Here is a 57,671-nt window from a genome sequence, read left to right as displayed (position 1 = left end):
GGCGGTGACCCGGCTCAGGTCGAGCGGGCCAAGGGCGCGTTGAAGAACGCCCTGGTCGGCTACGGCCTGGCCATCCTCGCACCTGTGCTGTTGCAGGTCGTCCAGGGCATCGTCGGGGGCTGAGGATGGGGTGGCTGCTCGACCAGATTCTGGACTGGCTGGCGGCGGCGATCGTGGCGACCCTGGACGCGCTGTTCGGGGTGATCAGCAGCGCGCTGCTGATCACCCCGAACGTCACCGCCCTGCCGCAGGTGCAGGCGCTGACCGGCCGTTCGGTGCTCGTCGTGGACACCGCCTTCGTCCTGGCCTTCGTCGTCGCCGGCGTGCTCGCCATGACCGCCGGCGGCGACGAACGCTCCCGCTACACGGTCAAAGACCTTCTGCCCCGGCTGATCGTGGGGTTCGTCGCCGCGCACTTCTCCCAGCTGTGGTGTGACATGCTCATCGACCTCGCCAACGCGCTGACCGCCGCGCTGACCACGCCGGAGGGTGACAGCGACGGGGCGCTGCGGGCGATCAGGACCCACATCACCGCCGGGCGGGACATGACGGCGGTGCTGCTGTTCGTGGTCTGCGTCGCGATCATCGCCGTCCTGCTCGCGGCGACCGCGTTCAGCGTGATCGTCAGATTCGCCGTCCTGCTCGTCCTGACCGCCGTGGCGCCGATCGCGTTGGCGTGTCACGCGTTGCCGCAGACCGATCCGGTCGCCCGCCTGTGGTGGCGCTCCTACACCGGGGTGTTGGCGGTACCGGTGGTGCAGGGCTTCACCCTGTATGCCGGGCAGTGGATGCTCACCGACCCCGACAGTCTGTTGCCCGTGCTCGGCCTGCCGGTCGACCCGGGCGGGGTGATCAACCTGTTCGTGGTGATGGTCATGCTGTGGACCACCCTGCGGGTGCCCGCCTTGATGGCCCGCTTCGTCTCCGCTTCAGGCGGCGGTGGCACGAATGTGGTCGGCGCCGCGGTGCGGGTGATCCTGGTGCAGCAGGTCACCCGCGCGGTTCCCGGCCTCGGCCGGGGCCTTCGGGCGGTGGGCCGATGAACGAGCACACCGCTCGGGTGCGGATGCCCGCCGACGTCGACGCCCCCGACAAGGTCGCATACGGGCTGACGTTCCGGCAGCTGGCGATCCTCGCCGTCGCCGCTCTCGCCGTCTACGGCGCCTGGCGGGGCCTGCACACCGTCGTGCCGGTGCCGGTACTGCTCGGCGCGGCGGTTGTTGTCGCCGGGCTGGTCTTCGGTGTCGCGGTCGGCCGCCGTGACGGCCTGTCCCTGGATGTGTGGCTCCTTGCCGCCGTCGGTCACTGGCGGGCACCTCGGGCGCTGTCGACCACCGACCCGACGTCGATGACTCCCGACTGGGTCCAGGCACCGAAGACGCCGGTGGTGCTGCCGGCACCGCTGAAGCTGCCCGCCGCCGCGATCGACGACGGCGGGGAGATCCGCCTCGGCGGGTCCCGGGCGGCGATGGTCGCCGCCACCAACGTCAACCTGGCCCTGCGCACTGCCGACGAGCAGTCCGCCCTGGTCGACACCTTCGGCCGTTGGCTGAACAGTCTGTCCACGCCGACGCAGATCGTCGTGTCGGCGCAGCCGGTGGACCTGCGCTCTCACGCCCGCACCCTCGCCACCGCAGCCGACGCCCTGGCGCACCCGGCCTTGGCCGGCGCGGCAGCGGAGCACGCCCGATTCCTCGACGACCTCGCCACCCGCAGGGATCCGCTGCGCCGGCAGGTCCTCATCGTCACCCGCACCGGCGCCGGCGAGCGGGGCGCGCACACCGCGCGCCGCCGCGCCGAGGACACCGTGCGCGCCCTGTCCGGCCTCGGCGTGAGCACCCGGGCCCTCGACGGGGCGGCCGTCACGGCGGCGATCGCCGCCGCCGCGGACCCCTACCGCCCGCCCCGCCCCGGCGGCCTCGCCGCCCCCGACACCGTGATCCGCGGGCCGGACATCCACACCGACAGAAAGAAGCGCCCTCGATGAGAACCCCCATCCGGTCCCGCACGCCCCTCAGCGGCGGCCGCCAGCCCTGCCCGCTGGCGGCCACCGTCGCTCCCGCCTCGGTGGAGGTGACCCCGCGGATGCTGCGCGTCGGCGACGGCTACGCCGCGACCCTCGTGGTCACCGGCTACCCGGCCGAGGTCGGCCCGGCGTGGCTGGAGCCGCTGCTGTCCTGGCCGGGCCGCCTCGACCTGGCGTTGCACATCGACCCGCTGCCCGCCCCGGTCGCCGCGTCCCGGTTGCGCAACCAGCGGGCCCGCTTCGAGTCCTCGCGGCGCGCCGACGCCGAGGCCGGCAAGCTGTCCGACCCCGCCGTGGACGCCGCCGCGGACGATGCCGCCGAGCTGGCCCAGCGGCTGGCCCGCGGCGTGGCCAAGCTGTTCCGCGTCGGGCTGTACCTGACCGTGCACGCCCGCACCGAGGAGGAACTACTCGAGGCGTGCGCGCAGGTGAAAGCCGCCGCCGCGTCGACGCTGATCGAGGTGCAGCCGGCCACCTGGCGGCAGCTGGCCGGCTGGACCACCACCCTGCCCCTGGCCACCGACTCGCTGCAGATGCGCCGCACCATGGACACCGCCGCGCTGGCCGCCGCGTTCCCCCTGGCCAGCGCGGACCTGCCCGCGCCGCTGCCCGGCGATCCGCCTGCCGAGGGCGGCATTCTCTACGGCGTCAACCCGGACTCCGCCGGCATCGTCTGGTGGGACCGGTGGGCGCAGGAAAACCACAACTCTGTGGTCCTGGCCCGCTCCGGGGCCGGGAAGAGCTACTTCGTGAAGCTGGAGATCCTGCGCAACCTCTACCAGCAGGTGCAGGTCGCCGTCATCGACCCCGAAGACGAGTACCGGCGCCTCGCCGAGGCTGTCGGCGGCGCCGTGGTGCGCCTCGGGGTGGCCGGGGTGAAGGTCAACCCCTTCGACCTGCCCACCGGGGACACCCGCCCTGACGTGCTCACCCGGCGCGGGCTGTTCCTGCACACCTTCATCGCGGTGCTGCTGGGCCAGCAGCCCCCGCCGGCGGAGCGGGCGGCACTGGATCGGGCGATCCTGGCCGTCTACCGGGCCGCGGGCATCACCGCCGACCCCGCCACCCACCACCGGCCCGCCCCGCTGCTGCGCGACCTCACCGGCCGCCTGCACGCCGACGACGACAGCGCCGCCCGTCAGCTCGCCGCCCGCCTCGCGCCGTGGGTGGACGGATCATTCGCGGACCTGTTCGACGGCCCGAGCACCACCCGCCCCGACGGGCACCTCGTGGTGTGGTCGCTGCGCCACCTGCCCGACGAGCTGCGCACCGCGGGCACGCTGCTCGCCCTGGACGCGATCTGGCGGCAGGTCGACGCCCCCGGCCGGCTGGCCGGCCGCCGGCTGGTGGTGGTCGACGAGGCGTGGCTGCTCATGCGCGACGGCGAAGGCGCCCGGTTCCTGTTCCGCATGTCCAAGGCCGCCCGCAAACGCCACGCCGGGCTGACCGTCATCACCCAGGACGTCGCCGACGTCCTGGGCACCGAGCTTGGCCACGCCGTCGTGGCCAACGCCGCGACGCAGGTGCTGCTCAAGCAGGCCCCGCAGGCCATCGACGCCATCGGCGACGCGTTCGGCCTCACCGCCGGCGAGCGCCGCCTGCTGCTGGCCGCCCGCGTCGGCACCGGCCTGCTGATCTCCGGCACCAACCGGACCAGCTTCGAGGCCATCGCCTCCGAGGCCGAGCACCGGCTGTGCACGACCAGGCCGGTGGAGCTGGCCGACCTCGACCGCGAGGAGGACGACGGCCTGTGAGAGCTTCGTTGCTTGCGAGCGCATCGACGCCGGCGCCCGGCATTGCGCCCCCGGACCGGCCAGGCCGCTGGGTGCTCGACGCCGTCGGGTGGGCCACCCAGCGGCCCTGGTTACTCGCGGTGGCCGCCGCCGCCCTGGTCACCTACGTCGCCGGCAGGAACCTCGTCCAGGTGTGGCGGCACCGTCGCCACGCCGACGGCGCCCGCCTGGTGACCATTGCGCCACCACCGCAGGTCGACCCGCACAGCGCCGCCGCCTTGTGGGCCAACCTCGCCGGCACCCTGACGGCACCACGGGGAGTGCGGCGCCTGTACGGCAGACCGCACGTGGCCTGGCAGTACACCTGGTCGGGCCGGCAGCTCCTGATCTCCGTCTGGGTGCCCGGCAGCGTGGCGCGGGGGGCGGTCGAGGCGGCCATTCGTGCCGCCTGGCCGGGCGCGGCCTGCACCACTGGCGAGGCCTGCGCGCCGGTGCCTGGTGAGGTTCGCCTCGCCGTCGGTGGGCACCTGCTGCCCGCCGCCGCGGAATGGCTGCCGTTGCGCACCGACCACGACGCCGACCCGCTGCGGGCGTTGGTGTCCGCCGCAAGCCAACTCAAGGCCGACGAGTACGCCTGCGTGCAGGTGCTGGCCCGGCCCGCCACCGCCGGCCGCGCGGCTCGCGCCCGCCGCGCGGCCGCACGGCTGCGCCAGGGCCGGGCGGCCGTGCCGTCGATCGATCCCGCCGCGCCGCTGCGGTGGCTGGTCGAGCTGTTCCTGCCGGTCCCTGCCACCGGCTCGAGCCGGTCTGAGGTGGGGCGACGGGACCCGTCGGTGGATCGAGACGTGCGCGCGATCCTGGACAAGACCGCCCACCCGCTGTGGGAGACGGGCATCCGGTATGCCGTGGCCAAGGACGGCCGCCGCGATGGTGTCGACCCGCGGCCACGGCTGCGGGGCATCGCCGGCGCGATCGCTTCCTCCTTCGCGGTGTACACCGGCCGCAACCGGCTCGCGCCGCGGGCCCGGATGTCCTCGCCGGTGGCGGTGCTGGCGCAGCGGCGTCTCGGCGCGGGGTTTCTCACCTCGACTGCGGAGCTGGCCGCTCTGGCCGCACTCCCCCAGGATGTGGCGGTGCCGGGACTGGATCGCGCCCGCGCACGGTCGATGCCCGCACCGGTGGCTGTCGGCGCGGCAGGGCGCGGGGCGAAGATCCTCGGCGACGCCGAGATCGGCGGACACGCGGTGGGGCTGTCGGTGCCCGACGCGCGGTACCACATGCACGTGGTCGGGTCGACGGGCTCGGGGAAGACGACGCTGCTGGTGAACATGGCCGTCGCGGACATCACCGCCGGTCGGGGCACCGTCGTGATCGATCCGCACGGCGACATGGTCCTGGACATCCTCGACCGGCTCCCCGCCTCCGCCGCCGGCCGGGTGGTGCTGTTCGACCCCGACCAGCCCAACCCGCCGACGCTGAATCCGCTCTCCGGCGAGGATCCCGACCTGGTCGTGGACAACCTGGTGTCGATCTTCGGCAACATCTTCGCCAAGGCGTGGGGGCCGCGAATGGACGACGTGATGCGGGTGGCCTGCCTGACGCTGCTGCGGCACGCCAACGTCACCCTGCAGCACATCCCGCCGCTGCTCAACAGCGCGCAGTTCCGCTCGGCGATGACCGTCGGTCTGGACGACCCGGCCGGGCTGTCCGGGTTCTGGCAGTGGTACGACGAGCTCAGCCCGGCGCTGCGCTCCCAGGTCATCGGACCCGTCCTGGCCCGGCTACGCGCGTTCCTGCTGCGCGACTTCGTCAAACGCACCATGCGCTATCCGAGGTCCAGCTTCGACATGGGTGCCGTCCTCGACGGTGGTGCGCTGCTGGTGCGCATCCCCAAGGGCCAGCTCGGGGAGGACACCAGCAAACTTCTCGGCTCTCTGGTGCTGGCGCAGGTGTGGCAGGCCGCCACCGCCCGCGCGAGGCTCGCCCCCGACAAGCGCCGCGACGCCACACTGATCATCGACGAGTGCCAGAACTTCCTGACCCTGGCCAACAGCCTGGACACGATGCTCGCCGAGGCCCGCAAGTACCGGCTGTCGCTCGTGCTGTCCCACCAGGACCTCGCCCAGTTTCCCAAGGATCTGCTCGCGGCCGCCTCGGCCAACGCCCGCAACAAGGTCTACTTCTCCTGCGCCCCGGAGGACGCCCGGGTCCTGGCCCGGCACACCCTGCCCGAGCTGGACGAGCACGATCTGACCCACCTCGACGCGTACACCGCCGCGACGCGGTTGGTGGCGGGCGGGCGGCAGACGCCCGCGTTCACCATAAAGACTCGCCCGCCGAGGCCGGTCGTGGGTGAGGCGAGCGCGATCCGACAGGAGGCGGCCAAGGCGGTGCCGCCGCAGGACAGCAGCGCCATCGACGACCTCGTCGACCGGTTCTCCCAGCCCTCCACCCGCACGCGGGCGACCAGGAGCCAGGGCTGACGCCCTGAGCCCCGAGGTTGGCGGTCTGTCAGCGGCGACGCAGGCCACTTCCGTGTGGGCTTCCGCAGGCCCTTCCGTAGCCCTTCACCACCGCGGCGTTCCGGCACCGGCTGCCGCGACGAGACGGGCCTGTTCGTGCCGCACAGCGCCGGTGACAGCCGCGCTCGCGTCGATGAGCTTCCCAGACACCCCTCCGTGAGAGGGGTGTCTTCTTCTTCCCCTGAAGGGATTGCGCCCGTGTCCAGCGATCGACCCGTCTTTCACCCGCTGTCCTTGAATCCTCGAACCATCGCCTCCCGCAGCGCCAGCAGCCGCCGCGCTCGGCTGGAGAACCTGCGCCGGTTGACGCTGCGCGACCGTCAGCTCCTCGCGTGGCTCGCCGAGCACTATGTGCTGTCGACCGAGCAGATCACCGAGGCGCTGTTCCCGTCCCCACGCTCTGCCCGCCTGCGGTTGAGCACCCTGCACGCCATCGACGCCGTCACCCGGTTCGTCGACATCACCACCGGCGACGGGCAGTACCTGTACGCCCTCGGGCCTCTCGGCATGCTCGTGCATCCCACCGCCTACAACGACCCGGACCGGCCGGAGTCCAGGCCGCCACGCAGCAGCATCGAGCGCACCGAGCGGATCGTCGGCAGCCGCCGGCTGGCGCACCTGCTGGGCACCAACCAGCTGTTCACCGACCTGCTCGGCTACGCCCGCACCCATGCCGGGGTGCGGCTGGCCAGATGGTGGTCCGAGCAGCACAGCACCGCCGCCTACGCCATCGCCGGTATCCGCCCCGACGCCCACGGGGTGTGGTGTGCCGCCGGCCGGCAGGTCGGGTTCTTCCTCGAACACGACAACGGCACCGAGCCGTTGACCACCGTGCTGCGCAAGCTTCGCGGCTACGAGCGCCTCGCGGAGTTCGGCCCCCGCTATCCGGTCCTGCTGCGCGTGCCGAGCCGCCGTCGGGAGGCCAACCTGCTGCGCGCGTTGGGCGGGGCGCGCACGGTCATGCCGGTCGCCACCGGCGTGCAGGGCGACCATCCCGCGGGTCCGGCGTGGACCCTCGCCGCTGACCCGACCGGCCGCAGCTGGTTGCACGAGCTGCCCTCGGACCACGGCCCGGACAACGCTGCCACGAACCCCCACAGGTTCACCGGCGAGTCCGAGCACCGCGGCGCTGAGGGGGACCTCTGACAGACGAGCCGCGGCGATGATGACCAGCAGCGCCCCCGCCGCGGGTCTGTTCGCCGGACAGCCCCCAGAGGAATCGGTCTGTCGCGCTCTGACACACGAAGGCGCCGGGTAAGGGGCATGGCCTGACAGGGCAGGTCAGCGCGGGTGCGGGCCGATTCGAACGTCGCGTGCGCTGACAGAACCCACCGCTACCGTCGTCGGCAACACCTCTCCCCATTTCGCTTCACCTGGTTTGGTCCCACCTCCAGGGATCCTCGCCGCACCTGTCCGGTGCGCTGCGCCCACCCGCTACGGCCGGTCGGCACGCGCCCGGCGCGGCGACCCCGAGGTCGCACCCGCCCGCACCACCTCTGCCCTGTCCACCCGCGAACCGACCCACGCACCCGGTGGGCCGGTCACCCCTGCGCGTTCTCACACGCCCCGACCAGAGAGGAACCCTCGCATGACCAGAACCGTCGATGGCACCCCGCTGACCCGCCACGGCAGCCGCGTGCCCGCCAACCCGGCCCCCCGCGCGGCCGCTGCGGTCCCGGCCAGGCCGGAACCTGCCGGGCATCCCGTCCCGCGGCCGATCGCCACGCCGGCTGCGACCATCCAGACAGTGCTCGTGTGCCTGCCCGACGATGTTCCCCAGCAGGCCCTCACCAGCGGGCAGCTCGCCACACACCTCGGTGTCTCCGGCACCCTCACCGCCCACTTCTGGGCCGTCCCCGGGCTGCGCCCGTGGCAGCGCCACCTGATGATCGGACTGCGCAAGGGCCAGCCCGCGGCCTGCGCCGGCGGGCCCGTCCGCCTGCTCGACCTCGCCGGTATGCGCTACGCCGCCGCGGTGGGCGCCGGCATCCGCCACCAGATCTGGCACCACGCCGTTCACGGCACCCGACCCGCCACCGCGTGGCCGGCGTTGCAGGCCCGCCACCTCGCCAACCCCGACCGCTATCCCCTCCGCAGCGCCATCGCGGACTTTCACGCCCAACCCCGCGTGCAGGCCATGCGCCTGCACGCCGCCGCCCATCCCGGATCCGGCCAGCCCGACATCGGGGAGCTGGAGATGTACCAGGCCGGCCCGGTCGCCTACCAGCACTACCGTGCGGCCATCGCCGTCGTCGGCGACGCGATGCTGACCGCCGATGGCCGCAAGATCGCCCCCGCCAGCGACGCCTTGGCCGACCGCACCACCTACATCGAGCAGGCCCGACGCTACCTCGACACTCTGGCACCGCACCAGCGGCTCATCGCCGTCGCCCTGTAACGCCACGCAGAACTGCTGGGCACTACTCCCTGCTCGGACGGGAACGCCACCAGGCGCCGTCGTGAAGCCGCCGTAGACATGCCGCGTCATCAACAAAGCCGCCCCCGGTGCGCCGCGCGGACACCGTCGGCGCCGCCACGCCAGGCAGTTCATCGCCTGCGCGTCGGCGGCACCACCGCACCGGCCGCCCCGAGGCGTGGGGCGTCCCGGCAGTCGCGCCTGCGGCGGCCTGCTCTATTTCTCTTTCCTCCTTGTTCTCGGCGGGAGGGCGCCGCCTCTGTCGTACCGCTAAGGGAGCACGGCAGCGGCGACGACATCGGCGTGAAAGTGGTCGACCTGGTGCCCGACTGAGGCGGCTACTACCGGTCGGCGCTCGCCTGCGGCCATGGCGTGTCAGCACCACCTGTCGCCGTTGGCTGCCGGCGTGGATTCCGCCGGTCTGACCAGCCTGGTGGGCCGGTCCCCGTCAGGACCAACACCGCTCCCCCGCCCGCCCCGCAGGTAACGCCTCGAACCGGCGGCGCCGCATCGAGCCGGCGCGCACCCCCAGGCCTCGAGGGTCAGCAGCAACGTGGAGAACCACGTTCCCAGGATCCGGTCCGTGCACTTGAAGACTGCCGCGCGGGAAGCGTGGATCAGTGCGCGGGCCTCCAACCGCATGACGAAAGGACGCGCATGACAGACACCCGCGCAGGCAATGTTCCGGCGCGCACCGCATTCACGGTGCTGGTGGCGCTCGCCGAACTCGGCGAGGCCACCGCCGCCCAGGTAGCCGAGCACGCCGGGCTCGCCTACTCCACCACCACTCCGAAGCTACGGGCGTGGGAAGGCTCGGGACAGGTGCAGCGGTCCCGTGCCGGGGACGGCCGCACGCTGTGGCGGCTCACCGACGCCGGTCGCGCCGCCACGACCGGCGGCAGCGCCCCGCAGGCTAGGACGGCATCCGCCACGGCTGACTCGATGCTCGCGTCATGGGCCGCTGAGAAGCACGGCGGCAACGTCGATGTCTCCCCGGCCGCCGCGCAGCAGCAGCCGAGAACGGGCGGCGACGCGCCCGACCCGTCGGCGGCTCTCGCCCGCTGCGCCGCCGGGGCCACCTCGGACGCCCCGGCTGACGGTGAGGGGCAGGCCTCGCCGGAGCCGGAGACGTCGTCGCAGGGCCGGGAGACCGTCGAGCCCGGCCCTGACGGGTCTCGCACGGGCACGTCCCGCCGGTCCGGCGGTGCGCTGCGCGGGGCGGTCCTCGGCATCCTCGAGGCTCACCCGGACCGGCAGTACAAGACCGGTGAGCTGGCCAAGCTCATCGACGCCGCCAACGGCGGCAGCGGCGCGGCCAAGGCCAGCGCCGGCGCGGTCGCCAACGCGGCCATCAAGCTCGTCGCCGACGGCCAAGCGGTGCAGACCGTCGAGCGGCCCGCCACCTTTCAGCTCGCCACCGGTGGCCGGTAGCCCTCTGTCCGGTAGCCCGAGGGCGGGCGCCGAAGTTTGCACCCTCACGCCCGCCCCCGGTGCTCCTTCGTACAAAGGAGCAAGCCAGTGTCTCTCATCCTGCAAGGGATCGTCACCACCGTCGGCGGGATTCTCGCCGGCTTCGCTCTCGCCGGCGCCCTGCTCTGGCGCCAGCAGCAAGCCTTGGAATCGGCGCGGTACGACGCCACCCACGACGACGTCACGGGCCTGCCCAACCGGCGGCTCTTCCTCACCCGGCTACGCGCCGCCCTCGCCGAGGGCGAGCCGTGCGGTGTGGTGCTGCTCGACCTGGACCGGTTCAAGACCGTCAATGACAGCCTCGGCCACGACACCGGCAACGTCCTGCTCACCTGCGTCGGGCGGCTCCTCGCCGACCTCGACGCCCCCGCCGAGGTCGCCGCCCGCCTGTCCGGCGACGAGTTCGCCCTGCTGGTGCGCGGCGACCACGACGAGGTAGCCGACGCCGCACGCACCGCCTGGCGCGCCATCAGCGCCGCCCCCATCGCCTTGAGCGGCGGCGAGGTCAGCATCGGCGCGTCCGTCGGCTACACCCACACCCACCTTCACACCTCGCCACGGCAACTACTGGCCGAGGCCGACGAGGCGATGTACCACGCCAAACGCTCCGGCACCGGCGTATGCGGCCACCACCCGTTGTCCACACCGTCGGGCCGGCGCAGCCGCGACCGTCACCACGACTGACCTCCACCCCGATGCCCGAAGGACCCCGCAGCCGCCGGCTGCGGGGTCCTTTCCCATTCCGACAAGGGAGAACCCGATGCTGTCCTTTGCCGCCGTTCACACCTTGGCCGGCTGCCTGCTGGCCACCGACGCCGAGGCCGACGTCCTCGGCTGGGGCCGGCCGTTGACGCTGCTGCTCATCCATGACCGTCCCGTCCTCAGCGCCGGGCCGACGCCGATGCGGGAGATGCGCAGCGTCGAGTTGCCGCTGCACCCCGACGACGCGTTGACCGACCCGGCCGGCCTGCCCGCGCTGCTGCACCGCCTCGCCGCCGGTCTCGACCACCCCGCGGCCCCTACCCCCTACCAGGTGACTCTCGGCAGCATTCTCGGCCAGGTGCGCGCCACCGCACCCGACACCCGGCTGTTGGCCTGGGCCGCCTGCTACGACGGCACCCTGACCGGCGCCGGCCAGCCGGCCCGCCGCATTGACGCCGTCGACACCGACGGCCGCTTCTACCAGCTCACCCACTGCCCCGGCGAGGACCATCCGCTGCTGGTGGTCACCGACACCTACGACCCGGCGGATGTCCCCGCCACCTACCGCGGGCTGGTCGCTCTGCTCGACGCCACCACCGCCGGCGGGAGCGCGTCATGACCGGACCTGACGCTCGGCGAACGGGCGACGCCGACGAGCCCATCTTCGCCACCTGCGGAGAAGACGGGGCGTCGCTGCGCTGCCGGGTGTGCGGCGCCGTGGACGAGATCGTCCACGACGAGGCGCCGTCGATGGCCGGCTACGGCGTCGACTCCTACGCCCGCTGCACCCGCTGCGGATCCGTCGAGTGCAGCGATCCCGTCTTCGGCTGGCGCGCCAGCCCCGCCCAGTGGCCCTCGACCTCCCCGCAGGAGCAGCCCGAGCCGACCACGGCCAGCTCCGACGGATCAGCGGACAGGGAGGCGTCATGAGCGGCGAGCACACCGACGTCCGCGGCCCAGGCACGTCGCCCTGCGGCACCTGCCCCTACCGCCGCGACGTGCCCTCCGGGGTCTGGGACGCCTCCGAGTACGCCAAGCTGGCCGACTACGACGCGCCGACGGCCCTGCAGCCGGCCGGGTTGTTCCTGTGCCATCAGGCCGACAGGCGGGTGTGCGCCGGTTGGGCCGGCTGCCACGACGGCAATGAACTCCTCGCGCTGCGGTTGGCCGCGCTGCAGGGGATGAGCCCGCACGAGATCGCCGCCATCCGCGACTACACCTCGCCGGTGCCGCTGTTCGGGTCCGGGCGGGAGGCCGCCGCGCACGGCATGGCCGGCATCGACGCGCCAGGTCCGAAGGCCAGGCGGGCGATCGAACGCCTGGCCCCGAAGGTCGCCGCCCGAGGACTCGACGTCGCGGTGCAGACGCTGCCCGCGCCGTGGACGCCCGTCGACGGTGACTGCCTCACCTGGGCGCCGTCGACGGCCACCCGGCTGCGGGACCTCGGCTACCCCGCCCGGGACATCGACGTGGCCGGCTGGGCCGATTACGGCGCCGCAATCATCGCCTTCGTGCACCGCACGGTCCTCGTCTGCGACGGCGATCCCGCCGACGGGCAGGTCGTCGACGTGACCGCCCGGCAGTTCGACCCGCGGCTGCCCGCACGCTGGCTCATCGCCTGGCCCGCCTACCTCGACGCGCTCGCCGGGGCGACGGGCGTCGAGCGCGTCACCCTGTGGCCCGAGCCGCGCACCTGATCACATCCGGCCGCGCCGGTACTGGCACGGGCCACGCGACTCGGTCGCGTGGCCCGCTGCGGTGCCTACACGCCGCGCCTCCACCAGCCGGTGATCCACGCCGGCGCATTCCCGCGTCGCCACCGATCCCGCAGAAGGAGTCACCACTGTGCACGCCCACAGCTACGTCGGCGCCGCCGACCCCGACAATCCGCACCTGGTGCGGGCCCGAGTCGTGCTGGTCAACGGCCATCCCGGCGCCGTCGTGCCCACCCTCGCCCGGATCTGGGCCGGGCACGCCCACCGCGACACCGGCGCCCTCGTGACCGCCACGCTGGCGCACGACTGGGAGTACCTCGACGACACCATCACCGCCGACACCACCTGCCCGCTGCCCGGGCGGCATCCCGTCGTCGGGGTCGGCGTGGCCTTGGCCAGCACCGCCGCGAGCAACCTCGACGCGCCGGAGCCGGTGACCGTGTTCCCGTTGTGCCAGGCCGCGCACCTCGACGCGGTCTGGGTCTATCTCATCGACTGCGAGACCGCGACCGTTGCGGTGCACCGCGACGACGGCGACGCGCTCGGCCGATACGACCTCCACGCCTGCGCTGCCCCGCATCCCCACGGTCAGCCTGGCCGGGTAGCCGGGACCATGCGTGAGTCCGGCGGCCCGCGCGGTGTGCGGTACTCACTCACCGGGGCGCGCGGGTGAGCGCCCGCGCCCTCGCCGCCGTCGCCGCCGCGGTGATCGCCGTGCTGGTGCTGTGCGCCGGTGGGATCGGGATGCTGTTCACCAGCGGCGGCACCGCCTCCGCCTCCTGCTACCGCACCACGGGCCCCGACGGGGCTCCCCTGGCGCCCACCGTCACCGTGTCCCCGCCCGGCGACGCCGGCGCGTGGAGCAGGCAGCAGATGGGCCACGCCGCCGCGATCGTCGCCGTCGGCGTCGACCGCGGCGTCGCGCCGCGGGGCTGGGTGATCGCCCTGGCCACCGCCATGCAGGAATCCACCCTGCGGAACCTGCCCGGCGGTGACCGCGACTCGGTCGGGTTGTTCCAACAACGACCCTCCCAGGGCTGGGGCACCGCCGCGCAACTGCGCCACCCCCGCTACACCGCCGGCGCCTTCTACACCGCGCTGCTGGCCGTCGACGGCTGGCAGGCCATGGCGGTGACCGACGCCGCCCAGAGCGTGCAGCGATCCGCCTACCCGGGCGCCTACGCCAAATGGGAAGACGACGCGATCGCCGTGGTCCGTGTCCTGACCGGCGGCAGCGCCGCCGGGCCGGTCGCCGACGATCTGGAGCAGGCGATGAGCAACCCGCTGTGCCTGTTCGACGCCGGCGACGGCCAACGCGGCGGCGAGCAGGTCCCCCTGCCGGCCGGGTTCGACCTGCCGGCAGGCACCCCCGCGCCGGTGGTCACCGCGGTCGGCTGGGCCCTGGCCCAGCGGGGCTCCCCGTACACCTTCGGCGGGGACTGCACCGCAGCGCACTCCGGCATTCCCGCCCGCCAGTGCGACTGTTCCTCGCTGATGCAACAGGCCTACCGGGCCGCCGGCATCTCCCTGCCCCGCACCACCGCCGAGCAGGTGCACGCCGGAATCGCCGTCAACGACGTCGGCGATCTGCGGCCGGGGGACCTGCTGTTCATCCCCGGCAGCCGCGGCAGCACCGCCCGGCCGGGCCACGTCGGCATGTACATCGGCCAAGGGCTGCTGGTGCAGGCGCCCCACAGCGGCGACGTCGTCAAAGTCAGCCGCCTGTCGGCCTGGGCCGAGCGGCTCGCCGCTGTCCGCCGCGTCGTGGCCTGACTGTGAGCATGGCGGGGTCGGTTCAGCAGTGGTGAGCTGATAGCTGGCAGTGACAGGGGCGTTGGAGGGCTCCAGCGGTTACGGAGCCGGTCTGACCCGGCACCTGACCGACGCCGGTGAGCTGGTCGTTGAGCTGGACCGCCCGGTGCGACCGGCCCGGCGGGCGGGGGCGAAGTCCGACCCGATCGACGCCGAACGCGCCGCTCGCGACGCCCTGGCCCGCACCCGCCTGGCTCAGCCGAAGACCGGCGCGCAACGCGCGGCGCTGCAGGTGCGGCTGACCGCCCGCCGTGCGGCCGTGGACGCCAGTGCGGACGCCCAGCGGCAGCTGCACGCCATGGTGATCACCGCTCCCGAGGTGGTGCGGGCCCGCTTCCGCGGCCAGAGCACCCGCCTCATGCCAGGGCAGAATGGCACCCATGACGCATTCGGTGCGCATCCACGTTCAGGATCACGGCTTCTTCGTCACTGACCGCGACGTGGACACGCCGTTTGAGGTGATGGACTACTCCACGGGCCTGGCTGGGGTCATGGACTGCGCTGCGCTGATTCACGCCGGCGTCGACCGGGGCTACGTCGAGGTCACAGCAGAGGCGTCGCGCGAGCGGCCGGGCTTGGACACCGACAAGCAGTGGGACGATCTCGCTTCCTGGGAGGACGTCGCAGAGGTCAGTCTCTACGTACCCAACGGCCACCTGACCGTCGAGCAACTTGAGCAGCCGCCGCTGGACGAGCGAGCGCGCCTTCCGGTGCTCAGTGCGCACGGCCCGGGCTACTACCGCTTGCGGATGCACGCCAGCGGCCGGGACCGCCACTACGACCAGGTCGTCGATCAGTCAGGTGAGCGGTTCCACTTCCTCGCCTGGCCCGCACCACCGCAATCGCCGCTGATCATCAAGGCCGGTAGTCGGTGCGGCTACGGTCTGCGGCTGGCCCCACTCGACTCGCACGCTCCTATCGCGTCATCGCCGGTGATCGAGGACGAGGCCGACCGTCAGGCGATGCAGCAGCGCAACCTGCTCGGCGGTTGAGATCTCGCCGCTTCGACGCCATCGACTCTGGCGCGATGCGGCGTGGGATAGCACGATCACGAAATGCCCAGCGTGGAGGAGACGCGGCACGGGTCGACGATGGCGCGGTGGCGCCGTGCGGACGGGTCGGTGTCGGAGTCGGCCCTGTCTCGGATCGCGGTCGAGGATGTGCTGGCGGGCGTGACTGCGTCGCCGGGCTCACGCTTCCTGGCCGCGAACCCGACGACATCGACCTCGCCAGAGTCGACCATCTGATCAACCGCTAACGGCTCACCTCCAGCGCCGCAGCCGCCACGCTCGCCGTGACCACTGAGCACGTCCGCTACGCGATCAGGCAACTGCACCGATCCGGCAAAATGAACGGCCGCAACACCCCCCGTGGGAGGACCTGAGCCCGGCGCAGTGTGACCAGACGCGGTGGGCGTGGTGCGACGGCTTCGACGACGCCGCCGCAGCCGAGGTGGCCCGACAGTGCCGCATCGTGCTGCACCCGGCCGGCAACGACCGGGACCTGCGGCATCTGCGCCCTGACCGGGTTCGCCTCGGCGTGCCGGGCGTGTTCGCCGGGGACTGGGCGTGGGCGCCGAACGCCGCCGGTGAGCTGCGCATCCCGGTCGGGTTCGTCGGCACCCTGGTCGAGGTGTGGAACGGGTGGGCGGTGCTCACCTGCACCCGCGACGTGGCGGAGGCGATCGTCGCCGAGCAGCAGGCCGCCCGCGACCGCTATCGGCGGCAGCTCGTCGCCCAGGGCGTCACGGGCGCCGACGCCGACCGCATGGTGGATGAGTCGCTGGCCCGGTTGCGGTTTGACGGCAAGGTCATCGTCGCCGACGAGTCTGCGGTGCGCGACGACCCGGACGCCGTCGCGCGCATCGCCCCCGACGCCGATGGCCGGTACGCGGTGATGGGCCGCGCCTGGATGTGAACGGCCGTGCACCCCTACGACTGCGACCGCATCGCCGGCGACCTGCCCGACCCGGCCGGCCAGCCGCCACCCGAGGCCCGCACCCGCCACGTTCGGCAATGACCCGCCGCATTCCCGACACAAGGACCAGCCATGCGCGATAACCGCGACGACGACTTCGGCGAGTACACCCACGAGGAGATCCTGCAGGCCCTGGTGCGGCACCTGCTCACCAGCGACGAGCTGGACCAGCTCTGCGACGACGCCGACCTGCCCCAGCTCACCCACGACGACGGCACCCCGGTGGCCATCACCTCGGCCCGCGTCTACCGCGACGCCGGGGTGCTGACCCTCGACCGCGGTGTGTGGATCGAGTTCTCCGACGGCGCCGTGTTCGGCCTGACCGTGCAGATCTCCCGCCGCCCCCGCAGCGAGGTCACCCTCCGCCGCTAACCCCCGCTCCGCGCCACGCCTCGGATCGACTTGATCAATCTGTGGCCTGGTGCGTTCCTTGTCGTCGCCCACCCGCCCGGTGGCGGCGACATGCCCCGCAGCCCTTCGGCTGTGGCGAGTAGTTCGAGGTTGCTGGCCGTCCCGAGGGCGGCCCGCCAACCGCCCGTCTCCGCCGCGCGGACAGCGCACCACCGGCCCGCGCATCCCGGAGACGGGTGCGCGGGCCCCAACATGACAGGAGGCCCACGTGGACCCCGCACCCCCCACCGATCCCGGCCAGGGCAACCCGGGCGGCGATCGCCGACCCGGCTACCTCTACCGGCAGGTCGCCGCCTACCTCGCCAGCCAGCCCGGCCAGTGGCTCAAGGTCGGCCAGGTCACCACCGCCATCGCCGCCCGCTCCACCGGCGCGGTGTTCGAAGCGCTGAAGAAGATGGCCGCCGCCGGGTACGCCACCCACTACACCGGCCCGCACCGCTTCCAGATCACCCAGGCGGGCATCGACGCCGCCGGGACCATGCCCGCACCGGCCCCACGCGCTCCCCGCACCCGGACATCTCGGCGGCAGCCGGTGCCCCGACCGAACGGCGACCTGTACTTCCCGCGCAAGCTCGCCGGCGCCACGGACGTCGACGTGCTGCGCCGGCTGCGCGACAAGCGCATCCCGGTGCTGCTCTACGGCCCACCCGGCACCGGCAAGACCGCCCTCGTCGAGGCCGCCTTTCCTGACCTGCTCACCGTCGCCGGCACCGGCGACACCATCGTGGAGGACTTCCTCGGCAACTTCATCCCGCTGCCCGACGGCGGTTTCGAGTTCGTCTACGGGCCCCTCGTGCAGGCGATGCGCGAGGGCAGGGCGCTGCTGGTCGACGACGCCACCCTGATCCCGCCGAAGGTCCTCGCCGTGCTGTATCCGGCGATGGACGGCCGCCGGATGATCAGCATCCCCGGCTACCGCAACGAACGCGTCGAGGCCGTCGACGGGTTCTACGTCATCGCCGGGCACAACCCGGGCGTGCACGGCGCGGTCCTCACCGAGGCCCTGGCGTCGCGGTTCGACGTGCACATCGAGGTCACCACCGACTGGGACCTCGCCCGCCACCTCGGCGTCCCCGCTGCCGCCGTCGGCGCAGCCATCACGCTCAACGCCGATCTCGCCGCCGGGCGGGTGTCGTGGGCGCCGCAGCTACGGGAGCTGCTCGGCTTCGCCCGCGTCCGCAAAACCCTCGGCCTGCCCGCAGCGGTGGCGAACCTCGCCGGCCGCGCCCCGGAGCAGGACCGCGAGCAGGTCGTCGCCGCCCTGCGGCAGCAGTTCGGCACGGACATCGCCGCCCTGACCCTCGGCAAGCAGCGCTAACCCCGGAAAGGAGAACCCGTCATGCCACACCCACACGGTCACCTGCAGCCCGGCACGGCCGCGCCCGCAGCCGGGGGCCCGGACTGGCAGGAGTGGAGCACGGCCTGGACCCGGCACATCCCGGTCTTGACCGGCCGCGACGACCTGACCGTCACCGTCGCGCCCGGCGCCGGCGGCGGCGCCCCCGCCTGCTTCTACCCCGACACCGGCCGCATCGAGGTCGACGCCACCCACATCGGTGCACCCACCATCGCCGATCCCCGCCGCGCCGGCCACAAGCGCGTGGTGCCCACCGCCTACGGGCTGCTCGTGCACGAAGCCGCCCACGCCGCCCACAGCCGCTGGCGCACCCCGCCCGGCACCCCACCGATCGTGGCCCACGTCGCCGAGCTGCTGGAGGAGTCCCGCATCGAGTACCGGCAGCGCACGAGGCGGCGAGGCGACCGGCGGTGGCTGCGCCACACCGTCACCACCCTGGTCAGCGCCGAGGACGCTCCCGTCGACGACGCCTGGCACGCCGGGCAGCTCGCCGCCCTGCTCCTCGCGCGGGTCGACGCCCGGATCCTCACCGCCAGGGACACCCGAGGTGTCCGCGCCGCCGTCACCGGCGTCCTCGGCCGCAAGCGGCTCCTTCAACTGCGCGAGGTGTGGCGACACGCCCACGCAGCCGACGACGCGGACGTCGACACCATCATCGACCTCGCCCGACGGTGGTGCCGCATCCTCGGCATCGACCCCGACCGGCAGCCGCAGCCCCCCACCGCTGATCCGGGCATGTTCGCCGGCCGCCTCGCCGACGCCCTGGCCGACTACCTCGCCCACGCCACCGGCCTCACCCCCACCGCCTACCGGGACCAGCGCCTCAGGGCCCGCCACGCCGCGCCGGCGACCTGGACGGTGCGCGAGGCCACCGGCGCCGAACACGCCGCCGCCCGCACCCTCGCGGCTCGGCTGCGCCGCGCCCGCACCCACCAGCCCGAACCTGATCTACGACCCAGCCCCATCCCACCGGGAAGGCTGCGCACCCGGCACGCGATCACCGCGCAGGCGCAGATCGCCGCCGGCGCCGTCCCCACCGCCACACCCTGGCAGCGCCGCGCGTCCGCGCCGCCGCCGAAGCCGACCCTGCACCTGGGCGTCATCGTGGACGCCTCCTATTCGATGCACCCCTACGCGGCACCCATGTCATCGGCCGGGTGGATCCTCGCCCACGCCGCCCGCACCACCGACGCGGTCACCGCCACCATCGCCTTCGGCAGCGACGTCACCCTGCTCGTGCCACCCCGGCAACAGCCCACCCAGGTGCTGGAGCTGTCCGCCGACGGCGGCAGCAGCGCCTTCACCGACGCGGTGAAACTCGCCGACCAGCTCCTGGCGCTGCGCCAGCCCGGCCGGCTGCGGATGCTCGCCGTCATCTCCGACGGCGACCTGCCCGACATCGACCCCGCGCAGCGACTGCTCACCACCCTGCACCGGGCGGGCTGCGCCGTGCTGTGGCTACGCCCCGCCGACCTGCCCGGGCACACCTTCACCCACACCACCACCGTCGAGGTGGCCGACCCGGTGCAGGCCATCGGTCACCTCGCCGACGCCGCCGTCGCGGCCCTCGAGCGCGCCTGACAAACCGGCCCACCGGCCGCGGACCGCCTACCGGACTGCGCCGGACCGTCGCTCGTCCACCACCGCGCACACCGGGTTGCCCAGCACCCGATGTGAGCGCCCCTTCCCGCACCGCCACCGGCCGCTTGCCCGGCCATCCGCGCACTCCAGCGCATCCCCGGGCACGGCCGATCGGCCGTTCCCGGGGCTCACCATCCGCAACGGGAGACACCGTGAGCCATCCGAACCGCCTACCGATCGCCTCGCCGACAGACCTGCTCGCCGCCGTGCCGCACCTGCTCGGCTTCCACCCCACCGACAGCCTCGTGATCGTCGGCGTCGCCGACACCCGAGTCGTCGTCGCCAGCCGCGCCGATCTGCCCCCGCCCGCAGACGTCGCCGACTGGGTCCTCGACATCGCCCCATCGCAGATCCGCATGCTCCGCCAGGCAGCGGCGAGCGTGGCCATCGTGGTCGGTTACGGCCCGGCCACCGCCGTTACCCCGGTCATGGACACGCTCCTCCCGCGGCTGAGCGCCGCCGGCATCGACGTGTTCGATGCGCTGCGCGTCACCGACGGCCGCTACTTCTCCTACCTGTGCCAGGAACCCTCCTGCTGCCCTCCCGACGGGACGGCCTTCGACCCCCATCGCAGCGACGTGACGCTGCACGCCATCGTCGCCGGCTCCCACGCCCTGCCCGACCGGGCCGCGCTCGTGGCCAGCGTCGCCCCCACCGTCGGGACGGCCCGCGACGCGGTCACCCGCGCCACCGCCCACGCCTGGGCACGCCGCCGCGCCCTCACCGCCGCAGCAGGCCGCGACGGGCTGCTCCGCGCCGGTGACAAGGCGGTCCGGGCCACGTTCGCCCGCTACGCCGACGACGGCGTCCTCACCGACGACGAGCTGGCCTGGCTCACCGTCCTGCTGCCCATCATCGCCATCCGAGACGCCGCGTGGCGGGCCACCGACGCGCTGCCCTGGCACACCGCCCTGTGGGCCGACATCACCCGCCGCGCCCATCCACCGCTGGCCGCCCCACCGGCCAGCCTGCTCGCCTTCGCCGCCTGGCGCCGCGGCGAGGGTGCCCTCGCCGCCGTTGCCGTCGACCGCGCCCTCGCCGCCGACCCCACCTACACCCTCGCCCGGCTGATCGACCACGCCCTGCGCGCCGGGCTTGCCCCGTCGGTGCTCGACGGCTGGCCGCATCCCGGCCCGCACACGCCCTGACCCGCCCCGACTCTCACCTGGAGCACACCGATGTCCGCACCTCACCTCGACGTTCTGCACCGTCTTCTGCACAGCCACGGCTACGCCTTCGCCGAGGACGCGCTCGTGGAGGCCTGCGCCCACCACCCCGAGCACGTCTGTGCCCTGCTGTCGGCGGTAGGCACCATCACCGTCACCCGGGCGCAAATCCTCGCCCTCACCGACGCCGCGAGCCTGCTCTGCGACGTCCACGCCGACGGCGGGACCGACAGCGTCCTGTCCCTACGCGAGCGCCTGGACCGGGTCGCTGACGCCCTCACCGCCGCACTCGCCCAGCGGGACGCGGCCACCGCCGCGCTCCGCCACGCCTGCCAGGCCCTCCACCGCACGGACATCCCCCTCCTCACCGTCCGCGCAGACAGCAGCGCTAACAACGGCGCCAGCGGGCCGACTCCCTGACCACCACACCGCCGCACCCCGCCGCCTCTTGCAGGGCGGCGGGGTGCGGCACCTGCCCCTCTCCCCCGCGACCGAGGAGACCTCATGAACCCCATGGGTATGGCTGCCCCACCCGTGACCATCGAATCCGTGCTGCGCAACGCCTGGAAGGCCTTCCACCCCACCCAGCCCGCCCCGCTGGGATGGCTCACCCACACCGCTGCCCAGATCCAGGCCTACCTGAGCGACCAGCAACCCCTGCCCCAGCCGCCGGCGGTCGCACCCACCGACCCGTCGGCCCAGCTACGACGCCACATCTGGCATGTGCTGCGCGACGCCGTCAGCGAGCACGACATCGACGTTGACGCCGCCAACCGCGTCCTGCACGCCGTGGACCTGCCGCTGCTGCCGCGGCGCTGGCAGGTTCGCCTCGCCCTACCCATTCTCCTCGAGGTCACCGCCACCAGCCGCGAGGACGCCTTCGACACCGCCGAAGCCGTCGTCGACACCGCTCTCACCGGCGCGGGACTCGACGTGCACATCGAATGGGACGGACGCGCACGCGACGACGCCATCCCCGGCGAGCTCGATCCGACCGCAGCCCACCACCCCCACCGACTAGTGACGGGCGACTTGATTCCTACCGAGAGTCGAGCGTCACTGCTTGCGGTCGCCACCCCGGCGAACCCGACAGCGGCATCCCCACACCGCTGGCCGGGGTGGCGACCACCCAAGCCGACACCGCCTTCTGGAGGGCAACGCCGATGAACCGAGACCCCGTACCCCGCACAGTCACCGACGTCCCGCTACGGCTGCTCGCGACCGACGTGGCCGCCGCTTACCACCCTCACCCCTACCAGCCCGGAGAACGCCCGGTCGAGGGGTAGTTGCTGACCGGCCCCGGTTAGGTGGGTATCACCTCCGGGGCCCTGACGGACGCTGGAGGTCCACCGCCCCCATGAGTGTCGAAGCCGTGTCATGGGCGCTCAACGATGCGCCCGACGTGCCCCCGTCCTGCCTGGCAGTACTGATCGCTCTCGCCAACCACGCAGATGCCAAGGGCGCAGCCGCATACCCATCTCAGGAGCGCCTCGCCCACTACGCCCGCAAGTCCACCCGCTCGGTCCGCAGCGACCTTGCGACGCTGGAGCGTCTCGGGCTCATCCGCCGGGGCGACCAGCGCCATGTCTCCCAGCTGCCGACCGACCGTCGCCCCGTTGTCTGGAATCTCGCGATGGAGCGGCGGCGCACCGCGCCTTCCTTGCTCGAACCGCTTTCCGAGCCTCAGTCCGGCCGACCGACTGAGCTCCCCGAGCCTGTGGATAACCGACCGGAAGCAGACGTCCCCCCGGTACCGACCGGCCGGAAGCAGGCCTTCAAGCGACCGGAAGCACGCTTCCAGACCGGCCGGAAGCAGACTTCCGCCGAACCGCCCTTGAACCATCAAGAACCATCCCGGCGCGCCCGCACCCTTTCCGGCGGCGCCACGCCACCAACCGGCCCCCGCGCCGGTCACTGCTCCCGGCACCGCGGTTCCCCTGCCCACAACTGCGGCCCGTGCCGGGCTGAGCGTCTCGGAGGTGTCGCATGAAGGCCGAGGGGATCGAGCGGTTGGTCCTGGTGGCTGTCAGTCTCGCAGCTGGGGCTGCCAGCTTCACCCACGTCCACACCTCGAGAACCGGGAGCAGCCTCGTCGTCCACGCCTACCCGCGCGTGCGGGGACGACGCCATGGTTCAAGCGGCGCCACTTCCGGCCGAGGCTCTCGCGCCGGCAGAAGGCGGTCAACCGGGCACACGCGAAGCTCCGAGCCCGCGGCGAACGAGCCATCGCCACGCTCAAAACCTGGAAGATCCTGGCCAAGCTGCGCTGCTGCCCACGCCGCGCCACCGCGATCGCGCAGGCCATCCTCGTCCTGCACCACGCCGAAGCCAACCGCTACGCAGGATGAAAATGGCTCACTGGTGTCAGGGCGCTATGCGGCGGCTGGTGACTTTCCCACGCCCGGCCGCAGTGCTGGTCGTAATACGGCCGTCCTCGGCACCCGTCCAGGAGCCCGCGTAGATCAGCCGTCCTGGACGGCCATTTCCTCGATGGGAACGGCGATAGCCTCAACCACGACGTTCCCCATCGTCATCTGCCTGCTGAGCGCCTCTGCTCCCGGGTAGACAAGCGCAGCGCGGTCAACGTACAGCCGGCTGGCGTAGGTGAAGAGCTGGTACAGCTCGGCAGTATTCGGCCACTCTTTCCAGGGCCGATACTTGGCGTCGTACACGGCGACAGGCCGGCCGCCACGCTCTACGACGAAGTCCGCCCGGCCTTGCCTTGCCGGGCCAGTGTCTACCAGCGGGATGAGGTACTGGCTGTGCACCACGGCTTCCGGCTGGTGGGTCCTGAGCCAGCGACCGACATAGTTCTCCCAGATCTTGGTCATGTTGAACAGCACGCCGACGCCCGCGAGCCCGGTACCCGCAGGCAGAGCGGTCCGGTGATCGAGGACAAGCCTCGCCAAGTCATGGATCTCCCTATATCGCGCCGGCAGCATCGGTAGCTGCCAGGCTCCTTCCTCTCTTCCGTTTACGTTCCGAAACACGGGCGTGAGCTGACGTAGCCGCACTTCGAGTTGTTTGTCCTGGTAGCTGAGTTGGCAAAGTTTCCCGTGCGCCGAAGCGATGAGCCGGTTGAGCGCGATGTCTGCGGTGAGGCGTTTGGCCGTCGTGACGAGACGATCGGCACGGCCGGCGTGGGCGTTCAAATGTGCGGTGACAGCGGGGACTCCGGCATACGGGGGCCTAGCCACCGTCGTTTGCTTGTAGCCCTTGGCCAGGCCCTGTCCCGCTATACGCTCAGCCTCGCGAACGAACGCCAACGCAATGAGGTCCATCAGACCAGAGCCACCCTGGGCGGAAGTCGCGTCGTGGCGTAGCAAGGTCGCCTTGCCACCCAAGCCGAGCAGAGCGGCCAAGTCGCGGAACGAGAATCTGCTCGAGATGTCGACGACGCGGCCGGTACGTAGGCGGAACCTACCCACATACGGCCCTGGCTGGATGTCATACACCCCTGCCTGTCCGGTGGGGGCAAGCCGCTCGACAACGCGGGGCTGCTGGGTCTTGTCTGCACTCCCCCGGGTCAGGCTCGCCAGTTCGTAGGCCTCGTCCTGGCTGAGCTGGACAGTGCGCGTCTCGTACTCGGTAAGCTCGATCAATTTCAGGCGCGCTCCGCGATGAGCGCCCGGACATCGGTGTCGAGTTGCTCAAGCTCGCGAGGCCGGTCGAACCAGTGCTCCGCCAAGTACGGTCGGAGCTGGTACGACCAGATCCGTTCCGCACTTGCCGCGTCAAAGCCCTCTGCCATCCAATACGAGTGACCAGGGCTGACGGGCACGTCCAGCCCAACGCGATCGCGGACCAACCGGAACAACCCGAGCGCAAGTTCTCTGTCGGCGGTCCCACGCGCATCGGCCCAACGGCTCAGCACATCCTCGCTCGGCAGCACCGGGAAGGCGTGGAACCTACGGCGAAGTGCGAAGTCCAGCAAGGCCAGGCTTCGATCAGCGGTGTTCATCGTTCCGAGCAAGAACAGGTTCTGCGGGACGGACATCCGCCGCTGCGAGTACGGCAGGGTCACCGGTGAGTCACCCCGATACTCCAAGAGGAACATCAGCTCACCGAAGACCGCTGCCAGGTCCGCACGGTTCATCTCGTCGATGACCAGCACGAACGTCTCGTCTGGCGCCTGCTGCGCGCGCTCGCACAACTGAGAGAAGACACCCGGACGCACCCGATAGCTCAGCGCGCCCTCGGCACCGACCTCCGGGCGCAGCCCTTCCACGAAATCCTCGTACGAGTAGGCCGGATGGAACTGGGCAAGTTCGATGTGTTGTGACGAGGTGGCCAGATGGCGGGCCAAGAGCCGAGCAATGTAGGTCTTCCCGGTGCCAGGGGGACCGTGGAAGACCGCTTGGCGCATTCCGGTGGTGAGCGCAGCGACCCATTCGTCGATCTGCTCTACGGGGAGATAGCAGGAGGTTGCGACCTGCTCCACCGTCATCTTTGCCTCGGTTGAGCGGCCCATGAACAGCCCGTTATTACCGACCTCGCCGCCTGCGTCCAGCAGCGACAGCAGGGTGTCCGGGCGGGCCCTGCGCATCATCTCCGAAAGGACCGCGTCCGCCTCCTGCGGCGTCACACCATGCCTTTCCCGCCAAGCTCGCAGATCGGTGCAGAATTCCTCATAGTTGTCCAGGCTATCGGCTCGGTACGAAGCGCCGGTTTCGCTTGCCAGGCCATCCATAGTCGCGTTGATGCAGATGCCAAACCGCTCCGTATCACGGAGATAGAGCAGAAAGCTGGGCAGCGACGATCCGGCACCGGGCAAGATCGAACGGTCCCGGAACATCTGGCCCAGCACCTTCAGCGCGTCTTCGATCGATCCGCGCCAGAGCGGTATGAGCGTCTGGTTGAACCGCCTCGGGTTGCGGCCGAGCTTGGCCATGATCGCACCGGTGAAGCCTGGCGTGAAGCGGTCGAACCGAGTCCGCCCTGCCTTTTCATGCTGGTTGAACAGACGACCGAGCTCGATGATGTGCTCGGTGGACATGAAGCCGAGATGCTCGTTGATGAACCGCCGCGCCGCTTCCTCCGCATCACGCCGCGACTGCACGAACCGAGGACCAAAGGCTCGCCGTTCGTCGTTGATGATCTGCTCGGTCGTTGCGTCGATCACAGCTGCTCTTTCTTGTAGATCCGACAGGACACCGACATTCGGTATCGGCGCCTGTGTTGGCGCCGGCCATGCTGTGCGGCACCCGACGGCGGGTTCGGTCGGTGGAAGCATTTGCCTCGACGAGTTCGGTGAATATCTCGGAGGGCTTCTTCCAACCGTGGATCTTACGGGGTCGGTCGTTGATCTCGGAAGCCACCATCGCCAGGTATTTGGGGTTGGAGGTGATGGGGACGCCCTTGGGGTTATTCGCGCAGGATCCGGTTGGCCTTCTCGTTGCTGCCGCGTTGCCAGGGTGAGTGTGGGCGGGCGAAGACACCGGCAGTCCGGCGGCGGTGATCCTCGCGTGGCCGGCCATCTCTGACCCGCAGTCCCAGATCAACGACCGGGCCAGCTGCGGCGGTAGGGTCCCGGCGGCGGCGATGATCGCGTCGCCGCCGGTCAGCGCGTCCCGGCCGGTTAGCGGGACCAGGACCACGAAGCGGGAGGTCCGCTCGACCAGGCCGCCAGCGCACTTTTGCCGGCCTTGCCGATGACCAGGTCGCCTTCCCAGTGCCCGGGGCCTGCCGCCCCACGACCTCGGCGGGGCGTTCGTCCAGGTAGCGGGGCTCACGGATCCTCGGCGCGGGCTGGGGGCGAGGCCCGCGCGTCGGGCAGTACGGCCGGTGCGCAGCCGGATCAACTCCCGGGCCAGGGTGGACACCGGCTGGGCGTACACCCAATGATAGATCGCCTCGTGAGACACCCGGTACATCCCCGGTACGACCAGCAACCCGTCGAGGTCGCCAACCAGGCCGCTGCGAAGTGGCTCAACGAGCAGCCGGGCTGAGATTAGTGCTCACCGAACTCGGCCTTGAAGGTGGACACCCACCGGGACGGCCGCACGCGGCTGCTGCTGACGACCGAAGGCGTCGACCACGTGGTGCCTCCGTCGCTGGCCGCCGCAGGGTGGTGGAGGCGGCCAACACCCGTGCGCCCGCATTCGTTTGGGCCGGTCAACCCGGTCGAACGGCTCAAGCGACCAGGAATCGGGTCGGCTCGCCCAGCACCGTGGCCGCCCGATCCAGGTCCGACAACCGGGCCGCCAAGGTCGCCACGGCGAGCCGGGTCGGCAGGGCGGCGTTGAACTTAAGTCCGACCAGCGCCTTCTCCTCCACCTCCGGCAGACATAGCCGATCAGCGGCGTCCGCCGTCAGCGACCGCCAGGCTCGTGGGGTCACATCTTCCCGGAGCCGGATGCTGCAGTCGTCGAACCTCTCCACGGGGTCGACGACCTCGCCGAGGGTCGCGGTCAGGGTGGCGTTCGCCCGGAAGCCGGCCCAGGTCCACCAGCGCAGATCGCCGTCCTTCTCCCGCACGATGACCGTTCCGCCCGGATGCACGAGGTGCGCTTTGTCGGCACGTACCTCGGCGAGTCGGGCCGCCGCCCGGCGGGTGATGGCGACGGGCGGGTCCGCACCGAGCAGGACATCCCGCATGGCACGGTTCAGCTCGAAGCCCAGGTAGGCCCAGCCGCTGCCCCGCCAGCGGGCTCGTCCGCCCCCGTCGGCCGGCTCCACGAAGCATCGCCGCCGGCGCCAGTCGATGTAGGTGACGCGCCAGCTCCGCCCGCCCAGGAGCAGCCGGCGGTCACCTCGGACCTCCTCGGTGAGCAAGCTCGGGTTGATCCGACCGAGCTCGTTCCGCCCGGTCAGCACGGTGAATTCCGGCGGCCCGGCGAAGACCGCGGTCAGGTCCATGAAATGCCGGCGACCGAAGCGTTGCTCTGCGGCGGGGCCGATGAACAGCATCCCGCCGTCCTGCTCGAGGTAGCCGCGCTCTACCAAGTGACGCACGATCGGGCGGGCGCTCTCGCCGAAGGGCGGCAGCCTGTTCCATGCCTGCGTCCAGAGCTGGTCGCCGACCCGATGTTCCTGGAGGCAGAGCGCGAGCAGCTGCTGGGCGACGATGTGGCGCGGCTCGGGTGGCGCGCTCACCGGCTCCACCCAGCCCCGGCTCCAGAGCAGCAGAAGCGCCACCGCCTCCGTCAGCGCTTCGCCGTCGAGGGTCAGGAAGAGACAGTTACGACTGCTTCCCGCCCGCCGCCCGGTGCGGCCGAGGCGTTGCAGGAACGACGCCACCGTGGCTGGGCTGTCGATCTGGATTACCCGGTCCAGGTCGCCGACGTCGATGCCCAGTTCGAGGGTGCTGGTGGAGACGATGACGCAGTCCCGGGCCTCACTGAACGCCTGCTCGGCGCGGCGACGCTCGTCGGCGGAGAGCGACGCGTGGGAGAGGAAGGTGGTCACGCCCTTCTCCCGCAGCAGCTGACCGAGTTCTTCGACGGTCTGCCGGGACTCGCAGAAGACGAGGCGTTTCTCGCCGCCGTGCAGCCCGGCGATCACCGTCGCGGCGTTGGCCAACGAGCCAACGTAGTCCAGCTCGATGTCGCCGGGCGGCGGGCGATCGACCACCGCGACCGCATCGGGGGCCACTACCTGTGCCGGCCGGCTGCCCGCGCCCGATCCCTGTAGCCAGGTGAGTAGTTCCCCGGGGTTGCCCACGGTGGCGGACAGGCCGATCCGCTGCAAGGGTCGGCCCGCCACCCGGGTCAGCCGTTCCAGCACGGCCAGCAGATGCCAGCCCCGGTCATCACCGGCGAAGGCGTGCACCTCGTCGACGACGACGGCGTGCAGGTCCGCGAAGAACAACCGGTGGTCGACCTTCGTGCTGACCAGCATGGATTCCAACGACTCGGGCGTGGTGAGCAGAATGTCGGGGCGTTCGAAGAGCACCGCCCGGCGGCGGGAGGTGCTGACGTCGCCGTGCCAGACGGCGGCACGTCGTCCGAGCCAGCCGGCGTACCTCTCGATGCGGGGATGGAGGTTGTTGAGCAGCGCCTTCAGCGGAGCCAGGTAGAGGACCGAGGTGCCCGTCCACCGCTGCTCGGCCATCCGGGTCAGCAGGGGAAAGAGCGCCGCCTCGGTCTTGCCGCCGGCGGTCGGGGCGAGGAGCAGGGCGTCCAGTCCGTCGCGTACCGGCGGGATAGCGGCCTGCTGCAGCGGCCGCAGGTCACGCCAGCCCAGGGTGTTGACCAGGTGGTGCACCACGACCGGGTCGAGGTCCGACGGCATGTCAGATGGGCAGTTCGATGTCGTCGGCCGAGGCGGCGGCGTTGCGTTCGATCTCGGTCAGCTCGTCGGCCCGCAGGGTCAGCGCGTAGTGCCGCCGTGGTTCCCAGTCGGCGAACTGGTCCACCCGGTCGAAGACGTCCGCGACGAGCTTCTTGAGATAGACCCGGGGCGCCACCCCGACCTGACCGCCCAGCGCACCGGTGACGGCCCGGGCAAGCGTGGCCAGGTATTCGTCGTCCACCCGGGCGTCGACCTGGGCGCTGGCGTAGATGTCCCGGACCCTGCTGCCGAGTTCCACCAGGGCGTCGACGGTGAACCCGGGCAGGCGCAGCTGGGTGGCCCGGGGGTTGTCCCAGCGCGGGTCGGGGCCGAGGTCGGTGGCGAGCCGTTGCGCCAGCGGCGCGAGGCGCTGGACGCCCTGCGGGCCGTCGAAGAAGGCGGGTGTCCCGGTGATCACTAGCAGCAGGCCGGGGAAGCGGTCCGCGTGCACCTCGTCGATGAGCTGCCGGAGGGCGTTCAGTGCCTTGTCCCGCGCGTCGGAGCGCACCCGTTGCAGAGTCTCGACCTCGTCGAGCACCACCAGCAGCCCCTGGTGGCCGCTGTCCCGCAGGACGGTGAGCAGTCCCCGCAGGAAGCTCAACGCGCCGTAGTGGTCAAGGTCGCCCTTCACCCCGGCGGCCCGCCGGGCGGACGCGGCGACGTGCGGCTGGCCACCCAGCCAGGCGGCCAGGCCGTCGGCGGTGAGGTGGTCACCGCCGGCGGTGGCGGCCCGGTAGCCGCGCAGCGCCGCGGCGAAGCCCGGCGTGCTCCGCGAGATGTCGCCCAGCCGCCGCTCCAGCAGCTCGCCGACGGCCCGGTCCAGCGCCTCGACGTCGTCCTCGGCGACCGCACCGCCGGCGAGGACGTCCTCCTCGAGCGCGAAGATCCAACCATCGAGTACGGGCCGGAAGGCGCTCGGCGCGAACTGCTCGGTGCTGAGGTGTTCGACCAGCCGTCGGTAGACGGTCTCCATCCGGTGCAGGGGTGTCTCCAGTTCGGAGATCTGCACCTCGGCGGCGGCGAAGCCGCGCCGCTTGGCGCGCTCGGCCAGCCAGCGGGTGAAGAAAGTCTTGCCGGCGCCGTACTCGCCGCGCACGGCCTTGAAGACGCTGCCGCCGCTGGCGACGCGATCAAGGTCGTCGTCGAGGGCGGCGGTGAACCGGTCGAGTCCGACCGCGAGCGCGTCGAGTCCGTTGCTCGGGACGACACCGCGCCGCAGCGCGTCGACGATGTCCCGACGGCGGCGGGCCGACAGTTCCAGGGTCACCGCGGCTCCAGCTCGAACTGTTCGATCAGCAACGCCCGGTTGAGGTGGACGGTGCGACCGTCCGGGTCGAGGGTGATGACGGGATAGCCCTCGACCTGGAGCAGCCGACGCAACGCGGTGACGGTGCCGTTGATCCGGTGTGCCGGGACCCCGGCCCGGGCAGCGAGGGTGTCGAGGGTGGCCCGGTCGCCGCCGCCGAGCAGGGTGCCCAGCAGCGCGGCTACCCGTTCGTCGGCCAGCGGCATGCGGGGATCGCGCCGCTGGGCGTACCGGTCGCTTGCGAGCAGGGCGGTCACCAGGTCAGGCGCCGTCGGGACGGGCTGCGGGGCCGCGGCGGGCGCGGCGGCGACCGGCGCCAGGTCGAAGAGGCCCTCGGACTGTTGCTCGACGAGACGACGCGAGCGACGTCGAGTGGTTGCGCCAGACTCGGAAGGCGCCGGCGAATCAGCCAGGGGTTCCCGCCACCAGTCGGGGCTGGCCACCGGGGCGCCGGCCCAGCCCGGTACGGCCTGGTCGTCACCGGCGGCCAGCACCAGTAGTGGGATCACCGCTTCCGCCGGGGCGGCCCCACCGTGGTAGCCCGCCTTGCGCGGCCCGTACCGCACCTCTTCGCGCCAGGGCAGGACGACGGTGCCACCGCCGAGCGCCACCCGACTGCCGGTCACGGTGACCTCGGCGTCGCCGGGCGGGTCGGTCGGCGGGCGCCACCGGTTCTCGCTGCCGGCGCTGGGCAGGGTGACCGACTCGGGGCCCCGGTCGACGACGTGGCCGTGATCGGAGACCAGGACGACCACCCGGTCGGCGGCCGACGCCAGCAGGTCGCCGACGGCGGTGATGGTCTCCTCGCCCCAGACGGTGGTGCCCGGGTCGCTGCGGTCGAGGGCGTCGTCGATCGTGTTGACCACGGCGGCCACCAGCGGGATCGACCGGTCGTCGAGGGCAGCCAGCACGTCCGGGTCGAGCGCCGCCCCGGCTCCGGCCCGCAACGCCGCCTTGTGCAGCAGCCGTCCGGCGGGGAAGCGTTCCCGGAACGCCTTCTGCTCAGCCTGCCGGTTCCCGGCGACGATGCGCCCGCTCAGCAGGCTGCACCGGCTGACCTCGGTCACCGTGGGCAGGGCCGCCAGCACGCCGGTCCGGGGGCCGCCCTCGGGGGTGAGCTCCACCCACGCACCGGTGCGGGGGATCGATTCGGCCAGCTCCGTGGCTGCCGCGACGCCCATCCCGTCCATCACGAGCAGCAGCACGCGGCGACCCTGGTCGAGGATCGGCTGCACCACCCGGTCGAGCACGTCCTCGACGCGCAGCAGCGCGCCCGGTTCTGTCTCGGCACCGGTGGCGGCGGCGAGCAGCGTGGCGAACTGCTGGTCGTGGCGCGACCGGCGGGCGTCCACGGCCCGGTGCAGCAGCCGGTACGCCTCGGCGACCTGCTGGTCGGGGTCGCCGGCGAAGACGTCGAGCCGAGCCCGGTCGACCCATCCGTCGTGGCGGACCTGCCGGTGCAGCGCGTCGAGCAGGGTGGCGGGTGCCGGGCCGTCGGTGGTGGTGAGCCAGCGCAGCAGCCGGACGGCCATCCGCGCGGTCTCCACCCGGCGCGGTTCGGCGGCGCGGTGCGCCTCGACGGTCGCGAGCGCCGACTGCGCCCGGGTCACCGCGGCCGGGTGCGGCGCCCCACCGGCCGGCACAGCGAGTCGTACGGCGTCGGCGAAGGCACGGAGCCGCTGGACGAAGCCGCTGGGCAGGACGGTTGACGCGCCGAGCAGCCCGGTGATGCCGATTTCGGCGGCGATCGCCTCGGCCCGCCGCAGCGTCCGCATCGCCTCCCTCCGGCCCTCGTCACCGGAGTCGACCGTCCGGTAGACCCACGCCTCGGCGGCCTGATGGAGCGCCTCAGCCTGGTGCGGGGTGAGCCGGGAGCCGCCGAATCGGGGTTCCAACCGGGTCCGGCCGACGGCGGCCTCCACCTCGGCGGTTCGCTCACTGCCGGCGGGCCAGAGCAGCCCGGCGAGCAGCCCCAGCGGGATGACGTCCACCCCGTGCCCGGCCCGTACGGCGGACATGATCGGAACGGCGGCGCGGCCGGCGGTCCCGGTCAGGTACGCCGTGACACCCTCGGCGACGACGTCCGGCAGCCTCGTGAATCGCAGCTGTCGGCTGGCGTCGGTGCTCCACTGCACCAGGCCGCTGTCGTCGAGTTCGGCGGGGGGCAGGTCTAGCAGTTCGGATGTGAGGCTGCGCAGCGCGTGGTCGCGGGTGAGGATGGCGCCGGGCGGGGCGGGCCAGCCGTCGGCCGGGGCGTGGTCGGTGAGCGCGTTGGCGACCCAACGGCCGACCCGGACGAGGGTGGGGTCGAGGCTCTTGACCCCGCCGAACATCTGCCGGACCAGGTCCCACGGGTCGATCCTGCGGACGGTCTGCTTGCTGAGGTGGGCGAGGAGACCGTCGCCCAGTTCGCTGTCGGTCAGCTCGGTCAGCAGCACCAGCCGTTCGCCGTCGGCCCGGTCGTGCAGGGCGGCGCGGGCGGCCAGCGGGGTGGGGCACGGGACCACCCGGACGCGGGTGCCGTCGAGGCTAAGCACCGGCTCGGCGGGCCAGTCGGGGCGGGCGGTCAGCGCGATGGCGTCCGCCGGGTCGTCCTCGGCCAGCCACGCCTCGATCTTGCGGCGGACCGCGTCCGGCTGAGCCGCGCTGACTGGCGCGCTCACGACCCCGCCCGGCGTGGCGCGATCCTGGCCTGCGGCACGACGGCGCGAGCAATCATCGGATCTCCCAGGTGACGGTGACCCGCCGCCCGGCGGCGACCTCGGCCGCGATCTCGGCGGCGACCTTCTCCCAGGAGGCTTCGTCGGTGACCTCGCGGCGCTGCGGAACTACCGACAGCTCCCCGGCCCCCGACCCGTTGCCGTTCCCACCCGAGCCGCCGAGCTCGACACCTCTAACGTCACCGGCCGGCACGAGTGCGGGATCGGCGTCGACCGGCGGCCTGGCCGGCGGGATGACCGGCGGATTCGCCGGGGGCGTCTGCCCCCCGGGCGGCGTGACGACCGGAGGCGTCACGAGCGGGTCGACGGGGGCGGGCTTCGTCGGCTGATCGGCGGCGAGCAGTGCCGCCGAGGCCGCCGACGCCGCCTGGAGGGCGTCGACCAGGTCCTGTCCGTGCTGTTCGCGCCGGGCGACGTCCCGGAGCTGCCCGATGATCGCCTTTGCCCGGGCGTCATGGGCAGCCCGGGCGGCGATCGCCTGGAGCAGCGGCCACTGGTGGCCCTGCGCCAGCTCGGCGCTGATCCTGCTCGCCTGACTGAGCACCTCGCCGACGGCCTGGTCGTCGACGTCGCCGAGGTCGACGCGGGCGGCCGTCTCCACCAGCACCACGTCGTCGCGTTCGGCGGCCAGCTCGGCCACGAACCGGGCCGCTCGCCGCGCGGTGGCGAGCCGGCCGGTCGGGGCCGCGATGTCCAGGCCCAGCACGTCGGCGTGCGCGGTCAGTGCGTCGACGAGGTCGGCGGCCGACTTCTTCCGCCCGCTCGCCGCTGCGCGCAGCGTGCCGGCGAGCTCGCCGAGGTTGGCCGGCGTGCGCCAGACGGGCAGCGCGCCGCCGAAGATCGCCGAGCCGCGGCGCACCGCGTCCCCCCATGCCTGCTCGTCGGGCATCGGCGGGTGCCGCAGCTCCATCTCGTCGCGCACGAGGGCGAGGTTGGTCACGTCGACCTTGCCGCCGTGCTGGTACCAGGCGAGCTGCTGCTCGAGCCCGAACACGACGATGATCAGGTTTTGCAGCTCCCGGTCGAAGCCGAAGGCGGCGGGCTCGTCGATGAGCCGGCGCAGCACGTGCACCGGAAAGTGGTCGGTGTAGCCCTCGTTGGCGGCGGCCTGGAGCAGGTGCTGACTCCACCGGCAGGTGGAGGTGCTGAGCACGTACCGGCCGTCGATCAGCTCGCCGAGGCGCAGGTTGTTGCAGACCCGCCGGAGGATGCGCTGGTCGGCCGGGTTGGGCACGCTGACGCCCCGGGCGGGGTCGGCGGCGGCCAGCTTGGCGTACTCCAGGATCTTGTTCATCTCGCCGCGGGTGACGGGCTTCTCGTCGTCGGGCAGGTGCGGGCGGCCCGGGTAGGACCAGGCGAGGAGTTCCCCGGTGAGGTTCTTGAAAGCGTCCTCGAGGGTGCCGCCGCGGGGGTCGCCGACGTGCAGGCCGTCGGCGAGGGTGTGGAACACCCCGACGCTGTCGTCCTGCACGTCGGACCCCTGCGAGGTGGCCGACCCGTACGCCTGCATGAGGGCGCTGATCAGCGTGCCGCGCAGCTGGGTCTGGCGCTGCTGGAGGTAGACCTTGCCCTGTTGCCGGTCGGCGAGGGTCCAGTCGGCGGCGAGCGAGTTGAGCCGGTCACCGGTGCCGTTGCCGAGCAGATAATTGATCTTGGCGAGCTGGCCGACCTTCCCCATCAGCTCGTCGGTGAGGTAGAACGGCAGCCAGAACACCGTCCGGGAACCGCGTTCCAGGCTCTGGATCCGGGCGCGGTCGTCGCTGCGCTCGTAGCCCTGCGGGTCGAACGGGTAGTCGATGACCACCCGCCAGGCCTCGCCGGTGGCGATCAGCGCGGAGACCGGCATGGTGTCGGGGTCCCGCACGTTGCCGAACTTGACCTGGACGGTGTGCGACCTGCCCCGCCAGGCTCGGGAGTGCAGCAGCTCACCGAGCTGGCCGCCGGCCCCGGTGATGCCCATCTCCGCGGTGACCAGGTCCCGGATGAGCTGTTGCCGGACGCCGGTGGTGGTGGCCTCGTCGTTGGGGACCAGGTCGAGCAGCTTGTCGTAGTCGACGGTGTGCAGCTTGAGGCTTACCACCGGGTCCGGGGTCTTGGTCAGGTGCAGCTCACCGGCGCTGTCGGCGACCCGGTTGAGCCGGTTGAGCACGATCTGCCGCTCGTAGCCGGGAATGGGCGAGGTGATCGAGCCGAAGTTGAGCGCGTGCAGCTTGGCGGCGGTGAGGTTGTGCAGGGCCGGCACCTCGGGCACCAGCGCGCCGAGCAGCACCGTCTTGATCAGCTTGTCGTCGAGCTGGAACTGCTGGTGCCCGGCGGCCTGTTCCTCGCCGATGCCGTTGAGGTTGAGCAGGATCGGCCGCAGCTTCTGCGTGTACAAGCTGCGGGCGGACTGGAAGAGCTGCTTGAGCTTGGGCCGGTCGGGCAGCTCGCCGTGCAGCACCAGCGGGTCGAAGAGCGCGGCCACGCCGATCAGGTCGTTGACCTTGAGGGTGTCCCTGCGGTCGACGAGCAGCTCGGTCATCACCTTCAGCGCGGTGCGCTCACGCTGCAACGCCTGGGAGAGCGCGACCAGGGTGGCGACCAGGGCGGGCGAGAACGGGTAGAGCTTGCGGAAGGCGGCGGCGTCGGAGCCGATGCCGGCGTCGCCGTACTGGGCGCCGAGCAGCAGGGCGTCCCACACCTCCCGGTTGCCCTTCACGGCGGCGAAAGCGTTGTCGATGACCGCCCGGCCCTCGTCGGTGAGCGGCTTGAGCAACCGCTTCTCGGTGATCTCGGGCAGGTTGGTGTCTTCGAGGACAATCTCGCCGAACCGGCCCTGGACGCTGCGCATGACGTGCGCCAGCGCCTCCCGTTCGGTGCCGCCGACCTGCGGGCCGAGGAAGTCCTCCAGGTTGCGCTGCCGGGCCACGAACGAGACCAGCGGCAGCGGCCGGGTGGCGTCGGCCGACTCGACGAGCTTGTTGAGCTTCGCGCCCTCGGTGTTAACGAAGGTGTGGTCGCTGATCTTCGTGGAGAGCCAGAGGATCAGCTCGTCGAGGAAGAGCACCAGCGCGTCGTACCCGAGGGCCTTGGCGTGCCGGGTGATCACGGCGAGGCCGGTGTCCAGGTCGAGGTACTCCCCGCTGCGGACCGCGCCGGTGAAGAATGTGCTGGTCAATGCGCTGACCAGCCGGTCCCGCTCGGCCGTGCCGGGCGGCGAGGCCGCGGCGGCGGCGTAGCTCTGCGGGGTCCAGCCGGCGGCTTTGGCGCGCAGCGCGGCGAGCCCGAGGCCACCACCGGCCGCGGGGACACCGCCGCCGTCGCGAAGCGCGGCGAAGAAGGCGTCGTCGCCCATGCGCTCGCGCAGCCGCGCGGCGTCGTCGAGCAGCGCGTCCGACCGGTGTACGGCGGGCACGGGCGCCTCGGGGTGCAGCCGGGTGATCTGGTTGAGGTAGCCCTCCAGGACCGCCTGCTCGACCGAGCGCGCGTCGAGCATGTGGAAGGTGAGGGTGAGCAGCTTCCGGTCGCGCAGCCAGGGGTCGGCGGCGAGCACCGGCTCGGACAGCCCGCGCACCTCGCGGGCGGCGGGGTTGTGCTGGAGGACCTCCCGCAGCACGGCCATGAAGTGCGACTTGCCGGAGCCGAACGAGCCGTGCAGGAACATCGCCTGGGAACGGCCGGTGGTGACAGCGTGACCGATCCGGCGCAGCGCCTCGGCGAAGTTGTCCCGGAGCTGGTCCGTGACGACGTACCGGCGCAGGTCGGCGCCCTCGGCGGCGCGGACGACGAAGTCACCGTCACCGACCGAGGTCGGAATCTCGATCACGTCCCGCAACAGGGTCATCGCCGCTCCTCGCCCCCACCAGCTCCCCGTGACGCCGGCGTCACCGACGACCCGCCGATCCTAAGGTGTCATCGCCGCAGGTCCCAGCCCGCCAGCGCCGGTGGCCACGGACATCGGACCGCGCCCTCGGCCATCGCTGTCCGGCACCCGTGGCGTGCGGCGTGAGCCCTGCTTACAGCACGTAGGAGGCAACCATGTGCCCGAGCCGCCGAATGTCGGAGCCTCCCTTGAACTCCAGCCGAACCTTTCCGAGCCCGCTGAACCACAAGTCGAGTTCGGCGTCGAGATCGAAGGTGCCGGCAGTCTCGATCGAAAACGCCTGGATCTTGCTATAAGGCAGGGATGTGAAGTCTCGCTTCTTTCCGGTAATTCCTTGAACATTGACCGCGATTAGGCGCTTGTCGGTGAACACCACGAAGTCCCGAACAGCTTTGAAGCAGGAAATCATCTGCTCCCCCGGGATCAGCAGCGGCGCGACCGAAGGGAAGATGTCGGCTGGATTGCACGGATTGAGTTTGAACACAGAGCCGTTGGCAAAGTCGATCATGGCGTCACCGTAGCCCAGGCTGCCGACACAGAAGATCAACCAGTCGGCCCCCGTCCGAGGGAGGTTGGCCAACATGTCATGGCTGATCAGGTCACGTCGCGGCTGTCGGGTGGGCTTCCTACTTGGCGCCGAGCCCCGACCGGCCGCTCTCAGATCAGGCGGTTGGACCACCCGAAGACTGGCTCGCCGTCACTCAACGGACGGCGAAGAGCCTGGCCTGGACGCGGTCGCCACCTGACTCGATAGGTCCTCCCGATTCCACCACATTAAGAGTGACCTCCTCGTCCGGGTGGAGATAGTCATCGTAGTGGACCGAGTAACTGTTTCCGGGACTGCTCTGGCCGGTCGGATCCGCGTAGACGAGGACGATGTACTTGGAGAGCCCGTGCATCGACCTACGACCGTGGAGGTAATCAACGCACTTTCGGAACTCAGCCACGTTCTTGGGGCCTGGGCCGCCTTTAAAGCCCGACGGGTCGCCTGTGTAGGGATCAAACCTCAGCGGGTGAAGGTAGAACTTGAACTCAACGAACGCCTTCTCCTCGGCACTGTGCACTACCAGGTCGATCCGGTCGCACTCCACGAACTGCTTCACGTCCGGGTAGGCGTTAGAAAGTTGCCGACAGAAGAAGTAGCGAAGAATCGACTCGTTCCAGCGACTGAGGGACATTTGTGAGAGCTCCTCGGGCATGAACTCCACTGTGCTCACGAACGTCGACCGAACTATGTCATCCATGGTCCACCCCATCGATGCAACGTATCAACGGCGGGCGGGCCTGGTCGACCTTCGATGGTATGGAAGTTTACGAGTACCGCCCGTCTGACTCATTTCCTTATGGATTCGGAGGTTGCGGTGGTGCTGGCTGTCCGGGCCGGGCAGGTGATCAGCGAGGCTTTGGCGCGCCTTGGCGCCGCCGCGCTCACCGCTGCCGGAACCGCCGGGAACACCCGCCGTCGTGGTCGGGCCGGAGCAGGCAGCGCCGGCCGCCCGGCATGAGCCGGTCGCAAAAGACCCAGTGGCGTACGTTCTGCTCGTCCTCGGCCGACACGGTGGTGCCGCCCGGGTCGGTCTGCGGCAGGACGTGCGTCCAGTGCGCCACCACCCGGGCGAGCCGCTGGGCGGAGACCAGGTCGCTGACGACCACGGGCAGGTGGATGACCCAGCGCTCGGTCACCGGTCGTTCCCCCGCTCGTTGCGGGCCCGGGCCTGCTCGGACTGCCAGCGGCGCAGCGCGTCCTTGACCCGGTCGGTCTCCCGGCGGCTCTGCGCGAGCGCGTCGTAGACGACGGCCAGGTCACCGGCGACCCGGTCGAGGAACTCCCGCACCTCCCGCGGGTCGAGCCCGCGCCGCCCGAACGGGGTCGGCCGGAAGCCCCGCTCCCGCACCTGCCAGGGGCGCAGCGGATGGTAGGCCGCCGAGCGGTAGCAGGTCGGCCCGTTGACCAACCGCTGACGACGCCGGGCACGCCGGAAGAAGACGCGCATGACAGGACCTGCCTCTCACCGTCGAAATTGACCTGTGGATGGGGTGGGCCCACCGGCCCGCCCCGCACCGGCGGACCCACCCCGGCACCCGCCACCGCAGCCTCCAATCAGCAGTACGACAGCAGGGCACTTATGGCCGCTGAGCAGCAACAACTCCACAGTGGCCGCGTGGGCAGTCAAGCACCGCATCGGATCAGATGCAACGTCTAACGAACGGCGTCTCAGCAGACTCGAATACTGCTAGGAGAACGCAGCGTGACGTGTCTATTGTTTCTGATACATCGGGAGCGTTTAATTGGACGGACGCGTGTCAACCGCGACCTGACCATCGGAGGCAGGGGTGTCACAGGCCGTAACGGGATCGACCATGCTTCGGCGACAGCTCGGCAGGAAGCTCGAAGCACTTCGCAAGGCCGCCGGCCTGACGATGGAGAAGGCGGCCGAGGAACTGGACCGAGCGCGAGCGACCCTCTACCGGATCGAGAGCGGTGCCGAGAACGTCCGCTTCCGGGCGGCGGACGTCAAGGAGATGCTCAAGCTCTACGGCGCTTCGAATGAAGACGTCGAACTGGTCCTAGCGATGGCGGCGGCGACACGCGAGAACAAGAACTGGTGGCACGACTACATCGGCTCCGGCCTGCCTCGCTGGTTCCAGCTCTACATCGGTCTGGAGGCTGCGGCCTCCACCATCCGGCAGTACCAAGCCGAGTTGGTCCCCGGCCTGCTCCAGACACGCGCCTACGCCGAGCAGCTTTTCCAGATGCCCGGCGGTGCTATCGAGGCGGAGGACCACGACGGGCAGGAGCGAGCAATCCAGCTCCGCGTGGAGCGGCAGGCACTTCTCACCCGGTTTTCCGCCCCGCAACTCAGAGTGATAATCAACGAAGCAGTGTTGCGTCGTCCGGTCGGCAGCGCCACGATCATGGCCGAGCAGCTACACCAGATCCTGAAGGCCGCGGAGCTACCCAACGTAACCGTGCGGGTGCTGAATTTTTCTGCCGGGCTCCACGCCGGAGCGATGACCGGACCCTTCTCGATCCTCGAGTTCCCGCGGGATAGCAACGGCAAGGAGGCGGAACCGCCGGTGACGTACCTGGAGGCCGCGACCGGGGCGATCTACCTCGACAAGCCGCACGAGACCGACGCCTACAACATGATCTGGGCCGACATGACCAGCCGCGCCCTCAACGAGTCCCGATCGAAGAACCTGATCCAGCAAGTCGCAGAGGAGTACTCCCGTGCCTGACCTGACCGGTGCCGTCTGGCGCAAGTCGACCCGCAGCAACAACGGCGGGGAGTGTGTCGAGGTCGCCGACAACCTCCCCGGCATCGTCGGGCTACGCGACAGCAAGGACCCGACCGGCCCGGTACTGACCTTCTCCCCTGCGGCCTGGGCCACCTTCGTCCTAGCCGCAAAGGCCAGCACCCTTAGCCACTAACGGATGGCCGCGCAGCCTCCGAGCGTCTCGGGGGCTGCGCATACTGCTGCCGCCGGTGGGGCTCGACGGCGCCCATGTCGATGGCAACAATCGACCCATGGGGCTCAGCGATCGACGCAACGGCGCGCGGAGCGGAAAGCGAAGCAAGGACGCCCAGGCTGTGAAGGTGCAGCTCGACAATCCATGGCCGCCGGGTGGGACGCTCGGCGTGATCACCATCGGGGGGCGGACCTTCCACAAGAACACCGACTGTCCCGGGTACCGGCAGGGTGTGCGTCAGGCGGAGAAGAAGGGCTGGACAATCAACAAGGTCGAACACATCAGAGCCGCCGCCGCTCGTGACCGAGGCAAAGGTGCCTGCCGCCGCTGCTGGCCGCGCGCCTGACCCGCCTAACCGCCCAATGCGCCATGCCTCGGCATGGGCAGCAGTGCAGCTCGTCCCAGGCATTCCAGGTCTTGAGCGTGGCGACGGCGCGTCCGCCGAGTAGCTTGACCGTGGCATGATCCCGGTTAGACGGCTGCTGGCGACGGGACAGACGGCTGCTTCGACGCTTGAATGGCGTCCGGACGACGCCCCAGCACCTTGATAACCCCTTGCGAAGGTCATCACGCCAGCGCTGTCGAATGCCGATCAGGCCATGAGGGCGGGCGGCGGTCAGGTTTGGTTGTTGTCGCTGGCGCTGAACCGGCAGCGCATAGCAAGATCGTTTGCTGACCCAATTGCCGCTACTCCTCTAGAGACTGACGCACGATGCGCGCGCCGTCGGGTGCTCACCGGCAACGCGCCCATTAAGATTCGACGCATGAGCCCAAGTCATGACGATAAGCGGCGAAAAGTACACGAAATGTACACCGGCAAACAGCAGTATAAGTGCTTCGGGTCGATTCTAACGTCACTAGAAATAAGGGGCTTCCGCGGGGTGGCCGACCTTACCCTTGACTTCCAATCGCCGATTACCGCACTTTCTGGCCTGAACGGCACGGGGAAGAGCACAATAGCACAGCTTGCCTGCTGCGGATACCGAAGGCTTCCGCACGATTGGGGACGCCATTACGTCAAGGACTACTTTCCCGTATCCGCCGTCGATCCACAGCCCTTCTCACCTGATGCCCGGGTAATATATTCTTACAGCGACCCGAAGGAAATTTACCCTCAGCAGGTGACGGTCAGACGAGCAAAAGTCGAATGGTCGGGTTACAAACGACAGCCGCAGCGCGCCAGCTATTACATCGGACTGAACTGGTTCATCCCCAAGATCGAGCGCCGCGACTTTTCCGTCTACGCTGCCCGCAATTTGTCAATGGGCCACTCTCGTCCATTCGACTCTGCCGTCAGGAGCCACGTCGGGCGGATATTAGGCATGGCATACGATCAACTAGAGTTCATTGAGGTACGCCACGGAAACAAGAAAGCGGATCTTGCCACGGCCACGAAGGGCAGTTCGCGCTACTCCGAGAACCACATGGGCTTTGGCGAGGGCAGGACTCTCTATTTGGTAGATGCAATGGAAGGAGCCCCCGAAAAAAGTCTCTTCGTTTTGGAGGAGCCCGAGACGGCCCTCCACGGAGACGCGCAAGTCCGCTTTGCGCAATACCTAGTCGATGTAGTTTACCGTCGCAGGCATCAAGTTGTCCTTACGACCCATAGCTCCGCCATCCTCGGGGAGTTGGGACGCACTTCCGTCGTATACCTTGGCCGGCAGGCAGACGGTGCGCTCTCCGCTACCACCGGCCTCAGCACATATCAGGTCGACTCCTATCTTCTCAAGCGGCATCAGGGCCGAGCCACAATATGCGTCGAAGACGAGTTCGCCAAGACATTGCTCAATGAGATAATCCGACTCTGCGATCGGCACTTACTAGCCGGCATCAGCTTCCTTATCGTGGGCGGAGGGGAGCAAATTCCTGGAGCAGTGGAGGTACTCCGCAATGCCGGCGTTCGGTCTGTCGGTGTCTGCGACGGGGATATGCCCGAAAAAGTTCGATGCGCTACCGCGATGGCGGCTTTGCCGGGCGCGCAAGCTCCGGAAAAGGAGATATTCAGCGACACAGAGGTCAAGGACAACTTCAAGCAAGCACCCTATCTCGTGGACATCGCGGAAGTCCTAGCTTCCGTGGCAGATCATCATGAGTACGCTAAGGCGCTCGCAGCCCATACTTCGACCAACGTAGCTGCAATCACGACAGAAGCCTGCCGGTCTTATGTCTCCACCCGCTCCCCGAACGAGTTCTCAGATCTAGTCAGCTTCCTCAAGAAAGAGCTAAGTGACCGCCGATAGACGAATAGGCAATGCTTTGCAGGAGTTGCGCGCTGCCAGTTCGTCTTGATGGCAACTGGCAGGGATTAATCAAGCTCCGCCAGGCGCCATTCGCCTCAGCAACCGCGGGACGGTCACGTTAGCTCACCCCCTCAACTAGACGGAACTGACGGCAGGCCGGGTACGCCGAGAAGCAGAGTGAGCGTTGAGCGGTCGGAGCTGAGCTGGGACAGCTCGGCGTTGATGAAGTCGGTGAAGAACTCGGCGGGCGACCCGGGGAAAGTCGAGTGGTCCCCGGAGTGCCACTGGTGCAGCCACGGCTCGATCTCGACCAGCCCGGCGAGCAGCGGCAGCAGCCGGTGCGCCGGCCACGCCTCCTGCGTCTTCCGGTCGAGGTAGACGGTGGCGAGCGCCTGCGCCTGCGCGAGATGGTCCCACCCGGCCCAACCGAGCAGTTCGCTGCCGTCGCTGTTCCGCCCCGCCTGCGGGTACGAGATGAAGCGCTCCTTCGGCACGTCGAGCTTGCCGCGTGCCCGCCAGTACGACGGCCGGACGAAGTCCGCCGAGGCGTACTTCGGCGGCACCTCGATCTCGACCTTCTCCCCCGCGTCCTCCCGGCGCTGCAACGCCCAGGTCCGCTCCCACTGCGCCCGCTTGCGCAGGCCGGACGGCTTGTAGCGCTGCGCCGGCAGGTACGGCACGTGCTCGTCGGCGATCAGCAGGCCGACGGTCTTGGTCAGGTCGTAGTTGTCGTGCCCGACCCACAGGTCCAGCACCGCCCGGAAGTCCTGGTCATGGCCGACCCGGTCGGCGAGCTGCGCCACCGACAGCGGCGTCGGCTGCCCACCCCACAGCTCCGGCGCCTCCAACCGATCGAGCAGCCAGTCCCGCAGTGCGACCGACTGCATCTTCTCCCACCCGTCGGTGGACCAGCGCCGCTTGCACTCCGGCCGCTCGATCAACCCGATGTGCCGGTTGGCGGCGATGGTGGCGATCCGCCGCTCAACCAGGGAGCGGTACTCGGCCGGCCAGTGCGCCTGCGGCCGGTCGATCGGCTTGGAACCGTGCCGGTTGAACCACTCGGTCTGCGCCCCGCTGGTATGCAGGACGATCTCGAAGGCCCGCTCCCCCAACGCCAGCTCCGGCGGGTTGGCGCAGGTCAGGTCCTCGTCGATCAGCCCGTAGAGCCGGTAGACCTCCCAGTCCAACTCCTCCTGCAACGCGATCATCCGCGCCCGCACCGAGTGGTACTCCGCCTCGGCCTCCGCGAGCCGCTGCCGGGTAGGCACCCCCGAGGCAGCAACCGCCGCCGGGCTCAAGCTGGCAAGCCGCTGCGCCAGCCCATCCAGTTCCCGCGCCCGCCCCAACGGGCGCCCCTCTGGAAGCGGGAAACGCTCGACGTTCGACGCGTTAAACGCAAAGCGCTCCATCCAGTCTTCAGGCTGAATGCCTCGCCCAATCCCACTACCGCCCTTAGGAAAGCACGACTGCTTGAGCCAAAAGCAGGCAGTTGAACTGTTAAGGATGCCCAGCAATCGCAGATGATCTTTTTCTGTCGCACCCTCCGGCAATTTCATCACGGGGGCAGTACGATTAAAGATTTTTCCCCCCCGATCCAGCACAAAATGATTATGCGTTGCCACCTCACCCATGCCGATTCCGAGGGGGACAAGGAATCGTTCCGGATGCCAGCGACTCCACTCAAACCACGTAAGGCCGATTTCCTCGTGCGTTCCGCCCGGCTCGCGCCGATTCCCCAACAAGCTAGCAGTAAGCCATAGAATTCGCCGGAGAGGCTCTATCCGCAAGGACGCGCGGAGTTGGGAATCGTAGGGAAACAGCGCCTCCGTCTCTGGGTCGATGATCCAATCTCGAACAGTTTCCCCCGCGACAAGCGAAACGACCGATGAGCCCACCAGGCCGAATCTCTTCCAAGTGCCGACCGGGGCGAAATAACTATCATCCATTCCGGTATGCGTTACTCGCCCTATGGCGGTGACCAAGTCACCGACTTTCACCTGCGCCACACGTTCGAGCTGCTCCATAAGCCCCGCAGCGCCACCGCCGCTCAAGCTCCATGGATGAGTGTCGAGGTAATCGCGGGGCAGGTCTGCAACGCTTACCCAATCAGACTCTGAGCCTGGATGCTGAATTTGTTCGACAATTGCTTTCCACACCTTGCCTTCGGCAGGACTGGCCGGCGCCGAGGGTTCTCCCCTGACACCCAGTACGCTGCGCAGGCTGAGTGAGCGCCTACGCTTGTTCGCCCGACCAACCAATACCACCGTCGGCGTCCCGTGACCGGGGATATAGGCGCCAGAGGTGTCGATCACCTCCGTCAACTCGACCTCGTGCGCGAAGTAGTCGTTAATCAGCTTCTTGCCGAATTCGCGCTTCATGAATGCGTTACCGGTAATTTGACCAACGTGGCCTGCGCCCTCGCCGTCCTCGTCCGAGCGCTTCGCCAAGTCGAAGAAGCGCTTGGCGAACGGCACGGTCAGCGCGTATTGCCGGTGGCATACCGTCGGATAGATGCTGCGGTAGAGTTGGCTGCGAGTGCCGTCGGCAACTGTGATGTAGGGCGGGTTGCCGACCACCACTGTGTACTGGTTTTCGGCCAGGTAGTCCTTGAGCAGGTCGGCGTCTTCGCTCTCGTACGCGAAGACATCCTTGCCCTCGATGGCGGCCAGCAGGTCACCCTGCGCCCGGGAGCTGAACGCCCCCCACGGCAGCAGCGAGTCGCCGGTCGCCACCCGGACCGGGAAGGCCGGCGTCCGTTCCAGCTTGGTCAGTCCGCACACCTTCATTGCGGCGATCAGCAGTCGGAACCGGGCGATCGCCACCGCGAACGGGTTGACGTCGACGCCGGTCACCTGACCGAGCGCCCGCTCCGCGAGGATCCGCACATCGGTCCCCGGCTCCCGGTCTTGCCACTTGCCCACCAGCCGGTGGAACGCGCCGAGCAGGAAGTGGCCGGACCCGCACGTCGGGTCGATGACGCTGGTCGCGGCGAGGCCGAACTCCTTGACCGCCGGCTCGAAGGTCCGGTCGAGGATGAATTCCTCGACGAACTCCGGCGTCTGCAGCAGCGCGTACGTCTTTTTCGCGTGCGTCGACAGGTCCTGGTAGAGGTCGCCCAGGAAGCGGGTGTTCAGGTCGTCGCGGCGCAGCGACTCCTGGCCGGCCCCGCGCCGGAAGAAGTCGCTCAGCTCTTCGGCGGCCGGGCCGGAGATGTCGAACCGCCAGGCGGGGTTGTGCTGGTCGAAGATCTTGCCGGTGGCCTTGAGGCCGCGCAGGTAGCCGAACGCCTCCCGCAGCCAGTGCCGGTCGTTGTGCCGGGGGTTGGCGATCAGGTACGCCTGCCGGTGCTGCACCGCCCGCTCGGCCGGCGCGGCCGGATCAGCGCCGCCGATCCAGAGCTTCTCGACCAGCTCGTTGTCCTCGCAGAACCGGACGAACACGCAGCCAAGCACCCAGGCCACCGCCGCCTGGTCGAGCACGTCGTCGAGCCAGGTCTCGAAGCTGCCGCCAACCCGCTCGGCGGCCTTCGCCTGGTCGTACTCCTGGCGCAGCTCCGCCCGCAGGACCGGCGCCTCCGCGACCTGCCCGCGCAGATCCTCCACCAGGGTCTTGACCTGCGCCTGAAGCGCCTTCAGCTCGATCACCGGGCGATTCTACGGCCGGCCCGCTCAACCGCGTTGTCCGGCGAGACCTGATGCGGTAGGGGCGCGTGCGGTTGTCCGGTCAGCTTCCGCCCCAGGAACTCCAGCGTCAGCGCCCACACGAAGGCCCGTTGCTCGTTGTTCGCCGCCGCGCCGTGCCCACCTTCGACGTTCTCGTAGTAGCACACGTCGTGGCCGTGCTCGCGCAGCCGAGCCACCATCTTCCGGGCGTGCCCCGGATGCACCCGGTCGTCCCGGGTCGAGGTGATGAGCAGGACCGGCGGGTACGGCCGCCCGCCGCGGACATTGTGGTACGGCGAGTACTCCCGCAGGTAGGCCCAGTCGGCCTCCCGGTCCGGGTCGCCGTACTCGGCCATCCACGAGGCCCCGGCCAGCAGCCGGTGGTATCGCCGCATGTCCAGCACCGGCACGCTTGCGACGACAGCCCCGAAGAGCGCGGGGTAGCGGGTCAGCATCACCCCCATCAGCAGCCCGCCGTTGCTGCCGCCCTCGATGCCGAGCCGCTCCGGCGTGGTGATCCCGCGCGTCACCAGGTCGGCCGCCACCGCCGCGAAGTCCTCGTACGCCCGGGGCCGGTTCTCCCGCATCGCGGCGCGGTGCCACTCGGGGCCGTACTCCCCGCCGCCCCGGATATTCGCCACCACGTAGCTGCCACCCCGGGCCAGCCAGCCCCGCCCGATGATTCCGCTGTAGTGCGGGGTCAGGGAGACCTCGTAGCCGCCGTACCCGGTGAGCAGCGTGGGCCCGCCGGCCGCGCTCGGGTCTCCCACCACGTAGTACGGCACTCGCGTGCCGTCGGCCGAGGTGGCGAAGAACTGGCGTACCACCAGGCCGTCCGGGTCGAAGAACGCCGGCTCCCGTTTGAGCGTCTCGACCGCGCCGCCGACCTGGCCCAGCCGCAGCGTCGCCGGTTGGAGGAACCCTTCGGAGGCGAGCAGGTAGGCGTCGTTGTGGTCCGGGTCGGTCTTCACGATCCGGCTGTGGTCGAACTCCGGCACGCCCGCGAGCGGCTCCCGTCGCCAACCCGTCTCGCCGGGCGTCAACACCTCCAGCCGGCACCGCACGTCGGCCAGCGTGGCCAGGATCAGGTGGTTGCGGGTCCAGAGGTAGTCGCTCAGCGCCGTGCGGGCGTCGGGCCGGAACAGCACCACCAGTTCCCGCCCGCTGGCCAGGAACGCGTCGAACCGGGCCGCCAGCAAGGCGCCCGCCGGATGGGTCACCCCGCCGACCGTCCACGGCGAGCGCAGCCGGATCAGCAGCCACTCCCGGTGCACGTTCCACTGGGCGTCCTCCGGCACGGCGATCCGGATCCGCTCGCCCGCCTCGGTCAGCAGGTAGTTCTCACTGCGGTAGAAGTCCAGGCTGCGGCCCACGAAGTCGCGCTCGAAGCCGGGCGTCGGGTCATGCGAGGCGTAGACGGCGACATCGTCCGCGCTCCCCTCGTGGACGACGTCGGCCGCGGACAGCGGCGTGCCCCGACGCCACCGCTTGGCGAGGCGTGGGTACCCGGAGGAGGTCAGCGAACCGGGCCCGAAGTCGGTGCCGACGTAGATGTGGTCCGCGTCGATCCAGCAGACGCCGGTCTTCGCCTCGGGCAGCGTGAAGCCGTCCTCGACGAAGGCCCGGCGGACCAGGTCGAACTCGCGCACCACGACCGCGTCGGCGCCGCCCCGGGACAGGCTGATCAGGCAGCGCTGGTAGCCAGGGCGGAGCACCGTCACCTCCTGCCAGACCCAGTTCTCGCCCTCCTCGGCGGCGAGCGCGTCGACGTCGAGCAGCACGTCCCACTCCGGCTCAGGCCGCCGGTACTGGTCGAGCGTCGTCCGCCGCCAGACCCCCCGCGGGTGCGTCGCGTCGGTCCAGAAGTTGTAGTAGAAGCCGTCTCCACGCCATCCCGGGTAGGGGATGCGGTCCTCGGCATCGAGCACCGCCCGGATTTCGGTCCGCAGGGCGGCGAACGAATCGCTTCTGGTCAGCGTGGGCAGGGTCTCCGCATTGCGGTCCCGCACCCACCCGGCGGCGTCCGCGCCATCAAGTTCTTCCAGCCAGAGGTACGGGTCATCGCCCTCATCGATCAACCTCGCCACCTTCGCCACTATCCCTGACGAGTGACCACCATCCACGCACTGTCGGCATGCCGACTGAGCGGGTGCGACGTGGAAGACGGACGGCCATCGAGAGGCCCCTTCCGCAGTACGGCTCAGTCCAGCTCTGCGGCACAGACCGCCGGGTCGAAGATCGAGTTGCGGATCGCCGCCAGCAGTGGGGCGGAGGGTGGGTGGTCGGGGTTGACGTGGCGACCGAGCACGACGATCGCGACACGCTCGGCGCCCGCCTGCTTCAAGGCGTAGGCGAGCGACTGGGCACGCGCACCGGTGGTCCACGTGTCGTCGATGACGAGCGCCCGAACCGGTTCTCTCCGGTCCGGCAACTCAGCCGCGAACCAGTCCATCTGGAACTGGCGTTCGCCAGCGCCGTACCGAGGGTCGGCGACGGCGGTTATCCGAGGCAGGCCGACCCGCTGAGCGCAGAGAGCGTCAAGGGGGTGCCGGCCCGGACGTCCCTGAGTGCTCGGAACGGTGACGACATGGGTCGGCTCGCCCTCCAGCCGGCTGGCAAGGCAGGCGCGATGATCGCGCAGGAAGAGCAGCAGGAGGGCCAGGAGATTCCAGCCGGCCTGGGCCGGCGGACGAATTCCCTTGTAGGCCCGAAGGTTGTGGTGATGCTGACCGGTCCGAGGCGAGTAGGAGATCGGAACAACAAGGTCCGCAAGGGCGCCGCGCGACCTGGTGTGGTGCGTCTGGCAGGGGAAGCAGAGCGGATAGCCCGCTGTGCGAACACCCCGACATGTCGGGCAGATCCACGAATATGCCGGCAGGGGATTGCTCAGATAGTTGCGCTGGAGCTCGACGTACTGGCGGATGACGCCCCAGGAGTCAGAGTGTGACGAGGTCAGGAAAGCCCTCCATACCCGTTCCGGTCGGCATCCGACCAAGGATGCCGTCGACAACGTTGAGGAGTTCGCTCATGCCGCGCACCACGTGAACTCCAGGGTTGTCGGCGAACGACCGCGCCCACTCGTGTTGCATCACCTGATTGGTCAGCACAACCGGGCGGCCGTGCTGGAGTGCAAGGCGTGCCTGGATCCGAGCGCCACTCTTCGCTCCGGCCTCGACCACCACCGTGGCCGCCGCGTATCCACTCATCACGGCGTTGCGCATGGGGAAGCTCTGCTTTGTGGGTGGCGCGTCCGGCCAGAACTGGCTCAGTACGAGTCCCACGTCCGCGATGTGGTCCTGAAGGCGGCGATTAGTGGCCGGGTAGTACCGGCGGATGCCGGTACCGATCACCGCCACCGTCCGACCACCCGCCTCCAGGGCCGCCTCATGCGCCGCCGTGTCGATCCCCTTGGCCAGGCCGCTGACCACGGTGACTCCCTGCCGCGCCAGCGAGGTGGCGGCGGCCTTCGCGATCCGGACACCGTCGGCAGAAGCCTCGCGGCTGCCAACCACGGCGATCGCGCGGGAGTCAGGAACCAGTGCCCCCCGGGCGAAGAGAACCGGAGGCATTTCCCGAATGGCCCGAAGCTGCTGGGGATAATCATCATCGAAGAAGGCACGGACGATGATCCCGTGGGACTGCCACGCCTCGATCTCGGCGAGAGCCGCTTCGATCAGAGCGTCAGCCGAGCCCTCGTCCGCGAACAGTCCGTCCGCTTCAACGATCGCACGGCGGAGGACGCTCGACGCGCTGCCCACGTCCTGGATGTCAAGGGCGATCTCGGACCAGCTCACGCTCGTCCGACGCAGCAGCGCGACCAGGGCCGCTCGCTCCGCCACCGACTTCTCCACACGGATGATCGTAGGGCCTGCTGCGACGAGAGGCCGCCGGCGCCCCAGCCAGCCGGGCTTCACGTCACGTCGTCCTCTCATCAGCCGACCACTCATCGACCGAACATATGTTCGGACAGTGAGGCCGTCAAGGGCGACTCTCTGACTTCGCCCACCTGGCGCACAGGTCGTCCGCCATCACACGGCCCTCCCCGGCAGCAAACCGGCCGCCTCGATCCAGTCATTGGCGAGCCACAGCGACTGACTCGCCGGTGAGGTCAGCGGCAGCTGCACCCCGTCCAGCACCGCCGGCTCGGGACGCCGCGCCGGCACCAGCAGCAGCCGGGCCGCCGGCCGGGGCCGGGTCGGGTCGGCCAACTCCTGGAGCAGCCCGAGCTGCCCGTACCGGGCCAGCGGCGCCGCCTCGGTGATCAGCGCCGGCCCGTCGGCGGCGGCGATCGCCTCGCTGACCGCCGGGACCACCTGGTGCCGGACCAGGTCCACCAGGCTGCGGAAGTCGGCGTCCAGCGGCGAGCCGTTGTCGGCCGCCATAATCGCCTCCCAGGGGAAGCCCAGCGCGCGCAGCCGGTCCAGCAGGATCGCCGTGACGTCCACCTCGGTCAGCGGCAGCCGGGCCAGCAGCGCCCGCCGGGCCGGGCCGAGGCGGCGCAGCGGCGCCAGCACCGCGAGGAAGGCCCGCCGCTCGATGGCCGAGGCGAGTTTCTCTGCCACCTCGTCGGCGGCGGTGAGCCCGAGCAGCGGCATGTGGGTGCTCGCCATCCGGGTACCGGTCACCGACGCCGCCGTGGTCGCCGGCCCGTACACCCGGTCGTTCGAGTGCCAGGTCAGTGGCACCTCGGCCGCCGCGAGCAGGTCATTCAGCTTGGGCCGGTTCGGCACCCTCTCGGCCCGCGGGAAGCGGCTGTGCACCCGGTCACGGATCTGGTCTTCGCTGAGCCGCTGGCCGATCAGGCTGCCCATCGACAACCGCAGCGCGCGCTCCGCCGGCAGCCCCACCGGGTAGAGCTGCCCCTGCGCGTTGACGTCGACCCGGTCGCTGCTGCCGGCCGCCGCGAGCTGCAACAGCCGCAGGTCGGCCAGGGCCGGCATCCCGGTCGGCGCGGGCAGCCGGCGCAGCTCCTCGACGGCTCGTTGCCTGGTCGGCAGGGGGTCGGCGGCGGCCAGCTCGGCGGCCCGGCCGCCCAGCTCCACCACGTACCCGAGGAAGTCGGCGGCGGTGACGTCGGACGCCGGATCGTCCGGTTCCCGGCCGACCAGGACGGTACCGGAGGTGCGGAACCGGTGGATGGCCACCCGGGCGTCCCCACCGGTGCTCAGCTCGGCCTCGACGGCGGCGCGGACCAGCCCGACCGCCTGCGGCAGCCGCTTCGGCATCGTCGTGTAGGAGCCCCGGGCGGCGATCAGCGCCTGGGCCAGCTCCTCGGCGGACATCACCGCGCCGCGGGCGTCGAGCAGCGCCACGATCTCGTTGCGCACCGCCTCCAGCGCCGGCACTCCCAGCCACGTCCTGGCCTGGGCGTTGAGCAGCTTGGAAATCTGCGGCTGACTCCGGCCGGTGGCCCGGGCTGCCTCACTCTGCGCCGGCCAGCACAGGAACGTGCCGTCGTCGGTGGGTGTCTGCCCGAGCAGGACGGCCAGCGTCCGGTGGTTACGGGAGGTCGCGGCGGGCAGCAGGGTCGCGCAGAGTGCTTCCACGCCCTGCGCCTGCGGCTGTTCCTCAGCGGCCGGCTCGCTGCCGTCGGGCAGCACGGCGCGCAGCGCTCGCGCCTGGGCGAGGATCTCCTTGCGGGTGGCGTCCGGCACGCCCTTGGCCCGGGTCAGTGCCGACGGTTCGGCGTCCAGCAGCTCGCCGACGGTGTGCATGCCGAGCCGCTCCAGCGCCGAGCGGGCCCGGGCGGTCAGCTCGGTGACCTCCAGCGGCGACTCACGGGTCAGCCCCACCACCGCCGGCACCGGGCCGACCGGAGTCACGGCCGGCTGCGGGACCTGCTGGAAGATGGCCCGCCAGGCGTCGGTCATCTCGTCGACCGTGTCGAACCGGGCCGCCGCGTCCCGCGCCAGCGCCCGTCCGAAGAACTCCACCAGCCGGTCGGCGACCGCCGGGTCGAACGCCGCCGGATCGAGGGCGACCTCGTCGCTGACGGCGGCCGGGTTCGCGTTGTCGCCCCACCGGGGCAGGATGCCCGTCGCCATCTCGTAGAGGACGACCGCCGCTGCGAAACGCTCGGCCGCCGCGTCGTAGCGCAGCCGGCGCGGCGGCCCGAGGAACGGGTCGAGGTAGCCGACGGTGCCCGCGCCGAGCTGGTCCGCCGGCGCGGAGGAGAGCGAGAAGTCGAAGACGCACAGGTGCGGCTGCTTGTCCTTCGGCCTCGGCCGGGCCGCCAGGTTGGCCGGCTTCAGGTCACGGTGCCAGACACCCTGGCCGTCGAGGTAGTTGACGATGTCGAGCAGGTCCCGCCCGTACCGCTCCAGCAGGTCCAGCGCGAGCCGGCCACCGCGCAACTCCTCGGCCAGGGTCCGCTGCCCGGCGCTCTCCATCAGCAGGGCGGTCCGGCCGCCGACCCGCACCGGGCCGTCCACCAGCGCGGCCACCTGGGGGTGCTTCAACTGCGCGAGGGTATGCGCCTCCGCGGTCAGCCGTTCCTCGTGCTGCTCGTCGCGGGCCACCTTCAACACCAGCTCGCGGGACTCCCCGTCCCGGGTGACCAGCAGGGCGACGGCCGTAGCACCCGAGCCGAGCCGGTCCTTCACCTCCAGGCCACCGTCGAGCAGGTCGCCCCGGTGAGCCGAGAGCGGATCGGCCACCGGTTCCGGCTCCGGAGCGGTCAGTTCGTCCCAGACCTTCTCCAGATCCTGGTGGAACCGGGAGACGCTGGGTAGCCGGTGCGCCGGATCGCCACGGGTCGCGTCGTAGACCAGGGTGACCAGGGTGTGCGGCATGCCGTCAACCGCCGCGTCCACGTGCAGGCCGCTGTCCCGGACCGCGCTGACCAGTTCCTCCGGCGTGGCGGCCGGCGCCGACCCGGCGAAGATCCGGTACGCCAGCGCGCCGAGGGAGAACACGTCGAGCTGGTGGCCGGGCAGGCGGGCGGCGTTCTCCGCCTCCGGCGCCTGGTAGCGGCGCACCTCGTCGTCGAAGAACAGCTCCAGGCTGGCCGGATCGCTCGACGGGCCGAGTCGGGTGAGCTGGGTGGTGCCCGCCAGTCGCCCGCCGGTCTGCCAGTCGGTTACCACCAGCGTCGGGCGCGGCCCATCCGGGTCACCGACGTAGATCGCGCGCGGCGACAGCGCGCGGTGGGCCAGCCGGCGGGAGTGCGCGTAGTCGATGATCTCGGCGAGGTCCTGCACCAGGTGCAACCGCTGGGCCAGGGTCAGCGAGTCACCTCGGCGCAGCAGCCACTGGTCGAGGCGTACCCAGTCCGGCTGGTGGTCGAAGATGACCGCGGGGCCCCAGGCGTGCTCGACCAGGTCGTGCGCCCGGGCCACGCCCGGGTGGTGGATGCCCTGCAACAGGCGGAACTCCCGCTCCGCCGCCTTGCGGATCGCCGGCACCTCGTGCTCGGCCGCCCGGCTGGTCAGGTAGAACCGCACCCGGCGCACCAGCGAGGTGTCCAGCGCATGTCCGGCGAGGAAGTCCTGCCAGCCGAGCCCCTCGGCGAACGGCTTCGGGTGCAGCAGCAGCTGGCCGACCTTGCGGTCCGCCACCGACGGCCGGATCTTGGCGCCGCGCACCAGGTCGACGATCTGTCGCCCGCGCGCCTCGTCCACCCGGTGCCCAGGGTTACGAGGCGGAGTCCGCAGCAGCTCCTTCAGGCCGGGCAGCCCCGAATCGTGCCCCTCCAGCCCGTAGACGTGCTGGCCACCGATGACGTCCAGACTCGCCCGCATTGCGCGGGCATGCATGAACACCGCTGCGCCGACGTAGGGCGCCTGCCCCTCGCGGCCGTTCTGGCGGGCGTAGTACCGGATCAGGCTCGCCAGCCGCTTGGCCTTCCGATTGGCCAGGATGTACGGGTTGTCCTCCGGGATGAGCCGGGAGTTGGGTGCCCGGCGCATCCACTGGATCCCGTCGCCACGGATCTCGCCCTGCCAGTGCTTCAGCTCCAGCACGTAGAGCCCGCTGGGGGTCAGCACCAGGGCGTCGACCTCGTTGATCGAGCCGTCGGCACCGACGAACTCGACGTTCGCCCAGACGTGGTACGGGTCGGCATCGGGCAGGTAGCTGGCCAACTCGCGCAGCCCGTCCTGTTCCCAGGTGTAGGAGCTGGGGTTGATCTGCTCCCAGCGCGGCGAATCCTCACGCATGCACTGGCTCCCTCAACCTTCAGACGGACTCTGGCACCATACCTGCCCTATTAAAAGCTGCTCCCTTCCGAGGAACATCCCAGCATCCGCCGGGCAGTGCCAGCGGCCATTAGGCGGGATGGGCGTGGGCCAGGCGGGCGTAGACGATGACGTTGTCGCGGTAGTGCTGCGTGGCGTCGTCGAACTCACCGCCGCAGGTGATCAGGCGCAGCGCCGCGTGGTCGGTCGCACCATAGACCTCGTCGGTGGGAAAGCGGTCCTTGGGATGCTGCTGCACCTTCGTGACGGTGAACATGGCGGTGCTGCCGTCCGCGCGTGCGACCGAAATAGCGTCACCGGCGCGCATCGTGCCCAGCTCGAAGAACACGCCCCGCTTGCCCTTCCAGTTGACGTGCCCGGCGAGCACGGCCGGACCGAGCGCGCCGGGCGGCGGTGCCTTGGTGAACCAGCCGACCTCGGTGGCGCTGTCGGGCACCTGCATCGACCCGTCGGCCTGCAGGCCCAGCGGGATGGTCGCCGAGGCGACCTTCAGCGACGGAATCGACACCCGCACCGGAGGTGAGCTGGCCATCAGCGGTCCCCACGTCAACTCCCCCGGCCGCTGCGCCGCGGCTGCCGGTGGGCCCGCGGCGGGCGCTGCCGCACCGGTCGAGGGCCGCGGTGAATTCGACTCACGGTCGTTCAGCGCCGCTGCGCCGGTGACGACCGCGGTGAGGATGAGAATGCCGGCCACCGCCAGGAGCGTCAGACGCCCCCGACGGTGGCCAGCCGGCACAACGGTGTCACCGGTGTCCATCGCAATGCCCCGGCTCAGCGCTGGCCGGCGAGCCGGCGACGCGCGGCGAAGGCCCCGGCGGCGCCGAGCAGCGCGAAAGCACCGACGCCGAACAGGGTCATCGACGGCGAGTCGGAGGTGCTGCCGTCGCCGGTGTCCACGCCGCCCGCAGGAACCGATCCGGCAGCGGCGCCGCTGACCATCCCGCACGTCGCGGGGTCAGTGGCCTCGGCGGGGATGCCGTTGACACCGATCGACTTGGCGAAGGTCGACTCGCCGAGGGCTTCCATGTCGTACTTGCCGTTATCGTTGGCGTCGATGCCGTGCTGCACCAGGTGCAGGTCCTTCAGGTGCTCGATCGTGCCGGCGGGCAGCTCTGCGGCGGGGATGGTGCGCTGGTAGGTGAGGTTGCCCTGGGCGTCGGCCTTCGGCATGCGGTCCACCGCCAGCCCGCTGGCCTTGGTGGTGTCACCGGTGGTGGTCAGGGAGATGAAGATGTCGCCGTACATCTTCAGGCCCTCCTCGGTGCTGACGAAGCCGGTGCCGTTGGCGTCAGCGGACTTGTCCGGGCAGTGGAAGTCCATGCCGTTGGCCGCGCCGTGGACGTGCTGCGCGTGCGGGGAGTTCGGGGTCATCCCCTTCGACCGGATCATGATCTTCAGATCGCCGCCGCTGGTGGCGGTCAACGTCGCTGTGCCGGTCGCGCCGGTTTCGTTGAGGTCCTGCAGCGTAACCTGCACGCTCTCGTCGGCGTGCGCGACGCCCGGGAAGGCGAGAACGAGCGCGGCGGCGGGCAGGGCGAGCAGAGCTCGGGACAATCTCACAACGCATCTCCCATTCGCTGGCCCCGGCAGGAGCGCCGGGGTGTCGTCGTAGGGGATTCGGCGCCGCAGCCGGCGCGGATGGGCCAGACAGCCGCCTTTCTCGGCGAGGATCAGTCAGTGGTACGGAAGCTCGCGGCGGCGAGGCGCGCGGTGGGCTCACCCTCGGACCAGCCGGTGTCCGCGGTGACCCAGGTCAGCTCGTGCGCTCCGCCCGGCTTGGTGCCGTTGACCAGCAGCCTGCGGGCGTGCTGACGCTGCCCGGCCGGGTCCTGCCAGGTGAACTCCCACTCGGCCGCCCCGCCGGGGCGGATCACCGGCCCGATACTGACCTTCCCGTAGCCGGGCAACGCGCCGGCCCGCACGAGCCGGTCCGCCTCGGCCCGCCAGAAGCCGCTCGGGTCCCGCTGCGCGGTGCGGGAAACGTCGACGGCCAGCACGCGCTCGCGGCCGGGATCGGACAGGCAGACCACGTCACCGTCGGTGAAGCGCACCCACCCCTCGGGCAACCCGAGGGTGAACCCTGCCTCGTCGCTGTGCGAAACCAGCCAGGCGGCAGCACGGCGGGCCCCTCTGGGTCGGCGGGCGCGGACGACACCGGCGTCCGCCTCGCCACCTCCGACGTCAGACAGGGCACAGCGGGCACCTGCGGGGCGGGCGCGACCCTCGCCGTAGGCTCAGCCTCACTGCCGGCCCCACGCCCGGACGGGCCAACCGCGTCGTAGAGGCCACCGAGGCTCGCACGGACGCCCATTGCGCTCGCCCCAAACACCCCGGCCAGCGCAACCACCGCGACAGCGAACGTCGCAGCGGATCGTCGCCCGGTGCGGTCTCGGCGCACCGTCCGCGGCTGCACGCCAGTGACTGCTGCAGGCCTACCGGGATCGCCTACGGAGGTGGGATTCAGACAATCGGGTAGGCGAGCGGGCGCGGCGGCTAACCTCGGGCGGGGCGTCCTGGCCGGTGGGGCGGGCACGGTGGTGATGACGGCCTTCCAGAAAATCATCGAGATGCCGGCAACCGGACGAGGGGACAGCTTCGCTCCGGCGGATTTCGCCGAGCGGATCCTTCCCGTGCATCCCCAGAGCGCGCCAGGACGCATACGGCTCAACTACGTGACCCATTTTTGCCTGGGAGGCATGTGGGGCACCGCCTATGGCATCGCCGCCTCGGCCGGGCTGCGCGGGCAGAAGGCGGTCAACACGGTGTTCGCCGTCGTCTACACCGGCGACGTCCTGCTGAACACGGTCTTGGGGCTCTACGAGCCAAGGCAGTGGTCTGCCCGGGAGTGGGCCATCGACGTGATCGACAAATACGTGCAGGCGCAAGCCACCGGATTCATCTTCGACCGTTTCCTGGACCCCGCCGGTAACTCCTAAGAACTCCTAACGAAATGATGTTGGGCCGTCACCCCGGGACGTGAGGATCGTTCTGTCTG

The 57,671-nt window shown here is 70.7% G+C and carries 48 protein-coding genes and 3 pseudogenes (1 of these 51 running past the window's edge); 31 read left to right on the top strand and 20 right to left on the bottom strand.

The features are described from left to right. From V6U79_RS26560 to V6U79_RS26440, 26 genes and pseudogenes are all read left to right on the top strand, one after another. A protein-coding gene (locus V6U79_RS26560) for a pilin (protein WP_334616257.1) crosses the window boundary here: on the top strand, window positions 1–123 show its end. 258 nt of this gene lie to the left of the window's left edge; the window shows 123 of its 381 coding nt (coding positions 259–381); its start codon lies beyond the left edge, outside the window; its stop codon occupies window positions 121–123. A 2-nt stretch (window positions 124–125) separates the two neighbouring features. After that, on the top strand, window positions 126–1,043 hold the full coding sequence (locus V6U79_RS26555) for a conjugal transfer protein TrbL family protein (RefSeq protein WP_334616256.1): 918 nt from the start codon (window positions 126–128) through the stop codon (window positions 1,041–1,043). A 23-nt stretch (window positions 1,044–1,066) separates the two neighbouring features. Further along, window positions 1,067–1,987, top strand: coding sequence for a PrgI family protein (locus V6U79_RS26550; RefSeq protein WP_334616268.1), 921 nt, complete (start codon window positions 1,067–1,069; stop codon window positions 1,985–1,987). Further along, window positions 1,984–3,780: a VirB4 family type IV secretion system protein gene (locus V6U79_RS26545; RefSeq protein ID WP_334616255.1), complete on the top strand. Its 1,797-nt coding sequence runs from the start codon at window positions 1,984–1,986 to the stop codon at window positions 3,778–3,780. The genes V6U79_RS26550 and V6U79_RS26545 overlap by 4 nt, the downstream gene beginning before the upstream one ends. A gap of 71 nt (window positions 3,781–3,851) precedes the next feature. After that, window positions 3,852–6,242 (top strand): helicase HerA domain-containing protein, encoded by a 2,391-nt coding sequence (locus V6U79_RS26540; RefSeq protein ID WP_442933825.1) that lies wholly within the window; start codon window positions 3,852–3,854, stop codon window positions 6,240–6,242. Between the two features lie 288 nt (window positions 6,243–6,530). Next, window positions 6,531–7,427 carry a replication-relaxation family protein gene (locus tag V6U79_RS26535; RefSeq protein WP_334616266.1) on the top strand — a complete coding sequence of 299 codons (897 nt, stop codon included), beginning with the start codon at window positions 6,531–6,533 and terminating at the stop codon, window positions 7,425–7,427. 601 nt (window positions 7,428–8,028) lie between these two features. Then, on the top strand, window positions 8,029–8,679 hold the full coding sequence (locus V6U79_RS26530) for a hypothetical protein (protein WP_334616254.1): 651 nt from the start codon (window positions 8,029–8,031) through the stop codon (window positions 8,677–8,679). A 675-nt stretch (window positions 8,680–9,354) separates the two neighbouring features. Beyond that, on the top strand, window positions 9,355–10,128 hold the full coding sequence (locus V6U79_RS26525) for a winged helix DNA-binding protein (protein ID WP_334616253.1): 774 nt from the start codon (window positions 9,355–9,357) through the stop codon (window positions 10,126–10,128). An 87-nt stretch (window positions 10,129–10,215) separates the two neighbouring features. Then, window positions 10,216–10,851, top strand: a complete 636-nt coding sequence (locus V6U79_RS26520) for a diguanylate cyclase domain-containing protein (protein WP_334616252.1) — start codon at window positions 10,216–10,218, stop codon at window positions 10,849–10,851. A gap of 76 nt (window positions 10,852–10,927) precedes the next feature. Next, on the top strand, window positions 10,928–11,488 hold the full coding sequence (locus V6U79_RS26515; RefSeq protein ID WP_334616251.1) for a hypothetical protein: 561 nt from the start codon (window positions 10,928–10,930) through the stop codon (window positions 11,486–11,488). Then, window positions 11,485–11,799, top strand: coding sequence for a hypothetical protein (locus V6U79_RS26510; RefSeq protein WP_334616250.1), 315 nt, complete (start codon window positions 11,485–11,487; stop codon window positions 11,797–11,799). The genes V6U79_RS26515 and V6U79_RS26510 overlap by 4 nt, the downstream gene beginning before the upstream one ends. Beyond that, window positions 11,796–12,566: a DUF6283 family protein gene (locus tag V6U79_RS26505; RefSeq protein ID WP_334616249.1), complete on the top strand. Its 771-nt coding sequence runs from the start codon at window positions 11,796–11,798 to the stop codon at window positions 12,564–12,566. Before V6U79_RS26510 ends, V6U79_RS26505 begins: the two co-directional genes overlap by 4 nt. A 148-nt stretch (window positions 12,567–12,714) precedes the next feature. Then, a complete protein-coding gene (locus tag V6U79_RS26500) occupies window positions 12,715–13,257 on the top strand; it encodes a hypothetical protein (protein ID WP_334616248.1) in 543 nt (180 codons plus the stop codon). Further along, the gene (locus tag V6U79_RS26495; protein ID WP_334616247.1) at window positions 13,254–14,357 is read left to right on the top strand and encodes a C40 family peptidase; all 1,104 of its coding nucleotides are present in this window, start codon (window positions 13,254–13,256) and stop codon (window positions 14,355–14,357) included. The genes V6U79_RS26500 and V6U79_RS26495 overlap by 4 nt, the downstream gene beginning before the upstream one ends. Before the next feature lie 49 nt (window positions 14,358–14,406). After that, window positions 14,407–14,829 (top strand): hypothetical protein, encoded by a 423-nt coding sequence (locus V6U79_RS26490; RefSeq protein ID WP_334520115.1) that lies wholly within the window; start codon window positions 14,407–14,409, stop codon window positions 14,827–14,829. After that, entirely contained in the window at window positions 14,777–15,388 is a 612-nt protein-coding gene (locus V6U79_RS26485; protein WP_334520118.1) for a hypothetical protein, read from the top strand. The genes V6U79_RS26490 and V6U79_RS26485 overlap by 53 nt, the downstream gene beginning before the upstream one ends. 63 nt (window positions 15,389–15,451) lie before the next feature. Then, a complete protein-coding gene (locus tag V6U79_RS26480; protein ID WP_334616246.1) occupies window positions 15,452–15,643 on the top strand; it encodes a hypothetical protein in 192 nt (63 codons plus the stop codon). Between the two features lie 205 nt (window positions 15,644–15,848). Then, window positions 15,849–16,313 carry a hypothetical protein gene (locus V6U79_RS26475; protein WP_334616245.1) on the top strand — a complete coding sequence of 155 codons (465 nt, stop codon included), beginning with the start codon at window positions 15,849–15,851 and terminating at the stop codon, window positions 16,311–16,313. A 132-nt stretch (window positions 16,314–16,445) separates the two neighbouring features. Next, window positions 16,446–16,745, top strand: coding sequence for a hypothetical protein (locus V6U79_RS26470; RefSeq protein WP_334616244.1), 300 nt, complete (start codon window positions 16,446–16,448; stop codon window positions 16,743–16,745). Window positions 16,746–16,992: 247 nt separating this feature from the next. After that, a complete protein-coding gene (locus V6U79_RS26465; protein ID WP_334616242.1) occupies window positions 16,993–18,102 on the top strand; it encodes an AAA family ATPase in 1,110 nt (369 codons plus the stop codon). Between the two features lie 21 nt (window positions 18,103–18,123). Further along, entirely contained in the window at window positions 18,124–19,722 is a 1,599-nt protein-coding gene (locus V6U79_RS26460) for a VWA domain-containing protein (RefSeq protein WP_334616241.1), read from the top strand. A gap of 212 nt (window positions 19,723–19,934) precedes the next feature. After that, window positions 19,935–20,930, top strand: coding sequence for a DUF4192 domain-containing protein (locus tag V6U79_RS26455; RefSeq protein WP_334616240.1), 996 nt, complete (start codon window positions 19,935–19,937; stop codon window positions 20,928–20,930). A gap of 30 nt (window positions 20,931–20,960) precedes the next feature. Then, window positions 20,961–21,368: a hypothetical protein gene (locus V6U79_RS26450; RefSeq protein ID WP_334616239.1), complete on the top strand. Its 408-nt coding sequence runs from the start codon at window positions 20,961–20,963 to the stop codon at window positions 21,366–21,368. A gap of 114 nt (window positions 21,369–21,482) precedes the next feature. Then, window positions 21,483–22,115: a hypothetical protein gene (locus V6U79_RS26445; protein ID WP_334616238.1), complete on the top strand. Its 633-nt coding sequence runs from the start codon at window positions 21,483–21,485 to the stop codon at window positions 22,113–22,115. Window positions 22,116–22,305: 190 nt separating this feature from the next. After that, on the top strand, window positions 22,306–22,938 hold the full coding sequence (locus V6U79_RS29895; protein ID WP_442933824.1) for a helix-turn-helix domain-containing protein: 633 nt from the start codon (window positions 22,306–22,308) through the stop codon (window positions 22,936–22,938). A gap of 142 nt (window positions 22,939–23,080) precedes the next feature. After that, window positions 23,081–23,296: pseudogene (locus V6U79_RS26440) on the top strand (transposase family protein); the annotation flags it as partial. A 114-nt stretch (window positions 23,297–23,410) separates the two neighbouring features. Here V6U79_RS26440 and V6U79_RS26435 read toward each other — a convergent pair. The 11 genes and pseudogenes from V6U79_RS26435 to V6U79_RS26390 all read right to left on the bottom strand — a co-directional run bounded on the left by V6U79_RS26435 (window position 23,411) and on the right by V6U79_RS26390 (window position 39,101). Next, window positions 23,411–24,550 (bottom strand): 5-methylcytosine restriction system specificity protein McrC, encoded by a 1,140-nt coding sequence (locus V6U79_RS26435; RefSeq protein ID WP_334616237.1) that lies wholly within the window; start codon window positions 24,548–24,550, stop codon window positions 23,411–23,413. Between the two features lie 2 nt (window positions 24,551–24,552). Next, window positions 24,553–26,070, bottom strand: coding sequence for an McrB family protein (locus V6U79_RS26430; RefSeq protein WP_334616236.1), 1,518 nt, complete (start codon window positions 26,068–26,070; stop codon window positions 24,553–24,555). Window positions 26,071–26,170: 100 nt separating this feature from the next. Then, window positions 26,171–26,864, bottom strand: a pseudogene (locus tag V6U79_RS29890) (IS30 family transposase); the annotation flags it as partial. A gap of 216 nt (window positions 26,865–27,080) precedes the next feature. Further along, window positions 27,081–29,180, bottom strand: coding sequence for a DEAD/DEAH box helicase (locus V6U79_RS26425; protein ID WP_334616235.1), 2,100 nt, complete (start codon window positions 29,178–29,180; stop codon window positions 27,081–27,083). 1 nt (window position 29,181) lies between these two features. After that, window positions 29,182–30,486 (bottom strand): BREX system ATP-binding protein BrxD, encoded by a 1,305-nt coding sequence (gene brxD, locus V6U79_RS26420; RefSeq protein WP_334616234.1) that lies wholly within the window; start codon window positions 30,484–30,486, stop codon window positions 29,182–29,184. Then, complete coding sequence (gene pglZ / locus V6U79_RS26415; protein WP_334616233.1) at window positions 30,483–33,188, bottom strand: BREX-2 system phosphatase PglZ; 2,706 nt, start codon at window positions 33,186–33,188, stop codon at window positions 30,483–30,485. Before pglZ ends, brxD begins: the two co-directional genes overlap by 4 nt. Before the next feature lie 52 nt (window positions 33,189–33,240). After that, window positions 33,241–37,068: a DUF6079 family protein gene (locus V6U79_RS26410; RefSeq protein WP_334616232.1), complete on the bottom strand. Its 3,828-nt coding sequence runs from the start codon at window positions 37,066–37,068 to the stop codon at window positions 33,241–33,243. Between the two features lie 172 nt (window positions 37,069–37,240). Further along, a complete protein-coding gene (locus V6U79_RS26405) occupies window positions 37,241–37,615 on the bottom strand; it encodes a PH domain-containing protein (RefSeq protein ID WP_334616231.1) in 375 nt (124 codons plus the stop codon). A 193-nt stretch (window positions 37,616–37,808) separates the two neighbouring features. Then, the gene (locus V6U79_RS26400; protein ID WP_334616230.1) at window positions 37,809–38,363 is read right to left on the bottom strand and encodes a hypothetical protein; all 555 of its coding nucleotides are present in this window, start codon (window positions 38,361–38,363) and stop codon (window positions 37,809–37,811) included. Window positions 38,364–38,535: 172 nt separating this feature from the next. Continuing rightward, window positions 38,536–38,790 carry a hypothetical protein gene (locus V6U79_RS26395; RefSeq protein ID WP_334616229.1) on the bottom strand — a complete coding sequence of 85 codons (255 nt, stop codon included), beginning with the start codon at window positions 38,788–38,790 and terminating at the stop codon, window positions 38,536–38,538. Beyond that, on the bottom strand, window positions 38,787–39,101 hold the full coding sequence (locus V6U79_RS26390; protein WP_334616228.1) for a DivIVA domain-containing protein: 315 nt from the start codon (window positions 39,099–39,101) through the stop codon (window positions 38,787–38,789). Before V6U79_RS26390 ends, V6U79_RS26395 begins: the two co-directional genes overlap by 4 nt. A gap of 367 nt (window positions 39,102–39,468) precedes the next feature. Between V6U79_RS26390 and V6U79_RS26385 the strand changes: the two genes are divergently transcribed. From V6U79_RS26385 to V6U79_RS26375, 3 genes are read left to right on the top strand one after another with little or no spacing between them, the layout of a single operon-like run. Continuing rightward, window positions 39,469–40,347, top strand: a complete 879-nt coding sequence (locus V6U79_RS26385) for a helix-turn-helix domain-containing protein (protein WP_334616227.1) — start codon at window positions 39,469–39,471, stop codon at window positions 40,345–40,347. Beyond that, on the top strand, window positions 40,340–40,540 hold the full coding sequence (locus V6U79_RS26380) for a DUF397 domain-containing protein (RefSeq protein ID WP_334616226.1): 201 nt from the start codon (window positions 40,340–40,342) through the stop codon (window positions 40,538–40,540). The genes V6U79_RS26385 and V6U79_RS26380 overlap by 8 nt, the downstream gene beginning before the upstream one ends. Window positions 40,541–40,595: 55 nt before the next feature. Beyond that, window positions 40,596–40,925 carry a hypothetical protein gene (locus tag V6U79_RS26375; protein WP_334616225.1) on the top strand — a complete coding sequence of 110 codons (330 nt, stop codon included), beginning with the start codon at window positions 40,596–40,598 and terminating at the stop codon, window positions 40,923–40,925. Here V6U79_RS26375 and V6U79_RS29885 read toward each other — a convergent pair. Continuing rightward, window positions 40,861–41,202, bottom strand: a pseudogene (locus tag V6U79_RS29885) (hypothetical protein); the annotation flags it as partial. The gene V6U79_RS26375 and the pseudogene V6U79_RS29885 overlap by 65 nt on opposite strands. A 6-nt stretch (window positions 41,203–41,208) precedes the next feature. Between V6U79_RS29885 and V6U79_RS26365 the strand changes: the two are divergent. After that, on the top strand, window positions 41,209–42,819 hold the full coding sequence (locus V6U79_RS26365) for an ATP-dependent nuclease (protein WP_334616224.1): 1,611 nt from the start codon (window positions 41,209–41,211) through the stop codon (window positions 42,817–42,819). Window positions 42,820–42,950: 131 nt separating this feature from the next. On the opposite strand, the gene pglX is transcribed toward V6U79_RS26365, so the two are convergent. The 8 genes from pglX to V6U79_RS26325 all read right to left on the bottom strand — a co-directional run bounded on the left by pglX (window position 42,951) and on the right by V6U79_RS26325 (window position 56,781). Then, complete coding sequence (gene pglX / locus V6U79_RS26360; RefSeq protein ID WP_334616223.1) at window positions 42,951–46,463, bottom strand: BREX-2 system adenine-specific DNA-methyltransferase PglX; 3,513 nt, start codon at window positions 46,461–46,463, stop codon at window positions 42,951–42,953. Continuing rightward, window positions 46,460–48,568 carry a prolyl oligopeptidase family serine peptidase gene (locus V6U79_RS26355; protein WP_334616222.1) on the bottom strand — a complete coding sequence of 703 codons (2,109 nt, stop codon included), beginning with the start codon at window positions 48,566–48,568 and terminating at the stop codon, window positions 46,460–46,462. Before V6U79_RS26355 ends, pglX begins: the two co-directional genes overlap by 4 nt. A 113-nt stretch (window positions 48,569–48,681) precedes the next feature. Beyond that, the gene (locus V6U79_RS26350; RefSeq protein ID WP_334616220.1) at window positions 48,682–48,933 is read right to left on the bottom strand and encodes a hypothetical protein; all 252 of its coding nucleotides are present in this window, start codon (window positions 48,931–48,933) and stop codon (window positions 48,682–48,684) included. A gap of 484 nt (window positions 48,934–49,417) precedes the next feature. Continuing rightward, entirely contained in the window at window positions 49,418–50,332 is a 915-nt protein-coding gene (locus tag V6U79_RS26345; protein ID WP_334616219.1) for a DNA-processing protein DprA, read from the bottom strand. 177 nt (window positions 50,333–50,509) lie between these two features. Further along, window positions 50,510–54,637: a BREX system serine/threonine kinase PglW gene (gene pglW, locus V6U79_RS26340; protein WP_334616218.1), complete on the bottom strand. Its 4,128-nt coding sequence runs from the start codon at window positions 54,635–54,637 to the stop codon at window positions 50,510–50,512. Window positions 54,638–54,746: 109 nt separating this feature from the next. Further along, the gene (locus V6U79_RS26335) at window positions 54,747–55,433 is read right to left on the bottom strand and encodes a class F sortase (RefSeq protein WP_334616217.1); all 687 of its coding nucleotides are present in this window, start codon (window positions 55,431–55,433) and stop codon (window positions 54,747–54,749) included. A gap of 14 nt (window positions 55,434–55,447) precedes the next feature. Further along, window positions 55,448–56,236 (bottom strand): GVDTG sorting domain-containing protein, encoded by a 789-nt coding sequence (locus V6U79_RS26330; protein ID WP_334616216.1) that lies wholly within the window; start codon window positions 56,234–56,236, stop codon window positions 55,448–55,450. 110 nt (window positions 56,237–56,346) lie between these two features. Beyond that, a complete protein-coding gene (locus tag V6U79_RS26325) occupies window positions 56,347–56,781 on the bottom strand; it encodes a serine/threonine kinase C-terminal domain-containing protein (protein ID WP_503629766.1) in 435 nt (144 codons plus the stop codon). A 435-nt stretch (window positions 56,782–57,216) separates the two neighbouring features. Between V6U79_RS26325 and V6U79_RS26320 the strand changes: the two genes are divergently transcribed. Further along, window positions 57,217–57,612, top strand: coding sequence for a hypothetical protein (locus tag V6U79_RS26320; protein ID WP_334616214.1), 396 nt, complete (start codon window positions 57,217–57,219; stop codon window positions 57,610–57,612). Window positions 57,613–57,671: the final 59 nt, after the last annotated feature.

The organism is Micromonospora psammae, from assembly GCF_036902725.1.
Taxonomy (GTDB): Bacteria; Actinomycetota; Actinomycetes; order Mycobacteriales; family Micromonosporaceae; genus Micromonospora.
Note: the sequence above shows the minus strand (reverse complement) of the source record. Positions and strands in the feature narration are given on the sequence as shown.

Coding starts and splice junctions, on each gene's coding strand:
- V6U79_RS26545 (WP_334616255.1), top strand. CDS start 1,984: ATGAGAACCCCCATCCGGTCCCGCACGCCCCTCAGCGGCGGCCGCCAG.
- V6U79_RS26410 (WP_334616232.1), bottom strand. CDS start 37,068: ATGACCCTGTTGCGGGACGTGATCGAGATTCCGACCTCGGTCGGTGAC.
- V6U79_RS26550 (WP_334616268.1), top strand. CDS start 1,067: ATGCCCGCCGACGTCGACGCCCCCGACAAGGTCGCATACGGGCTGACG.
- V6U79_RS26335 (WP_334616217.1), bottom strand. CDS start 55,433: ATGGACACCGGTGACACCGTTGTGCCGGCTGGCCACCGTCGGGGGCGT.
- V6U79_RS26320 (WP_334616214.1), top strand. CDS start 57,217: ATGACGGCCTTCCAGAAAATCATCGAGATGCCGGCAACCGGACGAGGG.
- V6U79_RS26350 (WP_334616220.1), bottom strand. CDS start 48,933: ATGGACTGGTTCGCGGCTGAGTTGCCGGACCGGAGAGAACCGGTTCGG.
- V6U79_RS26470 (WP_334616244.1), top strand. CDS start 16,446: ATGCGCGATAACCGCGACGACGACTTCGGCGAGTACACCCACGAGGAG.
- V6U79_RS26450 (WP_334616239.1), top strand. CDS start 20,961: ATGTCCGCACCTCACCTCGACGTTCTGCACCGTCTTCTGCACAGCCAC.
- V6U79_RS26425 (WP_334616235.1), bottom strand. CDS start 29,180: ATGCCGTCGGACCTCGACCCGGTCGTGGTGCACCACCTGGTCAACACC.
- V6U79_RS26515 (WP_334616251.1), top strand. CDS start 10,928: ATGCTGTCCTTTGCCGCCGTTCACACCTTGGCCGGCTGCCTGCTGGCC.
- V6U79_RS26485 (WP_334520118.1), top strand. CDS start 14,777: ATGACGCATTCGGTGCGCATCCACGTTCAGGATCACGGCTTCTTCGTC.
- V6U79_RS26510 (WP_334616250.1), top strand. CDS start 11,485: ATGACCGGACCTGACGCTCGGCGAACGGGCGACGCCGACGAGCCCATC.
- V6U79_RS26390 (WP_334616228.1), bottom strand. CDS start 39,101: ATGCGCGTCTTCTTCCGGCGTGCCCGGCGTCGTCAGCGGTTGGTCAAC.
- V6U79_RS29895 (WP_442933824.1), top strand. CDS start 22,306: ATGAGTGTCGAAGCCGTGTCATGGGCGCTCAACGATGCGCCCGACGTG.
- V6U79_RS26405 (WP_334616231.1), bottom strand. CDS start 37,615: ATGATCGACTTTGCCAACGGCTCTGTGTTCAAACTCAATCCGTGCAAT.
- V6U79_RS26480 (WP_334616246.1), top strand. CDS start 15,452: ATGCCCAGCGTGGAGGAGACGCGGCACGGGTCGACGATGGCGCGGTGG.
- V6U79_RS26385 (WP_334616227.1), top strand. CDS start 39,469: ATGCTTCGGCGACAGCTCGGCAGGAAGCTCGAAGCACTTCGCAAGGCC.
- pglW (WP_334616218.1), bottom strand. CDS start 54,637: ATGCGTGAGGATTCGCCGCGCTGGGAGCAGATCAACCCCAGCTCCTAC.
- V6U79_RS26505 (WP_334616249.1), top strand. CDS start 11,796: ATGAGCGGCGAGCACACCGACGTCCGCGGCCCAGGCACGTCGCCCTGC.
- V6U79_RS26460 (WP_334616241.1), top strand. CDS start 18,124: ATGCCACACCCACACGGTCACCTGCAGCCCGGCACGGCCGCGCCCGCA.
- V6U79_RS26555 (WP_334616256.1), top strand. CDS start 126: ATGGGGTGGCTGCTCGACCAGATTCTGGACTGGCTGGCGGCGGCGATC.
- V6U79_RS26400 (WP_334616230.1), bottom strand. CDS start 38,363: ATGGGGTGGACCATGGATGACATAGTTCGGTCGACGTTCGTGAGCACA.
- V6U79_RS26525 (WP_334616253.1), top strand. CDS start 9,355: ATGACAGACACCCGCGCAGGCAATGTTCCGGCGCGCACCGCATTCACG.